This is a genomic window from Nocardia anocheti, assembly GCF_029675105.1.
Classification (GTDB): domain Bacteria; phylum Actinomycetota; class Actinomycetes; order Mycobacteriales; family Mycobacteriaceae; genus Nocardia.
In genome coordinates this window covers 227,506-285,176 of record NZ_JAQQFV010000006.1, presented here as the reverse complement: position 1 = coordinate 285,176, position 57,671 = coordinate 227,506, and the positions used below count along the sequence as shown (strand labels likewise).

Genomic DNA, 57,671 nt, shown 5'->3' with positions numbered 1-57,671 from the left:
GCACCGAGATGGGGCTGGTGATGCCGGGGACCACCGTCACCGGGATGCCCGCCTCGGCGCAGGCTTCCAGTTCCTCGTAGCCGCGGCCGAAGACGTACGGGTCGCCGCCCTTGAGCCGGACGACGAACTTGCCCGCCTTCGCCCCGTCGATCAGCGCCTGGTTGATCGCCTCCTGCGCCATGGACCGGCCGTAGGGGATCTTGGCGGCGTCGATCACCTCGACGTGCGGGCCGAGTTCGGCCAGCAGCTCCGGCGGGGCCAGCCGGTCGGCGACCACCAGGTCGGCGCGGGCCAGCAGCCTGCGGCCGCGCACGGTGATCAGGTCGGGGTCGCCGGGTCCGCCGCCGACCAGGGCGACACCCGGGGTCACCGGTTCCGAATCGTCGGTCACCACACCCGATTGCAGGGCCTCGAGCAGGCCGTTGCGCACCGCGGCCGAGCGCCGGTGCGCACCACCGGCGAGCACGCCGAGGGTGAGGCCGTCGTAGCGGGCGGTGGCCGGGGTGACGGCGGTGCCGTCGCGCGCGATGTCGGCGCGCACGCAGAACACCCGCCGGGCGGTGGCCTCGGCGACCACGGCGGCATTGGTCTCGGGTTCGTCGGTGCAGGCCATCGCGTACCAGGCGCCGTCCAGATCGCCGTCGGCGTAGGCGCGCAGCTCCACCGTGAGCTGACCCGCCGTGGCCATCCCCTCGACCGCCGGGGTGACCGCGCGGCTGATCACGTGGACCTCGGCGCCCGAGGCGACCAGCAGGCCGAGCCTGCGCTGGGCGACGGTCCCGCCGCCGACCACGACCACTCTGCGCCCGCGCAGATCGAGCCCCACCAGGTAGTTCGGGTCCCCGGCGGGCTGGGTCGCTGCGGTGTCAGACGTGTTCGGCACAGTGTCCGAGCCTAGAGCCTGGCGCGCGTGGCGCCGAACGCACCCGCCGCATCACCGCCGACAGCCTCAGCCGCCGACGTAGGGCGCGTTCTGCACCCAGCGGAATCCGGTGGCACGCAGCGGCAGGCTCTCGTGGTCGAAGCGGGTCAGCGCCGCCGAGCCCGGCGCGCCGTCGAGTTCACCGCGCAGCAGCAGCTGGTCGGGGGCCGGGCGGTCCACGGTGAACACCGCGTAGGGCGGCGAATCCGGTTGCGCGGTGGGCAGTGTCACGGTGAGGGTGTGTGTCGCCGGGTCGACGACGGTGAGCACCGGCTCGACGCCGCCGTCCATGCGCTGGATCGCCGAACCACCGCTGTCCACGATGAGCCGCTGCCAGCGCACGGGGTCGGTGGTCAGCGGCGGCAGCGCCTGGCCGTCCGCGCTGAACTCGGTGACCTCCCAGATGCCGTACAGCTCGGGTTTAGGCGCACCGCCGCCGTATTCGTTCCAGCTCTCGATACCGACGACCACCAGCCCGATCGTGATCCACAGGCACACGGCGAGCTGTGCCACGGTGGCCCAGCGGTTCGCGCGCGGCGAGGTGAACAGCTCCGGTTGGGTCATCGGCGCCGAATCACGTTCCAGCACCAGCACATTCGCCAGCCTGCGCGCCTGCGGGGCGAGCAGCACCAGGCTCATCAGCAGCAGATGCCCCGACAGCATCTTCACCGGCACGTCGAAGGTCATGTTCAGCAGGAACACCTGGGCCATGCTGATCACCGACAGCATGGCGCCCAGCGTCGCGGTGCGCGGCCAGAACAGCAGGATCCCGGCCAGCACCTCGGCGGTGCCGAGCGCGACCTCGTAGGCGGGCGCGGAGCCGACCTGGGTCCACAGCATGGCCATCGGGCTCAGGTCACCGACCCGGGTCACGAGCGTGAGCAGGGCGGGTTCGGGCATCTGGGTCGGGATCAGCTTGGCGAAACCGTAGAACAGCATCTGCCCGCCGACCGCCAGCCGCAGCCCGGTCAGCGCCCAGCTCGCCAGGCGCGGATAGGCGCGTCGGCGCCGGTCCAGCACCGACCAGACCAGCGTGATCACCAGCGCGGCGACGAGGACCAGGCCCAGCTGGATCCAGACGGCGGCCATATCGCCGCTGCCGGTCATCACCACCTGGGCGTCGACCCCGAAGACGTGCTCGCCGATCCAGCGGCTCACCGGTTCCAGCGCGCGGATCTGCCACAGCACGGCCTCCTGGGGCAGCACGGTGGTCAGCCATCCGGCGAAGACGAAGGTGATCTGGGCCATCCACAGGCAGAACAGGCCGAGATAGGCCACCATGAAACGGAACGCGATCAGCGTGACCGGATGCCAGGTGGGCGCCGGTGGCGGTGGGTCCGTGAGATCGTCGTGCGTGTGCCGCGCGGTCGCCGTGGTCAACCGGTACCTCCCCGTCGAGATCGATTGTTACCCAAGCTAATCGGTGCCGCCGCGGGGCGCCTCAGGGAAATCCCCCATCTTCGCCTTGTCAACCCTGAATCCCACTCACCGACGCCCGGCTTACATTCCGGCCGGTCTTCCGGTAGTCCGATATCGCAACGCGTTTCATCTCGCCGACAGGGGTATCTCACATATGTCCGACGATCCGGACCTCACCGCGCAGCAATCGCTCACGGTCACCGAGCGCGATCTCGACCAGCTCGCCGAGCAGTTGTCGCAGTGGCTGTCCGGCAGGGTCGGCGCGGACGCGCCGCCGACGGTCAGCACTCTGAGCAAGCCGTCGACCGGCGGGATGTCGAGCACCACCATCCTCTTCGATGCCGCGTGGACCGTCGGTGGCGAGGCCGACGGCGGCTCCTTCGTCGCGCGGATGGCGCCCGAGGACGGGTCGTTCCCGGTGTTCCAGTCCTACGACCTGCCGCTGCAGTACCAGGTGATGTCGGGGGTGGCCGAGGCCTCCGAGGTCGCGGTGCCGCCGCTGCGCTGGCTCGAACTCGACGAGTCGGTCTTCGGCACCCCGTTCTTCGTGATGGAGAAGGTCGAAGGCCGCGTCGCCGCCGACAATCCGCCCTACGTGTTCTTCGGCTGGGTCTTCGACGCCACGGTCGAGGAGCGCGCGCTGATCGCCGACGCCACCGTCGAGACCATCGCCCAGGTGCACGCCATCGACAAGCCCGCCGAGCGCTTCCCGCTGCTCGACGGCGAGGGTTCGGCCCTGCGCAGGCACTTCGAGGCCCAGCGCGCCTGGTACGCGTGGGCGCTGACCGACGACGGCGTGCGCATCCCACTGATCGAGCGCGCCTTCGACTGGCTCGAGGCGCACTGGCCCGCCGAGACCGGCCCCGAGGTGCTGAACTGGGGTGACGCGCGCCCCGGCAACATCCTGTTCGACGGCTTCACCCCCGCGGCGGTGCTGGACTGGGAGATGGCCACCCTGGGCCCGCGCGAGCTGGATCTGGGCTGGGTGATCTTCATCCACCGCTTCTTCCAGGACATCGCCACCCGCTTCGACCAGCCGGGCCTGCCGGACTTCCTGCGCAAGGACGCGGTCGTCGCGAAGTACGAGGAGCTGACCGGCCACACCGTCCGCGATCTCGATTTCCACATCGTCTACGCGGCCCTGCGGCACGCCATCGTGATGGCCCGGATCAAGCGCCGGATGATCCACTTCGGCGAGGACACCGTGCCCGCCGAGCTCGACGACTACGTCATGCACCGCCTGAGCCTCGAGGCGCTGCTCGACGGCACCTACGAGTGGGACTGAGGAGTTCGACGATGGCGATCATGCCGGTTCCCCTGGACGAGTACCCGGTCCACCAGACCCCGCTGTCGCTGGCGCGGGTGGCCACCAGCGACCGCAACTTCTACGACCGCTACTACTTCAACGCCTTCGACCCGGCCGGTGACACAATGCTCATCACCGGGTTCGGCGTGTACCCGAACCTGGGTGTGGTCGACGCCTTCGCCACCGCACGCCAGGGCGATACCCAGCGCGCGGTGCGTTTCTCCGACGCGCTCACCTCGCGCGACCTGAACACCGCCGTGGGTGGCTACCGGATCGAGGTCATCGAGCCGCTGCGTCAGCTGCGGGTGATCTGCGAGCACGAGGACCTGAACTTCGATCTGACCTGGACCGGCGCGCAGGACGCGGTGCAGGAGCAGCCGCACCTGATCCTGTCGGGCACCCGGCCGATCATCGAGGCGTCGCGCTTCGCCCAGTTGGGTTCGTGGGCGGGCACTCTCGCCGTCGACGGGCGCGACTACACCGTCGACCCGGCGGTCTGGACCGGCAGCCGGGACCGTTCCTGGGGCATCCGTCCCTCGGGTGAGCCCGAACCGGCGGGCCGTCCCGCCGACGGGATGGGCGGGTTCTGGTGGCTGTACGCGCCGCTGCGCTTCGCCGAGTTCTCGATCGTGGTGATCGTGCAGGAGGAGCCCGACGGCACCCGCACCCTCAACAACGCCGTGCGCATCTGGAACGACGGTCGCAAGGAACAGTTGGGCTGGCCGCGCATGCACTGGAGCTACGAATCCGGCACCCGCCACCCGAAGTCCGTACGCCTGGATCTCACCACCCCCGACGGCAAGCCGCTCGAGGTGGAGATCGAATCGCGTCCCGGCATCGCCCTGCACGTCGGCTGCGGCTACGGCGCCGACCCCGACTGGACGCACGGCCGCTGGATGGGCGAGAAGTGGTCGCTGTCGAGCTCCTACGACCTCACCGACCCCGCGATCATCGGCCGTACCCCCTACGGCGTGATCGACCACATCGGCTACGCCCGCTGCGGCGACGCCGAAGGCTGGGGCCTGTTCGAGCACGCCTCGATGGGCCGCCACGACCCCACCGGTTTCGCCGATTGGTCCTCGGTCGCCCCCTGACGACCGGGTACCTCTCGTGTGAGAGGAAAGGCGCCGCCGCGACAACGAGGTCGCGGCGGCTCCGATTTCCCGACCGTCGGGCCGGATCGCTAGGCGGCCGTGGCGAAGTCGGCCAGCAGCGACGGCACGGCGGCGTCGAATCCGGCGACGTCGAGCATGCCCGCGTCGTCCGGGTCGGCGATGCTGAACTTCGTCGCCGTCATCCCGACCACCACCAGCTTGGCCCGCGGGTTCACCGCACGGCGATAGCGGGCCAGCGCCTGATGCGGGTGCTCCGAGCCCGCCCACGTCTCGTTGTCGGTGTAGATCGAGAACACGTCCACCTCGATGCCCTTGTCCAGCGCGTGCAGGATGGGCAGCGAGCAGTCGGTGCCGCCGAACGGCAGGCCCGAGACCGTCGCCACGGCGTCGTCGAGGCGCTGCCGCGGCGAGATCGCCAGCGGGGTGAGCCCCTTGGCGCCCTGCCAGCCCTTGCCCGCCGAGGTGAACCCGACGATCTGGTGCCGCGGCTCGGTGCGGGCGGTGACCAGCGCGAGCGCGGCCGAGGCCTCCCGCGCGCTGAGCGGCAGCCCCGAGATCGGCATGGTCATCGAGCCGGAGACGTCCAGCGCGAGCAGGTGTCGCAGGCCGGTCGGTTCGACCGTGTCGAAGGCGGCGTAGAACGCGGCGTCGAGCGCGTCCACGACCGGGGCCGAGGACGTCCAGGTGCCCGCGCCACGCGCCGAACGGCCGCTGGCGTAGGTGCGCTGGGCGATCAGCACCGCGACCGGGTGCACGCGAGCCTTGCGCAGCCGGTCCGGGTCGGTCAGCTGCGCGCAGATCTCCGCCGTGCGCGGCCCGAGCGGGTCGAGCAGACCCAGCCGGGTCAGGCGCGGTAGCTGCCGCAGCAATGCCGTCTGCGGAAGTCCGTTGTCCAGCAACGCCTCCCACACCGGCGCCGAGCTCAGCGCGGCGTTCGGCAGCATCTCCCAGCTCAGCCGGTAGGCGCGGACCAACTCGGGTACCTGCTCGACCGGCGCGTTCTGGGCACGCTGGAACCCTTCGACGAGCGCGAGCCCGTCCAGGTCCGGGGTCCGGCCGCAGACCCAGTCGAACAGGCGGCGCCGCGCGTCCTCGGTGGTCACCGGGTGCGCCAGCCGCAGCAGGTCGCGGTGCGACCAGCCTTCCCGCTGCCGGTACTTGACCACCTGGAAGGCCAGGGCGTCGACCGGCTTGTCGAGATACCAGTTCGCGACCGCGCGCCGCAAGCCGCGACCCCAGCCACGGAACTGCTCGGCGTATCCGGCGAACAGGAACAGGTGAGTACCGGTGCGCGCGACCAGCGGCAGGGCGGCCAGGGCGGCGCGGCGTCCGTCGAGGTCGCCCACCGAGGCGGCGGCGGCCAGCGCGAACAGGGCCGGGTTCGCCCGCGGCGCGCGGCCGGAGGTCGAGATCTCGACGACCTCGCGCACCAAGATGGTGGCGTGCTCGCGCGCGTAGTCGAGGATGAATTCGGCGTTGTCGGCGGTCAGCGCGGCGGCGGAGACGTAGTACGTCCCGGATTCCGTGCCGAGCGTCAAAAACCGGCGCACGCGCGCCTCCGGGGTGATCTCGAAGACGAAACCGCCCGCGTCGCCGAGGACCTGTCCGCGGTCGGCGGGTGCGGTCTGCGGCGTGGCGCGACGAGAGATGCGCGACAGAATGTTCATGGTTCCCCCTCCGATACGTCGACCGGCGTAGTGAGTCTCGGCCCCGGGACCCACCGGGACATGCGTGCGGTAGCGAGCGGACGGACGTGTGTGTTCGGCCGAGAACGGAAATCGCTTTCCGCCGCGAGAGTCGAACCCGCTCGACCCGAAGGTCTTCACCAGATAACCGGCCGAATCCGGTCCGTCCTGCTCGTCTACCGGGGCAGTGGCACGGCGGACGTGTGTGTTCCGACCGGAAGGCGCTCTACCGGACTGAGCTACCGCCACCTCGCGATGGCGGGCAGGATTCGAACCTGCGACATCCCCGTCTGAATCGGTAACCGATCGAATCCGGTCCGCCGTGTCGACTGCTGAACAGAACGGTACCGGGCGGCACCGATCCTGCCCATCGAATTAATTCCGGTCCTCGTGGGCGGTCGCCACGGCGACGACGATGCCGTCGACAACCGTTCTCTCCCGGACGAGTTCACCGCCACCGGCGAGCAGCGCCGCCGCCTCGGCCACGCTGTCGGCGCCGATCGCGCGCGCGGTCCGCGCCGATCGATGTCGTACCGCGACCTCGGCCAGCTGGGCCGGGGTGAAGGTCACCAGCGGAACGGTCAGGGTGTCGGCGGCGGCGCGGATTCCGGTGTCGTCCGCGCGCCGGTCGAGGGTGGCCAGCCCGACGATTCGGGCGACAGCGGCCACCGAGTCGATCGCACGAAGGATTCGGGTCGACTCGGTGCCAGGTCGCAGCCCGAGGCCGACCACTACGCGCTGTTCCGCCCGTTCCCGCCGGTCCACGGCGCGGTCAGTTCCGGCCGAATCGCCGGGCGGCGTCGACGAATCGGGCGATGGCGTCGGGGTTTCCGGCCGGGTGGGTGTGCAGGTAGGAGGCGTGGACCTGACGTACGACGGCGCCTTCGGACGTCGAGCCGGGGGCACGCCACCCCCAGGCGGCGGGTTCGGGGCCGGTGCGGACCAGGCGGGTGCGGTGGAATTCGTGGCCGCGCACCCGGGTGCCCGCGCGCCAGAGGGCGGAGTCGTGCAGGGCGACCGCGTCGCGGTAGCCGAGGGTGAGGCGGGGGCCGAATTCGGCGGTGGCGTCGAGGACTCCGGCCATGGGGTGGCCGTCGAGGGAGGTGGTCAAGTAGAGCAGACCCGCGCATTCGGCGTGGATGGGCAGGTCGCGGACGGCGGCGTCGGCGATCTGGGCGCGCAGTCGCTCGTTGGCGGAGAGGGCGCCAGCGTGTTCCTCGGGAAAACCGCCGGGAAGCACCAACCCCGCGGTGCCCGAGGGGAGTTCGTCGTGCAAGGGATCGAAGACGGCGACCTCGGCGCCCGCGGCCAGCAGTAGTTCGCGGTGCTCGGCGTAGCCGAAGGTGAACGCGGGACCACCGGCCATGGCGATCACCGGCTTCGCCTTGCCGTCGTCGGCATGATGTCCGGGCACCACGACCAGCGGCTTGGGCGCCTCGTGGAAGACGGGGGCCTCCATGGTGGAGGTCGACGGGAACAGGAGCTCGTCGACCGCCGGGGCGCCCGCCACGACCGCCAGCGGCTTCGCGGGGTCGGTGAGCGCGGGTCCTTCCGCGACGGGCGGCGGCGTGGGGATCGGGTGCGCGTCGAGCGCTGCCAGTTCCGCCGCCGGGTCCCAGACCGGTCCGTCGACGGAGCCACCGGCGAGGGCGACGACAGCGTGCAGGTCGACGTGGGCGGCGACGAGTTCGGTCATGGCCTCGACGGCGTCGACCGCGGCCCGACCGTGTTCGACGGCGGGAATGAGACCGAGGTGACGCGACGGCACCTCAAGTTCGGCCATGCGGGGCAGAGCACCGAGAACGGGGATGCCGACGCGGTCACAGGCCGCCCGCAGGACCTGTTCGTGCCGTTCGCTGCCGACCCGGTTGAGGATCACCCCGCCCAGCCGCACGGAGGCGTCGAAGGTGGCGAACCCGTGCAGGAGCGCGGCCAGGCTCTGTGAATGACCGCGCGCGTCGACCACCAGCGCCACCGGGGCCCCGAGCAGACCGGCCACCTGCGCGGTGGACCCCTCGGCCACGGCCTCGACCCGCTGCTCGTCGATACGGCCGTCGAACAGGCCCATCACGCCCTCGACCACGGCGATATCGCAGCCGTGGGCGCCGTGTCGGTACAGCGGCACCACACGGTCCTCCCCCACCAGCACCGGGTCGAGATTGCGGCCGGGGCGCCCCGCGGCGAGCCCGTGGTAGCCGGGGTCGATGTAGTCGGGGCCGACCTTGAACGGCGCCACCCGATGACCTGCCCGCCGCAGCGCGCCGATCAGGCCGGTGGCCAGGGTGGTCTTGCCGCTGCCGGAGGCCGGGGCGGCGATCACCACCGCCGGTGCGCTCGCCGCGGCGGCAGTCACCATTCGATGCCGCGCTGACCCTTGCGGCCCGCGTCCATGGGGTGCTTGACCTTGGTCATCTCGGTGACCAGGTCGGCGGCGTCGATGAGGGCCTGGGGGGCGTCGCGGCCGGTGATCACCACGTGCTGGTTGCCGGGGCGGTTGGTCAGGGTCTCGACCACCTCGTCGACATCGACCCAGCCCCACTTGAGCGGGTAGGTGAATTCGTCCAGGACGTAGAAGCGGTGCTGTTCGGCGGCGATGCGGCGGGCGATCTCCTGCCAGCCCGACAGCGCGGCGGCGGCATGGTCTTCCTCGGTGCCGTGCTTGCGGGTCCAGGACCAGCCCTCGCCCATCTTGTGCCATTCGACCGCGCCACCCGCACCGGTCTGCTCGTGCAGGGTGCCGAGGGTGCGGAAGGCGGCTTCCTCGCCGACCTTCCACTTGGCGCTCTTGACGAACTGGAACACGGCCACGTCGAAGCCCTGGTTCCAGGCCCGCAGCGCCATCCCGAAGGCGGCGGTGGACTTGCCCTTGCCCGGCCCCGTGTGCACCGCCAGCACCGGCTGATTGCGTCGCTGCCGGGTGGTCAGCCCGTCCTCGGGGACGACCTCCGGAACACCTTTGGGCACAGGGAACTCCTCTTCTCGGCGCACTGCTCGCGGCCACCCGGCCGGGCCGGTCGCCGTTCTTTCTATCAGGGCACCACCGGCGCCCCTCGCGGTCCGGTCCCGGTCAGGCCGCGCGAGACTGGGTTCCGCGCGCCGAACCCCGGACGACCTCGGCGACGGTCTCGCCCGTGAGTTCGTCCAGGCGCAGGTAGCGGGCGCGCAGGTCGCGGGACAGTTCGGCGGCCAGGCCGAGCCGGATCATGCCGCGTTCGCAGTCGATGACCATGGCGGTGTGGCCCTCCCCGGCCAGCAGGCGGGCGGCGGCGCGGGCGCGGGGCAGCGGGTCGGTGCCGCCGGTGGCGCGGCCGTCGGTGAGCAGCACCAGCATCGGGCGGCGGCGCGGGTCGCGGACGTGCTCGCGGGCGATCACCTCGCGCGCCTTCAGCAGCCCGGCCGCGAGGGGGGTCTTGCCGCCGGTGCGCAGTCCGGCCAGGCGGCGCACCGCGATGTCGACCGAGGAGGTGGGCGGCAGCACGAGTTCGGCCTCGCTGCCGCGCACGCTGATCACGGCGACCTTGTCGCGACGCTGGTAGGCATCACGCAGCAGGGTGACGATGGCACCGGTGACGGCGGTGAGCCGGTCGCGCGCGGCCATCGACCCGGACGCGTCGACCACGAAGACGACCAGGTTCCCTTCGCGCCCTTCGCGATACGCGCCGCGCAGGTCCTCGGCGGCCAGGGCCAGCGGACCACTGAACCGGCCGCGCTCGAATTGCCGTGGGGCGGCGGCGAAGACGGTGCCCAGCAGGTGCAGACCGGTCGACGTGTCGGTGCTGGGACGGACCATCCGGCCGGTGCGGGTCTGCGCGCGCGAGCGTCGGCCTGGGGCACCCTCGCCGATACCGGGGACCTCCCAGCGCGGGACGGCCTTGTTCACGGAACCCGGTGTGCCCGAGGTGCCTTCGGCGGCGGGCCGGGAGCCGCGCGGCCCGCCGCCGGGACCGCCGCCCTGCGGGCCGTCGTCGTCGGGGCCGCCGTCGTCAGGGTCGGTCGGGTCGCCGTCGTCGAAATGGTCGTCCGGGCCACCCTGGGGGCCGTGGTCGTCGGCACTGTGACCGGCCGGTCCGCCGTCTTCGGGCCGCCGAGTCGCGTCGGCCGCGCTGTTACGGCTCTGCCCGTCCGGCTGCGAACCGTCCGGCCCGTCGCCCTGGGCCTCACCGGACTGCTCGCCGTCAGGACCGGTTCCGTCCTGCTGCGGATCGGCGTCCTCGAGCGCGTTCTCGTCGAATCCTTCGGCGGTGGCGGCGTGTTCGACCTCGTCAGCCGCCGCCTGCATCGCCTCGTCGAGCTGTTCGTCGCTGATCCCCGGCTCGTCGAACGGATCGCGGCGGCGCCGATGCGGCAGCGCCAGCTGGGCGGCCACGCGGACATCGGCCTCGGTGACCCGGTCGCGGCCCTGCCACGCGGCGTGCGCGGTGGCGGTGCGGGCGACGACCAGATCGGCGCGCATACCGTCCACGTCGAACGACGCGCACAGCGCCGCGATCCGGCGCAGTTCGCTGTTGTCCAGCCCCACCTCGGGCAGCCGGTCGCGGGCGGTCAGAATGCGTTCGGCGACCACCCGATCGGCGTCGAGGTAACGGGCGGCGAACCCGGCCGGGTCGGCCTCGTAGTCCAGACGGCGGCGCACCACGGCCATGCGGGTGTCGACCTCGCGGGAGGCGGCCACGTCGACGGTCAGGCCGAAGCGGTCCAGCAGCTGGGGACGCAGCTCACCTTCTTCGGGGTTCATGGTGCCGACCAGGACGAACCGCGCGGGATGCGAATGCGAGACGCCGTCGCGCTCCACGTGCACCCGACCCATGGCAGCCGCGTCGAGCAGCACGTCGACCAGGTGGTCGTGCAGCAGGTTCACCTCGTCGACGTAGAGCACGCCGTGGTGGGCCGCGGCCAGCAGGCCGGGCCGGAACGCCTGTTCGCCGTCGCGCAGGACGCGCTCGAGGTCCAGGGAGCCGACCACGCGGTCCTCGGTGGCGCCGACCGGCAGCTCCACCAGCCGCGCGGGCCTGGCCCCGGTCTCGTCGACCACGGGCGGCAGCAGCTGGGCCAGCGCGCGCACCACCGTCGACTTGGCGGTGCCCTTCTCGCCGCGCACCAGCACACCGCCGATGCCGGGGTGCACCGCCGACAAGATCAACGCGAGCTGCAGCTGTTCCTGCCCCACGACCGCGGAGAAGGGGAAGCCCGCCTCACCCACCGTTCGAGCGGCGGCGTGCGGACCAGCGGCGACATCAGCGAAACCAGGCACACCCCAACTCTAGGCCCGCCGCTTCCGCGCGCGGCTTCCGGGCGTCCACACCCACCGGAGCATCGCTCCCGCGCGGACACGCGAACCACGCCCCCACAGCCCGTTCATCACCCACGACCACCGGGGCTCGTGGTCGATCAGCCCCGACGCATCGGCGTGTGCGGGATGCCGTCGTCGAGGAATTCCGGGCCGTCGACGGCGAACCCGTACCGGGTGTACATGTCGACCAGATGCGATTGGGCGTCCAGAACCACTGTCGCCGTGCCGGTTTCGGCGAGCGCGGCCCGCATCAGCCGGGAGGTGTGGCCGAGTCCGCGGGCGGACGGGGCCAGGCACACCCGGCCGACGCGATAGCCGGTCGGCTCCTCGAGCAGGCGCAGGGTGCCGATGATCGCGTCGTCGTCCGTCAGCCAGAAATGGCGGGTGGACGCGAGCAGGTCACGTCCGTCCAGCTCGGGGTAGGCGCAGGACTGCTCGACGACGAACACCAGCACGCGCAGGCGCAGCAGCTCGTAAAGGGTGGTGGCGTCGAGGTCGGCCGCCCAGCGGTGGCGCAGCGTGACCGTCGACGCCACGGCTCACACCTGGGCGAAGCGGGCGGTCTCCGGCTGCGCGGTCGCGACATCGCCGTCCAGCTTCAGCGACTTGTTGGTCCAGTCCCAGACTTCCTGGAACAGGGACTGGTTCTCCGACAGCTTCTGCCCCAGCGACGGGATCAGCTGCTTCAGCTGCGGGGTCCAGTCGGCGTACTCGCGCGGGAAGCAGCGCTGCATGACGTCGAGCATCGCGGTGACACAGGTCGAGGCGCCCGGCGAGGCACCGAGCAGACCGGCGATGGTGCCGTCCTGAGCGGAGATGACCGCGGTGCCGAACTCGAGCACACCGCCCGCACCCTTCTTGCGGATGACCTGCACGCGCTGACCGGCGGTGATCAGCTCCCAGTCGCGGCCCTCGGCGCGCGGCAGGAACTCCTCGAGCACGCCGACCTTGCCGTTCTGCGACTTGAGCAGCTCGGTGATCAGGTACTTGGTCAGGCCCATCTCGGTGAGGCCGACGCCGATCAGCGAGCCGATGTTGTTCGGCTTGATCGACTTGAACAGGTCGGCGTTGGAGCCGTCCTTGAGGAACTTGGGGGTCCACCCGGCGTACGGGCCGAACAGCAGGCCCTTCTGACCGTTGATCACGCGGGTGTCCAGGTGCGGCACCGACATGGGCGGCGCGCCGACGGCGGCCTTGCCGTAGACCTTGGCCTCGTGCGCGGCGATCAGCTCGGGGTTGGTCGAGCGCAGGAACTGGCCGCTGATCGGGAAGCCGCCGAAGCCCTTGGCCTCCTTGATGCCCGCCTTCTGCAGCAGCGGCAGGGCGCCACCGCCCGCGCCGACGAAGACGAACTTCGCGTTGACCACGCGCGACTTGTAGGTGCGCAGGTTGCGCACGGTGACGTTCCAGGAGCCGTCGGACTGCTTGTCGAGGTTGCGGACCTCGGTGCCGAAGGCGATCTCGCCGCCGGAGTAACCGATGTAGGCGAGCAGCTGCTTGGTGAGCGCGCCGAAGTCGATATCGGTGCCGCCGTCGGTCCAGTTCAGCGCGATCGGGTCGGCGAAGTCGCGACCCTTGGCCATCAGCGGCAGGCGCGCGGCGAACTCGTCGGGGGTGTCGATGTACTTCATGCCGCGGAACAGCGGGTGCGGGGCCAGCGCCTCGTAGCGCTTGCGCAGGTAGTCGACGTTGTCGGCGCCGTGCACGAAGCTGACGTGCGGGATGGGGTTGATGAACCCGGACGGGTCACCGAGGAAACCGGCGTCGACGCCGGAGGCCCAGAACTGGCGCGAGACCTGGAAGCGCTCGTTGATGTCGACGGCCTTGCCGATGTCGACCGAGCCGTCGGCGTTCTGCGGGCTGTAGTTGAGCTCGCACAGCGCCGAGTGACCGGTACCGGCGTTGTTCCACGGATCGCTGCTCTCCGCGGAGGCGGCGTCGAGCCGCTCGAACACCGAGATCGACCACTCGGGCTGCAGCTGCCGCAGCAGCGCGCCCAGCGTGGCACTCATGATGCCTGCGCCGATGAGAACTACATCGGTCTTTTCAGTCTTCGCAGCGTTCGACACGGGTACTTCGACTTCCTTGTCCTTCTCAGCTACCCACCGGCGGGTGAGTCGGCTTGGGCGCGGGCGCTTCGGTTGGGTGACGCGACTCGCGGTGAGTCGCCGGGAGTAGGTTACCCGTCGTTCACCTATGGCCAATTGTGCACCTCAGCCGTCCGGAGTTCCGCAACCGACCTCCCGAATGTGACGTAAACCAACACTGCACGTCGCGATGACCGCGCGATAGATTGAGCGGTGTGACGAACGAAACCCTCGGCACCGCCGATCGGACCGACGAGCAGTGGCTGGCCGACGTGCTCGGCACCGACTATCAGCAGCGGACGCTGCCCCTGGGACCTGATCCCGACGGGGAGGGCGAGGTGGTGGCCACGCTCGTGCGCTATCTGCCCGCGAACCCCGCCCCCGCGTCCGAGCCGACGGTGCTCTACCTGCACGGCTTCACCGACTACTTCTTCCAGGAGCACGTGGCCGAACACTTCGCGGCGCGCGGCCACCGCTTCTATGCCCTCGACCTGCGCAAGTGCGGGCGCTCCCGGCGGGCCGGGCAGAGCGCGCACTTCGTGAGCGATCTGTCGCTCTACGACGCCGAACTGAACGAGGCGCTGCGCATCGCGCGCGCAGAGACCGGCCGTGACGTGCTGATCGTGGCGCACTCGACCGGTGGACTGGTCGCGCCGCTGTGGCTGGACCGGCTCGAGGCCGCGGGCGGGTCCGCGGCGGCGGGTGTGGTGGGCGTGGTGCTCAACAGCCCGTGGTTCGATCTGCAGGGCCCGGCCTACTACCGCACCGTCGGCACGCCGATCATCAATGCCGTCGGCCGGGTGCGTGGCTTCGCGGCACTGCCCGGGATGGGCGTGAGCACGGCCTACGGCGAGAGCCTGCACCACACCCGCGCCGGGGAGTGGAGCTACGACCTCGACTGGAAGCCGCTGGCGGGCGAGCCCGTGCGGCTGGGCTGGTTGCGGGCCATCCGGCGCGGGCAGGCCCGGCTGCACCAGGGGCTGGCGATCGGCGTGCCCGCGCTGATCCTGCGCTCGCGCATCAGCAAGTTCGCCCGCGCGCACAGCCCGGCCGTGGACGTGGCCGACGCGGTGCTCGACGTCAAGCAGATCCAGCGCTGGGCGGGCTGCCTGGGCGAGCGCACCACGATCGTCCCGATCGACGGCGCCCGCCACGACGTGTTCCTCTCCTCGGAAGCGGTGCGCGCCAACGCCTTCGCCGAAACCGACAGCTGGCTCGACTGGCTGGCCGCCTACCGCAAGTCCTGACCCGCTACCAGAGGCTGGTGCGCAGGACGATCTCGGTGGCCAGCTCGTGGGCGCCTTCGGTCGCGACATTGTCGACCTCGAGCGGGACCACCCGGAACTCGCCGTAGACGAAGCGGCCGGAGGCGTCGGCGGTGGCGCGCGGCAGGCTCTTGGTCACCAGCATGGTGACCGGGAGCTCCAGCGGCGGACAGGCGGCGTCGGGCACGGCGCCGTCGGCGTCGGCCACCGCCGGGTGTCCGTGGTCGGCGACGACCAGGCTCATGAACCGGCCGAAGCGTCCCGCGCACACCCGCCAGGCCAGCGCGGCACCGGCACCGCGGCCCGCCACGTTCACGTACGGCAGTTCGAGCGCGTCGAGGATGGCGTGCACGGCGGCCGGGTCGAGGCCGGTCACCGACTCCACGACGACGGTCTGCAGGTCGGATTCGTGCAGCCGCGCGCACACCTGGTCGAACACGTCGGCAGGGTCGTCCGCGTCGGGGAGCAACAGCACGTTGTGCCGCGAGGACGGGCCGTCGACCCGCACTGTCCATGCCTGGTCACCGACCGTGATCTGCCGAGATTTCATGCCGGTGTACGGTACACGGCCACGCTGAACACGGCAGCTCGTTCCGCTCCGCCCGGCCGGTCTGTTTCTGCCCGTGTCCTGCGGTTTCCCAACCCGGCACCCCCGAATTGACAGACCTGTCACAGCCCCGCGCGACCCGCTGTGAGCAGAGACGGGCCGCACATCGCGCGGCGCCGTGCCGGGTCCGACACGTCAGGACCGCATCCGGTCGGCGTCGGCGTCCCTCGGTGGTGACGGGGGCGGGGGTCGGCGCGATCGTGGGCGTCACCCACTGCGGCGCGGGTGCGGCCTGGGTGGTCACCGGGGCCGGACCGCTGGCGATCCAACGAACGACCGAGGCATTCCAGGCCCGAGTGGACGGTGTGGTGGCTAGCGGATTTCCTCGAGGCCGGAGCGGACGACAGGTAGGTCCGTGGGTGCGCCTCGGGTGATCAGGGTGTCGAGGGCGGGGAGGTCGAGGTGGGTTTCGATGAGGTCGGCGAGGAGGTCGAGTTGGGCGGTGCGGGTGGCGGCGACGGAGGTGTCGGGGGCGACGGTGAAGCCGGTGCGGCCCGCGCGGGCGGCGACCTCGGTGAGCCAGTGGCGGCGGAACTCGTCGGATTCGAGCAGGCCGTGGACGTGGGTGCCCCAGAGGGCCTCGCGCACACTGCCTTCGGGAGCGCCGTCGATGGTGAGCCAGGCGGGGTCGCCGGTGTGGCGCACGCGTCCGTGGTGGATCTCGTAGCCGTGGACGGGGAACTCGCCCGCGTTTCCGGTGACCTGGCGGGCGATCTTGGGGTCGGCGAACTCGATATCGAGATCGAGCAGACCGAGGCCGTCCGCGACCCACGGCCGCGCGGTGCCGCCGTCACGGTACGGCTCATCGGACGACTGGGAGGTACGGCCCGCGTCCGTCCCGGTGCCGCCCGGAGCGGCGTACTCGACGCCGTCGACGATGCGTCGCCCGAGCATCTGGTAGCCGCCACAGATACCCAGAACGGGCCGTCCGGCGGCGGCGCGGGCGCGCAGGACACCGTCGATCCCCTTGGCGCGCAACCACTCCAGGTCCGAGACGGTGGCCTTGGAACCGGGCACGACGACCAGGTCGGCGGTGGCGAGCTGGTCCGGCCCGTCGGCCCAGCGGACGGCGACGCCGGGTTCGCAGGCGAGGGCCTCGATATCGGTGGAGTTGGAGATGCGGGGCAGGCGGACGGCGGCGACGGTGAGCCATTCGCTGCCGTGCGGCGGGCCCGGACGGCCGACGGGGGTGCCCGCGACGGTGCCGAGGGAGTCCTCGGCGTCGAGCCAGAGGTCTTCGGCGAAGGGCAGTACGCCCAGGATCGGGCGGCCGGTGCGGGCGGCGAGCTGGTCGAGGCCGGGGCGCAACAACGCCACGTCGCCCCGGAACTTGTTGACGATGAAACCGGAGATGAGCCGCTGGTCTTCGGGTTCCAGCACCGCGACCGTCCCGAACAGGTGCGCGAGCACTCCCCCGCGATCGATGTCACCGACCACGAGAACGGGCAGATCCGCCGCCCGCGCGAGTCCCATATTGGCCAGATCCGTTGCCCGCAGGTTGATCTCGGCGGGTGACCCGGCGCCCTCACAGATCACCACCTCGAATTCCGCCCGCAACGAAGCGAGTTCGTCGGCGACCACCTCGCGCAACTGCTGCCGCCGGGTGAAATAGTCCCGCGCGCCGACGGTTCCGATCGCCTTGCCCCGCACCACCAGTTGCGAACGCCGATCACTGCCGGGTTTGAGCAGCACCGGATTGAACCGCACACTCGGCTCGAGCCCGCACGCCCGCGCCTGCAACGCCTGCGCCCGGCCGATCTCCCCGCCGTCGAGGGTGACGACGGAATTGTTGGACATGTTCTGCGCCTTGAACGGCGCCACCCGCACGCCGCGGCGCGCCAGCATCCGACAGATCCCGGCCACGACCACGCTTTTGCCCGCGTCGGAGGTGGTCCCCGCGATCAGCAACGCCCCGCGCAGCGCCGAGGTCACGGCAGGGTGAGGATTTCCGCGCCCGTCTCGGTGACGACCCGAAGGCGTGAGCCTCGGACTGCGCCGATTCACGGCAGGGTCAGGACTTCCGCGCCCGTCTCGGTGACAACCAGGGTGTGCTCGAACTGGGCCGTCCACTTGCGGTCCTTGGTGACCACGGTCCAGCCGTCGTCCCAGATGTCGTAGGCGATGCCGCCGAGGTTGATCATCGGCTCGATGGTGAAGGTCATGCCCGGCTCGATGACCGACTCGATGTCGGGCTGGTCGTAGTGCAGGATCACCAGGCCGCTGTGGAAGGTGGGGCCCACACCGTGGCCGGTGAAGTCGCGGACCACGCCGTAGCCGAAGCGGTTGGCGTAGGCCTCGATGACCCGGCCGATCACATTGAGCGCGCGGCCCGGCTTGACCGCCTTGATCGCCCGGTTGGTGGCCTCCTCGGTGCGCTCGACCAGCAGGCGCACCTCCTCGTCGACGTCACCGGCCAGGAAGGTGCGGTTGGTGTCGCCGTGCACGCCGTGGATGTAGGCGGTGACGTCGATATTGACGATGTCGCCGTCCTGGATCACCGTCGAGTCGGGGATGCCGTGGCAGATGACCTCGTTGAGCGAGGTGCAGCAGGACTTGGGGAAGCCTTTGTAGCCGAGGGTGGAGGGGTAGGCGCCGTGGTCGCACATGTACTCGTGGGCGATGCGGTCCAGTTCGTCGGTGGTGACGCCGGGCGCCACCGCCTTGCCCGCCTCGTCGAGCGCCTGGGCGGCGATCTTGCCCGCGATGCGCATCTTCTCGATGGTCTCGGCCGTCTGCACCCAGGGTTCGCTGCCCTCGTTGGCGGTCTTCTTCCACACGTATTCGGGGCGCTCGATGGAACGCGGGACGTCCCGGATCGGCGACTGGGTGCCGGGAACGAGTGGCTGACGGGTGCGCACGGACATGAGGCGAGTCTAGCTAGGCGGGTTCCAATCGGACGACGATGCCCTTGGAGGTGGGCGTATTGCTGATGTCGGCGACGCTGTCGAGGGGCACCAGCACGTTGGTCTCCGGGTAGTAGGCGGCCGCCGAACCCCGGCTGGCCGGGTAGCCGACGGCGACGAACCCCTCGGCGCGCCGCTCGGTGCCGTCGTGCCAGACGCTCACGATGTCGACGGTGGCGCCGTCGGCGAGGCCGCGTTCGGCCAGGTCCTCGGGATTGACCAGGACCACTCGGCGCGCGTGGTGGATACCCCGGTAGCGGTCGTCGGCGGCGTAGGGGATGGTGTTCCACTGGTCGTGCGAGCGCAGCGACTGCAACAGCAGATAGCCCCGCGGCACGGCGAGTTCGGTGAAGTCGTTGCGTGTGAACCGGGCCTTGCCGGTGGCGGTGCGGTAGACGCCCTCGTTGACCGGATTGATCAGCCGCAGCCCGCCCGGCCGGGCCACGCGCGCGTTGAAGTCGGCGAAGCCGGGCACCACGCGCGCGATGCGGTCGCGGATGGTGCCGTAGTCGGCGACGAAGTCCTCCCACGGGATGGTGCCGCCCGGCCCGAGGGTGCGCCGGGCCAGTCCGGCGATGATCGCGACCTCGCTGAGCAGGCCCGGCGCGGCCGGGTCGAGACGGCCGCGCGAGGCGTGCACTTCGCTCATCGAGTCCTCGGCGGTGACGAACTGTTCGCCGGTGGCCTGGATGTCGCGATCGCTGCGGCCCAATGTCGGCAGGATCAGCGCGGTCTCGCCGCAGACGGTGTGCGAGCGGTTGAGTTTGGTGGAGATCTGCACGGTGAGCGAGCACCGGCGCAGCGCCGCCTCGGTGACCGCGCTGTCGGGCGTGGCCCGCGCGAAATTGCCCGCGACACCGACGAACACCCGCGCGGCGCCGTCGCGCATGGCGCGGATGGCGCCGACCGAGTCCAGGCCGTGCGCCGAGGGCGGGGTGAAGTCGAACTCGGTGCCGAGCGCGTCGAGGAACCACCGCGGCATCCGTTCCCAGATGCCCATGGTGCGGTCGCCCTGCACATTGCTGTGACCGCGCACCGGGCACACGCCCGCGCCGGGGCGGCCGAGATTGCCACGCAGCAGCAGGAAGTCGACGATCTCGCGGATGGTGGGCACGCCGTGCTTGTGCTGGGTGAGTCCCATCGCCCAGCACACGATGACCTTCTCGCTGGCCAGCACCCGCTGGTGCACCCGCTCGATCTCCTCGCGGCGCAGTCCGGTCGCGCGCAGGGCGTCGTCCCAGTCGATGGTCCGGGCGTGGGTGGCGAACTCGGCGAAACCGCTGGTGTGCGCGTCGATGAAGGCGTGGTCGAGGACGGTGCCGGGCGCCGCGTCCTCGGCCTCGAGCAGCAGGCGGTTGAGCATCTGGAACAGCGCGAGATCGCCGCCCGGTTTGATCTGCAGGAACTGGTCGGCGATGGCGGTGCCGCGCCCGATCACCCCGCGCGGCGCCTGCGGGTTCTTGAAACGCAGCAGTCCGGCCTCGGGCAGCGGGTTGACCGCGACGATCGTGCCGCCGTTGCGCTTGGTCTGCTCGAGGGCGGTGAGCATGCGCGGATGGTTGGTGCCGGGGTTCTGGCCGACGACGAAGATCAGGTCGGCCTGGTAGATGTCCTCCAGCGAGACGGTGCCCTTGCCGACGCCGAGCGTCTCGGTCAGCGCCGATCCGCTGGACTCGTGGCACATGTTCGAACAGTCGGGCAGGTTGTTGGTGCCGTAGGCACGGGCGAACAGTTGCAGCAGGAACGCGGCCTCGTTGCCGACGCGGCCGGAGGTGTAGAACAGCGCCTGGTCGGGCGAGTCGAGACCGCGCAGTTCGGTGGCGACGAGGTCGAGCGCGTCGTCCCACCCGAGCGGCTCGTAGTGGGTGGCGCCGGGGCGTTTCACCATCGGCTCGGTCAGCCTGCCCTGCTGGTTGAGCCAGTAGTCGGACTTGGTGTCGAGGTCGGCGACGGGATGGGTGGCGAAGAACTCGCGGGTGACGCGTCGGGTGGTGGCCTCGTCGGCGATGTGCTTGGCGCCGTTCTCGCAGTATTCGTTCTTGTGCCGGTGTTTCGGCTCGGGCCAGGCGCAGCCGGGGCAGTCGAAGCCCTCGGTCTGGTTGATGGCGAGCAGGGTCAGGGCGGTGCGCGCGGGCGAGGTCTGCGCGAGGGAATAGTCCAGGGCGTGCACGACGCCGGGCACTCCGGCCGCCCACGTCTTGGGTGGGGTGACCGACAGGTCGTCCTGCGGGTCCTCGATCGTGGTCATGACCGCCTCGTTTCTCCTGGGCACCTGGCCCCAGGCTGGTCGACGGGCGCCGTCGCTGTCAACGCGGCATCTCACACCCGGGATCGCCCGCGCGGGTGAGGACGGCGCCCACCCCCACCCGCCACCCTGATCAGCATGACGACCATTCCCGCCACCACGGCCCTCGCCGAGATCGCCCAGCAGCTGACCGGCGCGGGCCGCGGCATCCTCGCCGCCGACGAGTCGATCGGGACCATGTCCACCCGACTCGAACAGGCGGGCGTGCCCGCGAGCGCGCTGGCCCGGCGCGACTACCGCGAACTGCTGCTGACCGCCGACGGGCTGGCCCGGTGGATCAGCGGAATCATCCTGTGTGACGAGACCTTCGGCCACGACCTCGCCGACGGGCGCCCCTTCCCCGAGGCCGCGCACGCACTCGGCATCCTGCCGGGCGTCAAGGTCGACACGGGCACCACGCCCCTGCCCGGCCAGGGCGGTGCCCTGATCACCGAGGGACTCGACGGTCTCGGCGCGCGGCTCGCCTCCTACGCCGCCCGCGGCGCGGCCTTCGCCAAATGGCGGGCGGTCTTCACCGTCGACACCGTCACGCCCGCCTCGGCCCGGGCCAACGGGCACGCGCTGGCCCGCTACGCGGCGCTGTGTCAGCAGCACGGCATCGTCCCGATCGTGGAGCCGGAAGTGCTGTGCGTGGGCGACCACGAGCTCGCCGACGCCGAACGGGCGACCCGGCTGGCGGTGGGCGCGCTGTTCGCCGAACTCGCCGAAGCCGGAGTCGACCCGGCCGGGCTGGTGCTCAAACCGAACTTCGTCACCCCCGGCCTGGACACCGATCCCGCGCCCGCCGCCGAGGTCGCGGCCCGCACCTGCGCGGTGCTACTCGACACCGTCCCCGCCGCCGTTCCCGGCATCGCGTTCCTGTCCGGTGGGCATCCCACCGGCCGGGTCTGCGAGTATCTCGCCGCCCTCGACGCGCGGCCCGATCGGCGTTGGCCGGTGACCTTCTCCTTCGGTCGCGCGCTGGTCAGTGCCGCGTTGCGCACCTGGGCGGGGGATCCGGCCGAGGTCGGCGCGGCCCAGCTGGTCCTGCTCGACAACTGCCGCACCGCCGCCGAGGCCACCGGCTGACACCGGCAGTTCCACCAGCACGGTCGTGCCCCGGCCCGCCAGCGATTCCACCCGCAGCGACGCCTCGATGAGGGCGCAGCGCTCGGCGATCGAACTCAGTCCGAAGTGCTGGTCGCCGTGCGCCCTGGCGGCCCGGCGCGCGGCGGGGTCGAAGCCGACGCCGTCGTCGGAGCAGCCGAACACCACCGAGTCGCCGACGCGACGCAGCGACAGCACGATCCGGCGGGCCCGCGCGTGCTCGACCGCGTTGGCCAGGGCTTCCTGCGCGATCCGGTAGAGGGCGGCGGCCGCGTGGTCGGCGAGGGCGGCGCCGGTGGCGGCCGGGTCGACAAGGAACTCGATGGGTGGGGTGGCGGTGTCCTTGCTCGCCGTGCGGACCAGGGATTCGATGGCGGCGACCAGACCGAGGTCGTCGAGGACCAGGCTGTGCAGGCCCGAGATGGCGGCCCTGGTCTGGTGATAGGCGACATCGGCCAGCTCACGGGCGCTCACCAGTTCGGCGCGGGCGCGGCGCAGGGCGGGGACCGCGCTGTCGGGCAGGTGCGCGGCGAGTTCGGTGACGGTGAGATCGGCGGCGGACAGATGGAACGACATCGACGCCAGGGTGGTGGTGACGCCGTCGTGCAGGTCGAAGGCGATGCGGCGTCGCTCGGCCTCCTGGGCGGAGATGGCCTGTTCGACCAGCCGGTCGCGTTCGGTGCGCTGCCGGTTCACGGTGCGCCAGAGCCGCCGCGCGTGCAACCACAGGCCCAGCACCGCCGCGCACGGTCGCGCGCGGGCGAGATCGTCGGGGCCGAACGGGTCGGCGGGGTCGCGGTGCAGGGCGAGGACCCCCACCACCTCCTCGGCCAGCCCCGGGAGCGGCAGACACATCCGGGCGATGGTCTGTTCCGGTTCCAGGCGCAGGAGCTTGCGGTGCAACAGGTTGCGGGGTGAGTCGGCCTCGATCAGCACCGGGGTGCGGGTGCGGGCGACCAGCCCCGTCACCCCGAAGCCGACCTGGAGTCTCAGCGCGCCCGCCGAGGGGTGCGGGGGCCAGAGGTCGATGATCGTGAGGTCCGGTCCGTCGACGGCGTAGAGCAGGGCGCCGTCGGCGGCGAAGGTGTCGGCGAGGTCGGCCGCCGTCGGCACCGCCGCGTCGGCGTTCACCGGAACAGGCCCTCCCGCAGGGCCACCGCGATCGCGCCGCTGCGGTCGGAGACCCCGAGTTTGCGATACAGGCCGCGCAGGTGGGTCTTCACGGTGTCCTCGCTGACCACCAGCTTGCCCGCCACCGCCCGATTGGAATGTCCCGACACCAGCAGGCCGAGTACTTCGGACTCCCGCTGGGTCAGTCCGAGGTGGGCGCCGGACCAGAACTGGCCCGCGTCGAGCCGGGCGGCGGCCAGCGCGACCCGGCCCGCCAACGCCGCGTCCACCACGGTCTCCCCCTCGCTGGCCCGCACCAGCTGGGCGACGAGTTCGCGCCCGTCGACGCGCTTGAGGATGTAGCCCGCCGCGCCGACGCGCAGCGCCTGGTAGAGGTAGTGCTCGTCGTCGTAGACGGTGAGCAGCACGACCTTCGTCCCCGGATACTGCGTGGTGATCCGCCTGCACAGGTCCAGGCCGCTGGCCTTGCCCAGGCGCACGTCGCACAGCACGATGTCGGGTTGCTGTTCGGCGACGGTGCGCAGCGCGGCGGGTTCGGTGGTGGCCTGTCCGACGATGCGCACCTGCTCGGGGAAGTGGCCGAGCATCGCGTCGAGTCCGTGCAGGACCATCTCGTGATCGTCGACGAGCACGAGCCGCAACGGGGTCGCTGGCACCTCCGGCATCACCCCAGACTACGACGGAAAACCGCTGCCGCCACCGGCATTTCGCACATCTCACCCGCCCGGCCACCCGGCGGGGGGACCTCACGGGAGCCCGGATGCGGTCCGATGGACGGACCCGACCGGAAGGGAGCGCCCATGTCGCCGTTCTCCGTCCCCCGCCCGCTCGACCCGCCCGCGGTGCGGCCCGATACCGATCAGCTCGCCGTCGAGACGCTGCGGTTCCTGGCCGCCGACATGGTGGAGGCCGCGCGCTCCGGTCATCCCGGGATGCCGATGGGCGCGGCGCCGATGGCGTGGACGCTGTGGAGCAGGCATCTGCGCCACGACCCGGCCGATCCGGACTGGGCCGACCGGGACCGGTTCGTGCTGTCGGCCGGACACGGGTCGGCGCTGCTCTACGCGCTGCTGCACCTGTTCGGCTACGACCTGCCGGTCGGCGAGCTGCGCCGGTTCCGGCAGCTGGATTCGCGGACCCCGGGGCATCCGGAGTTCGGGGTGACGCCCGGTGTCGAGTGCACCACCGGCCCGCTGGGCCAGGGCCTGGCCATGGCCGTGGGAATGGCGGTGGCGGAGCGGATGACCCAGGCACGGTTCCCGGCGATCACCGATCACCGCACCTACGCGATCGTCGGCGACGGCTGCCTGATGGAAGGGGTGAGCCACGAGGCCGCGTCGCTGGCCGGACAGCTCGGACTGGGCCGGTTGATCGTGCTGTGGGACGACAACGAGATCACCATCGACGGCGCGGTGGAACGTTCCTGCGGTGACGACCAGCTCGCCCGCTTCGCCGCCTACGGCTGGCACACCGAGGTGGTGGCCGACGGGACCGATATCGGTGCCATCGACGCGGCGCTGACCCGCGCGAAAGCCGAAGCGCGACCGAGCTTTCTGGCTATCCGCACGGTGATCGGTCACGGTGCGCCGGAGGTGGCAGGCACTCCGGCGGCGCACGGTGCACCTCTCGGGGCCGACCAGTTGGCGCGTGCCAAAGCCGCTGTCGGATGGGAGTATCCGCCGTTCACGGTGCCCGAACCGGTCGCGGCCACCTGCGCGGTGCTGGCCGCGCTGGGCGCCGACGACCATGCCGACTGGACCCACCGGTTCCTCGAATTCAGTGCTGCCGCGCCGGAATCGGCGGCGCGGTTCACGCGCGCCAGGGCCGGGGTCCTGCCCGAGGGCGTGCACGACGCGCTCGCCGGGATCGTGGGCGCGTCTCCGCGCGCGACCCGGCAGTCCTCCCAGGCGTGTCTGACCGCCGCGGCGGCGGTGCTGCCCGAGCTGGTGGGCGGGTCGGCCGACCTCGCGGGGTCGACCGGCACCGCCTTCGGACCGGTGCTCACCCGCGACGACTTCACGCCCCGTGCCATCGCTTTCGGTGTCCGAGAGTTCGGGATGGCGGCGGTACTCAACGGGATCAGCCTGCACGGCGGGTTCCGCGTGTTCGGCTCGACCTTCCTGGTGTTCGCCGACTATCTGCGGCCCGCGCTGCGGTTGTCGGCGCTGATGGGTCAGCCGGTGATCTATGTGTTCACCCACGATTCGGTCGCCGTCGGCGAGGACGGCCCGACGCACCAGCCGGTCGAACACCTGGAATCCCTGCGTCTGATCCCCGGCCTCCACGTGCTGCGTCCCGCCGACGACGCCGAGACCGCGCTGGCCTGGGAGTCGGCGCTCGCCCGCACCGATGGTCCGACGGCGCTGATCCTGTCGCGTCAATCGCTGCCGCAACTGGGACCGGACGCGATCCTCCGCGCACCGGACGTGAACGCCTCGGCCGACGGGCGTGCGGCCGCCGAGATCGCGCATCCGCCCGCCGACCGACCCGCACCGGTCAGCGGGCACTCCCCGGCCACGGCGCGCGGCACCGTCGAGATCGTGGCGACCGGGTCCGAGGTCGCCCTGGCGGCGGCGGTCGCGGAAAGTCTGCGGGCCCAGGGGCGATCGGCGCGGGTGGTCTCCGTCCTGGACCGCAGTCGCTACTCTCCCGACCCGGGCGCGGTGCGGATCAGTATCGAGGCGGGCAGCACGGCGGGATGGACGGGGCTGGTCGATCTGGCGATCGGGATCGACGAGTTCGGGCACAGCGGGCCGGGACACGAGGTACTCGCCCGGCACGGCTTCACGGCGACGGCCGTGCTCGCCCGGATCCGCGCCTACCTGGGCGGCGCGCGATGAGGCGGCTGACGGCGGTGATCTTCGACGTCGACGGCACGCTGGTCGACAGCGAACGCGACGGGCACCGGGTGGCCTTCAACGCGGCCTTCGCCGAGGCCGGACTCCCGGACCGCTGGGACGTCGACACCTACGGGCAGCTGCTGGCGATCACCGGCGGCGCCCACCGGCTCGCCCACTGGTTCGAGAACACCGGCCGCTCCCCCGCCGAATCCTGGGACCTGGCCCAGCGGTTGCACCGGCGCAAGACCGCCATCATGCGGGACATGGTGTCCGAGGGGCAGATCCAGCCCAGGCCGGGCGCGGTCGCACTGATCGACCGACTGCGCTCGCGCGGCATCCGGCTGCACGTGGCGACCACCGGCAGTCGCGCCTGGGTCGCCCCACTCCTGGCGCACACCTTCGGCGCGGTGTTCGACACGATCGTCACCGGAACCGAAGTACCCCAGCTCAAACCACATCCGGCCGTCTACCAGGACGTACTGGAGCGCACCGGGCTGCTCCCGGAACAGGCGGTGGCCGTGGAGGACTCCGCGAACGGTGTGCGTGCGGCGGTGGCGGCGGGCTTGCGATGCGTCGCCGCGCAGAACAGCTACACCCGAACGCACGACTTGTCGGAAGCCCAGCTCGTCGCCGACGGCCTCGACGACCCCGAGCTCGTCACCTGGTTCGAGCGGCACCTGCGCGACACGACCATCTCCCACTCCCCAGGACGCCGGGCCAGGTCCTCCCCGGCGTGACACCCCCGCCGGGGGCACCGCCAGCGAAACCACGCCCGGCGGCGGATCGAGGGCACACCGGTCAACGTCGGCACCGCACCGCTCACCACTGGATCGCCCCGTGCCGGACTCCCGCCAGATCGACACCACACCGCTCACCGCCTGGTCGACACCGCACCGGGCAGCACCGGTGCGGTGTCGTTCCCCGACGGCCCTCGCCCGCCGATCCTCAACCACCGACCGGGGCGCGACGGGGTGTCCCCGACGTGGCGTCGGCGCGGGTCTCTTCGGCGTGTGAGCGCTCGACTCGCTCGACCTCCTCACGCGCGCCGAAGACGAGCGGTACCCGCTGGTGCAGGGCTGTCGGCGTGATCTCGAGAACGCGTTCGTGTCCGGTCGAGGCCAGTCCACCGGCCCGCTCGATCAGCAGGGCGATGGGCGCGGCTTCGTAGAGCAGCCGCAATCGGCCCGGTTTCGCCGGGTCCTTGGTGTCGCGCGGATACAGGAAGACCCCGCCGCGCGTGAGGATCCGGTGGGCTTCCACCACGAGTGACGCCACCCAGCGGGTATTGAAGTCCTTCCCGCGTGGCCCGCTCGCCCCGGCGACGCAGTCGTCGATGTAGCGGCGCACGGGCGGCTCCCAGAAGCGGTGGTTGGAGGCGTTGATCGCGTACTCGGCGGTCGTGGCGGGCACCCGGAGATCGCGGGCGGTGAGCCGGAATTCGACGGTCTCGGGGTCCAGGGTGAAGGCGTGCACGCCACTGCCGACGGTGAGGACCAGCTGGGTCGACGGCCCGTAGAGGGCGTATCCGGCGGCGACCTGGTCGAGGCCGGGGCGCAGGAAGTCCGCGGTCGTGGCGGCGGCGCCGACGCCGGGTGCGGGCAGGATCGAGAAGATGCTGCCCACGCCGACATTCACGGCGATATTGGACGACCCGTCCAGTGGGTCGAAGGCCAGCAGATACCGTCCGCGCAGCACTCCGCGCGGGATCGGGAACAGCTCGTCGAGTTCCTCCGACACCATGCCCGCCAGCCGTCCGCCCGCTTCGTTGGCCCGCAGGAAGATCTCGTTGGCGACCACATCGAGTCGCTGTTGCTGTTCGCCCTGCACATTGACCGCACCGGCGCCCCCGAGCACCCCGGTCAACGGGGCGACGGCGACGTGGCGGGCGATATCGCGGCAGGCTCCGGCGATATCGATGATCAGCGCGTGCAGGTCACTGGACTCCGGGTGACCCGCGTCGGTGAGGACCTGGGCCAGCGTCGGTCGATCGGTGAACATGCCTCGAGCACACCATCGGCCCGCCCGCCCGGCATCCACCCGCCGGGTGAGGGCGGGGGTGGTCCTATTCGAGCGAGTCGACCGGGCCCGGCCGCCGTTCCCGGCGTTCCCGCCGCCTGCGCAGATACCGCCGAATCCGGCTGGCGCACTGATAGACCACCCACAATCCGATCGCCAGCGAGACCGCGGCGATCACCGCCGCCAGCACCGGGAAGAACACCGCCAGGGTGACCACACCGCCCACGCCGAGGTCCTCGACCGTGCTCAACGCGATATTGGTGACCGGTTCGGGCGAGGTGTTCACCGCCATCCGCGTCCCCGCCTTGACGATATGACTGGCCAGCGCCGTCGTCCCACCCACCGCCGCCGCGAACAGGGTCGGCAGCGAATCGTCCTGCCCCGCGATGAGCGCCGCCACCACCGCCCCCGACGCGGGCCGCACCACCGTGTGCACCGCGTCCCAAAACGAATCGAGGTACGGAATCTTGTCCGCCACCGCCTCGACGGCGAACAACACCCCCGCCGCGATCAGCACATCGGTCCGCTGCAACCCGGGCGGCACGTCCCCCGCCCACCCGATCCGCCCGAACACCCCGAGCAGGAACACCACCGCGTACGCGTTGATCCCGCTGGCCCAGCCCGCGGTGAATATCAGAGGCAGCACCGACATCCGCCCACCCTAGGCCCGCCCACCGACACCACCGGCCCGCTCACCCCGTGTCGCCCTCCCGACATTCGGACGACATCGTCCACCGAGCGGCCACAGGTATCGCCCGATGTCCTGCCCGTCGGATCCGGATCGTCGCGGGGTACCCGACGCTATCGCGCAGGAGGCGAGAGCAGATGGACACCGTGATCGGTAGCCGCCACGACGCCGACGTGGGCGGCACCCGCCAGCGCGTGAACCTCGCCGATCGGCGTGAGTTCGACAGCGGGCACCCCTGTCCCGGCATCCACCCAGAGCACACCGGTATCCAGGCCGACCGCGATCCAGGTGCCACACGCCGTGAAACACAAGGGCGCCGACCGCGCCACACCGGGCACGCCGGTCACCTCGTTGTCGACGCGGAGATCCCACACCGGGTCACCCGTCGCCGATTCCCTGACCACGAGCCCACCGCGGTAGCCATCGGCCCGGGTCCGCCCGACGTCGGGTCGGACCCACGCCGCGAACCGGCTACCGTCCGGGCTGAACACCACCGAGACGACCAACTCGCTGAGGTCGCGCTGTGGCACATCCCCTCGCGCGTACCGCTCGGTGAGAACGACGTCCGCCGAGACATCGATCATGCTGAGCCACACCGTTCCCTGCATGCTGTTGCCGACCGCGAGACGACGACCGTCGGGCGAGAACCGCGGGGTGATACTCCAATCGCCGAACATGATCCCGTCCTCGTCACCATCGACGTCGGCGTCATACCGCAGTCCGCGCGCCACATCGACGATCACCAGTTCCTCACCGCCGGTGAGCGCCAGCAACCGACCGTCCGACGACCACGCGGGGTGTCCCTGCACACGATCCGGAAGCAGCTCAGCGGGCAGTTCCTCGACCACGCCGAGGTCGCGCCAGTCCCACAACAACACCGTCCCGGCGGCGACAGCCGCGATCCCGGTCCCGGTGGCCGACCCACGGAGACCCCAGGTCTTCGCCGGTCCGGACACCGGGATGACCCGCACCGGCTCCGGGGTGGGCGACAATTGCCACACGCCGCGGTGCTATTCGTCGTCGCCCGGCGAGGTAGTCGCTCGTGTCGAGCCGGGCGGGGAGGCTCAGAGTGCTTGGGACTCGGGTTCTTCGGTCACTTTCTCCCGGTGCCACGGTTGGCCCGGGGCGGTGCGGGTGGCGTGCCAGCCCGGCGGGAGGTCGAGGACCTCGGCGAGGGTGGGGTCCTCGTCGATGGCGTGGTGGAGGTGGCCGATGTGGCCTTCGGTGTCGGCGGAGGTGGCGCCGATGAGTTGCCAGATGCCGTCGTGGTCGTTGGCGACGAGGAGGACGGGCTCGCGCAGGTCGAAGACCTCGGGGGTCTGGATGCACCGGGTGCGGGTGAGCCAGTGGCGCATCCACCGGGCGCGAGGGTCCTGTTCGACGACGCGGTCGATGACCCACCAGATGAAGGGGAGGTCGTCGTGGGCGCGGGCCTGGTCGGCGGTCAGGTCGGGGCCGCCTTCGGGGACGTTCTCGAAGGGGTCGTCGACGAGGGCGTAGGCGTAGGAGTCCTCGTGGGCGAAGACGACGGCGTGGAAAGTGGCGCCGCCGGGGTTGCCCGCGCCGATGCCGACGGTGACGCGGGCGGCGTGCGGGTCGGCGCCGGTCGTCCAGCCGATGGCGTAGGAGGCGAGCTCACCCTGGGGGCCGATGAACTCGCCGAAGGCCCGGCGGTCCATGCCGGTCATGTCCGGCACCGGGGCCTCGACGAGCTGACCGGGGATGACGCGCGCATTCACGGGCACAACCTAGCTCGAGTCACGGGATGCCCCCGGAAGTGGCGGGGGCACCTCACCGCAGGGCCGCCCGTCCCCGGTCCCGGCCCAACACCACCAGGACGACCAGGGTCACCACGACGAGCACGGTCGTTCCGGCCGCCGCGTCGAAGACCTCGCCGCGGTCGATCTGGGCGAAGATGCTGACCGGCAGCGTTTTCCAGGTGGCGGGATAGACCATGATCGTGGCGCCGAGCTCGCCCATGGACAGGGCGATGGCGAGCCCGGCGGCGGCGCCGAGCGCGGGGAGCAGCAGCGGCAGCGTGATCTGACACAGGACCCGGACCGGGCCCGCGCCGAGGGATTCGGCGGCCTGGCGGTAGGCGGGATCGAGGCGATCGAGGGCGGCGGAGACGGCGCTGAAGGCGTAGGCGAGGACCAGGACGCTGTGGGCCAGGATGACGATCCACTTGGTGCCACCGAGCAGGAGGGGACGCTCGTTGAAGGCGATGAGGACGCCGAGGCCCAGCGCGACCGACGGAACGGCGACCGGAAGGTGGAATACCGCGTCGGTGAGGCGCCGCAACCAGCCCGGCGCCTCCCGAGAGGCCAGCGCGGCCCAGGTGCCCAGGACCAGCGACACCGCACCGGCGAGCAGCGCGGTCTGCAGACTCACCGACAGGCTCGCGGCCTGCTCGCCGCTGAGCGCGTCACCGAGCCGGGCGACGCCCAGGTCCGAGGGCAGCGGACCGGTCCAGGTGCCTGCCAGTGCCGCGGCGATCACGGTGGCGATCGGGGCGACGAACACCACCGCGACCACCACCCCGAACACACCGAGTACCAGTGCCTTTCCGCGTGGCGTCCAGACGAGCACGATCAGTCCCCCTTCGGGCGGGCGGTGAACCGGGCGAAGACGAACCGGTAGCCGAGATACAAACCGAGCGAGAGCAATACCTGGACCGAGGCCAGCACGGCGGCGCCGGGCAGGTCGAAGGTGACGATGCCGCGCGTGTAGATCAGGGCGGGCAGCGTGAGGACGCCCTTGGCGCCGGTGAACAGGACGATGCCGAACTCGTTGAGCGTCAACAGCAACACCAGGCTGCCGCCCGCCGCCAGCGCGGGCCATGCCTCGGGCAACACCACCTGGCGCAGCACCCGCCACGGTGACGCGCCGAGACTGGCCGCCACGTCGAGTTGTTCGCGCGGCAGCTGGGCGAACGCGGCCAGCAGCGGCCGCACCACGAACGGGGTGAAGTAGGTGATCTCGGCCAGGATCACCCCGAGCGGGGTGGTGAGGAAGTCGATGACCGGCCCGGTGGCGCCGGTCAGTTCGGCCAGCAGGGCGTTCACCGCGCCCGCCGTGCCGTAGAGGAAGGTGAAGGCGAGGGTGATCAGGAACGACGGTAGCGTCAGGACGGTGTCGACGAGCCTGCCGATTACACCCGATCCGGGGAAGGGCACGAAGGCCAGCACCACCGCGAGGAAGGTGCCGAGCACCAGACAGCCCAGGGTCGAGCAGACGGCGATGGAGACGGTGCGCCACAGCGCCTCCCGGAACGCCGCGGAGCCGAGCATCGAGGTCCACACCTCGGTCCCCCGACCGGTCGGCGTCTCGACGGACTCGGTGAGCACCCGCAGAATCGGGTACCCCGCGATCCCGAGCACGACGAGCACCGGTGGCAACGTCCACACCACCGGCAGCCATGTTCGCGCCGCCGCTGGGGATTTCGCCTCGGGGGCAGAGTGATCCAGTACCGGCACGCTCATCCCCGAACCTCCACGCCACCCACCGCGACGACCACGCCACGCACCGGCACCGGCACCTGAGACGGCGACGGCGACGGCGACGGCGACGGCGACGGCGACGGCGACGGACGAACCGGAGTCGCTCCGGGCCCGGTCACGACTCGCTCCCCGGCCCGCGCACCGCATCACCCGAGTCGCCGACCGGGCGGGGAATGAGCACGCCCGCCGGGTCCGGCAGGCGCACACCGACGATCGCGCCGGGTTCGGCGGTGTAGTGGCCGGGTACTTCGGCGGCGAGGTCCCCCGGCAGCCCGTCGACGGCCAGTTCGACCCGGGTCGAGGCCCCGCGCCAGACCGCGTTCAGCACGGTGGCGCGCAGGGCCTCGTGGTCACCGGGCTTGCCGAGGGTGACCGTGTGCGGCCGGATACACAGCAGCGCTTCGTCCTCCGGTGCCCAGGCGGCGCGGCCGACCCCGGGTGCCGGGACCTGCGCGCGCAAGGTGTTGCCGCTGGCGCTGACCAGCGCCGCCGTCCCGGAGACATGGTTGACGGTGCACGGCACCAGGTTCGCCCCACCCAGGAATCCGGCGGTGAACTCGGTGGGTGGGCGTTGCCAGAGGTTTTCGGCGGTGTCGATGTCGACGAGACGCGCGTCGCGCATCACCGCGATCCGGTCGGCCAGGGCCAGCGCCTCGGCCTGGTCGTGGGTGACATAGAGCATCGCCGTGTCGGGCAGGGCCCGGCGCAACTGTTGGAGCTCGCCGAGCATGGTGTGGCGCAGTTGCGCGTCGAGCGCGGCCAGCGGTTCGTCCAGCAGCAGCACCGGCGGCCGGATGGCCAGGGCCCGGGCGATGGCCACCCGCTGCTGTTGACCACCGGACAGTTCGCGCGGCAGCCGTCGCGCGAAGCCCGCCATGCCGACCATCTCCAGCGCCTCGGTGACCCGCGCGCCGATCTCCGCGCGCGGCACCCGATGCGACTTCAGCCCGAAGGCGACATTGCCGTGCACGCTCAGATGCGGGAACAGCGCATAGGACTGCACCACGACGCCGATCCCGCGCCGGGCGGGCGAGAGCGCGGTGACATCGCGCCCGGCCAGCCGCACCGCGCCCGAGGTGGGCCGGACGAAACCGGCCAGCGCCTTGAGCGCGGTCGACTTGCCCGACCCGCTCGGGCCCAGCAGCGCGACGGTCTCGCCGACGGCGACGCGCAGGGTGAAATCGGCCAGCGCGGTCGTGGCCTTGCGGCCCCGGCCGTAGCGGACCCCGACCCGGTCGAACACGATCGCCGGTTCGGTCGCCGCCACGGTGGTGGTCGTGGACTTCGTACGGAGGTCACCGTCGGACATCGTCAACTCCTCCTCGAGACAGCCGGATTCAGCTACCGGTCGCCTTCTGGTACGCCGCGAGATCGGCGTCCAGGTCGGCGAGCACCTTGTCCCAATCGACCGCGACCACCTCGACACCGCGCAGCGCGGCGGCCGGACCACCCTCGGCGGGCGCGGCCACATCGGCGCGCGGCGATACCGCGAACGCCTCGGGGCCGAGCTTGCTCTGCGCCTCGGGGGCGAGCAGGAAGCGCATGAGCTCGGTGGCGTCGTCCTTGTGCGGGGCGCCCTTGGTCAGGCCCATCACGTACGGCACTGGCACGGTGGAGCGCTTGCCGTCGGCGGCGGGGAAGAACACGTCGAACTTCGAGCCCTTTTCCTGGACATTCGTGAGGTTCATCTGGACGTCACCGTTGGCGATCAGCAGCTCGCCCTTGTCGACCTTGGCCTGCAGTTTGCCGGTGGACGAGGACGGGCCGACGTTGTTGGACTGCAGGGCCGCGAGATAGTCGAGCGCGCCCTGCTTGCCGCGCAGCTGCTGCAGCAGCACCAGCACCGCGGTGCCGTCACCAGCCTGGCCGGGCGTGGAGTACTGCAGCTTGCCCTTGTACTCCGGCTTCAGCAGGTCGTCCCAGGTCAGCGCGCGGGCATCGACGGCGGGGTTGGCGATGAAGCACAGGTAGTTGTTGGCCAGGGTGACGTAGTTGCCGTCGGGGTCCTTGTCGGTGGCGGGCACGGCGGCGGTGTCGATACCGCTGGGCTGCAGCAGGCCCGACTGCTCGGCCTTCTGGATGAACGGCGGCAGCGTGACGATCACGTCGGCCTGCGGGTTGGACTGTTCCTTGTCCACCCGGTTCACCACCTCGCCGGACCCGGCCTCCACCAGATTCACCGCGATCCCGGTGCGCGCGGTGAACTCGGCGAAGCGGTTCTGGTACCAGCCACCGACACCGTCGGCGGAGTAGACGGTGACGGTCCGGCCGTCCGCGGATTCGGTGCCGGTGCCACCGCAGGCCGCGGTGAACGCGACCGCGGTGACCCCGGCCAGCAGCAGCGCGGCGCGCGACAGACGGCGCGCGGTGAGGGAAGTACGCACGATGACGACAACTTTCGGTTCGAGGGAGAGCGGAGGAAGTTTCAGGAGGTGATCAGCGCGGGGAACTCGGCGACCGAGTCGATGACGTGGGTGGCACCGGCCGCGCGCAACCGCTGTTCGGTGTGCGCGCCGGTCAACGTGCCCGCGACGATCCCGGCGCCGGCGGCGAGCCCGGTCGCGATATCGCTGGTGGTGTCGCCGAGGACGGCGATGTTCGCGACCGCGTCGACGCCCAGGCGCAGGGCGGCGGTGAGGACCAGGTCGGGGTAGGGGCGGCCACGGCCCGCGTCGGCGGGCGCGAGGGTGAGGTCGGCCAGGTCGGTCCAGCCCAGGGCCGTCAGCAGCGCGTCCTGGGTACCGCGGCTGAAGCCGGTGGTCAGCGCGACGCGCACGCCCGCCTGGCGCAGGGCCGTGATCGCCTCGGCCGCACCGGGAATCGGCGCGACAGCGGTATCGGCGATGGAGGCGTCGTAGGCGGACTCGAAGGCGCGGTTGGCGGCCTGGGCGGCGTCCTCATCACCGAGTAGCGCGCGGAAGACCGCGATCTTGGACTGGCCCATGGTGTCGAGCACGTACTGGCGGGCCCGCTCGCGGCGCGGCCCCTCGGGCTCGATCCCGGCGGCGGTGGCGGCCTGTTCGAAGGCGCGCAGCACGAGTCCGCCGTCGGCGACGGTGGTGCCCGCCATGTCGAGCACGGCCAGTTGGATCCGGTTGTCCGGCACGGTGTTCCTCACAATCCGATCAGGTCGGCGGTCTGCGCGCCGAGGGCGGGGCCCAGGGTCATGCCGCGGCCGCCGGGGCCGGTGACGACCCAGACATTGGTGTCGGCACGCACCCGGGTGACCAGGGCGCCGGGGTCGACGCTCTGGCTGTAGACACCGGCCCAGCGCCGCACTATCGGCGGCAGCGCGCGGCCCAGCAGCGCCTCGGTGACCTCGGTGAGGTGCTCGTAGGGCGCCTCGTCGACGTCGAAGGCGAACGGCTCGGTGTACTCGTGGGTGTCGCCGATGGTCAGACCGCCGTGCAGGCGCTGCACGCACAACAGCTGCATCTTGTGCGCGGCGGCGGTGGCGGTCTGCGACTGCTCGGCGGTCAGCGAATCCACCTGCGGCCCGGCGAATCCCGGGTAGTAGCGGAAGCTGTCGCCGTCGGCGATCGCGGTGGTGAGAGGTTCGCCGAGCGGGGCGGTCTGCATCATCTGCAGGCGGACCCGGCGAACCGGGAGGTCACCGGCCAGCTCGCGGGTGAGGCCGGAATGGGCGGCGCCGGGGCAGTGGATGACCAGGTCGGCCTCGTGGCGGCGGCCGTGGTCGTCGAGCACCACCGCGCCGGAACCGGTGTCGAGCACCGAGCGCGCCTCGGTGCCCTCGTGGAAGGTGTAGCGGCCGGTCGCGGCCATGTGGGCGCGCAGCGCGGGCAGTGCCTGGCGCGACTCGACGACGGCGTCGGTCGAGCAGTGCAGACCGGCGAGGAAGTCTCCGCGCAGCGCGGGATTGAGGGCGCGCACCCGGTCGGGTTCGAGCAGTTCGAAACCCCGTGCCGTCGCGGTCGATCCCGTGGCGGCGGCTTCGGCGACCGCGAGCTCGGCCGGGGTGCGGACCAGCGTGATCGAACCGGCCGGACGGAAGCCGATACCGGCGACGCGGCCACCGATCTCGGCCCACAGCTCCCGCGAGCGCAGGGTGAGCGGGAGTTCGTCCGCCGAGCGGCCGGAGACCCAGACCAGACCGAAATTGCGGACCGTTGCCCCGCGCGCCTCCCGCTCGCGTTCGAGCTGGAGGACGGTGTGGCCGCGGGTGATCGCGGCCCAGGCGTGCGCGGTGCCGAGTATCCCGCCACCGATGATGACCAATCGCATGCCACCGATGGTGACAAATGGTCTAGACCGATAGGTGTGGGCCGAAGGAACGCTGGGTTAACTTTTGGTATAGACCAATCCGGGTAGGCTGGGTCGCATGGAAGCCCCGCACACCACGCGCGTCCCCAAGGTGTTCCTGGTCCGCACCGAGATCGACGCCATCCTGGCCGATCTCGCCGAGGGCGACCCGGTCCCCGCCGAACGCGAACTGGCCACTCGCTTCGGCGTCGCGCGCGAAACCGTGCGCCAAGCCCTGCGGGAACTGCTGGTCGAGGGCAGGATCCGGCGCCAGGGCCGGGGCACGGTGGTCTCGCGGCCCAAACTCGCGCAGCCGCTGTCGCTGCGCTCCTACACCGAGGGCGCGATCAGCCTCGGTCGCACGCCGGGACGCATCCTGGTCGCGTGGGAGAACGTCGCCGCCGACGCGGCGACCGCGGCCGATCTCGAACTCGCACCCGGCGCCGAGGTGATGCACCTCGAACGCGTCCTGCTCGCCGACGGCGAACGCATCGGCCTGGAGAGCACCTACCTTCCCCTGCACCGATTCGCCGGTCTGCGTGCCAGTTACGACCCGACGACCTCGCTGTACGCGGCGATCCGCGCGACCGGCATCGAACTCGCCGGTGCGCGCGAACGCATCGAGACCGTCCTGGCCGCGCCGAGGGAGGCGGGGCTGCTCGACTGCACCACCGCCCTGCCGATGTTGCTGCTGCACCGACGCAGTGTCGATGCCGACGGCGCACCCGTCGAACGGGTGCGCTCGCTCTACCGTGGCGACCGGGTCGCCTTCGAAGCCCGGCTGACGCCGGAGCCCGACTGACCCGGCCTACTGCTCGGGCAACCGCCGCCTGCCACCGGTGACGTCGGTGACCAGGTCGGTGTACCCGTCGACGAGTTCGGCGAGGTGGTACCAGTGCTTGTGCGTGGTGTCGCTGCGCGCCCCGTCGAGGTCGATGGCCTGGTTGGCATCCACCCAGCTGCGCGCCATCCGGTCGACGACGGCACCGAGGCTCTCGGTGTGCAGCGAGGCGCCGTTGCGGTGCAACGGCATCTCCGAGACGATCCAGTCGTTGATGTCGTCGACGAGTTCACCTCGTCGGCAATCGATTTCCGCGATCAGCGCGGCGTCACGCACCTGTGCCCGCCGCTCGTGCAGTTCGGCCAGCGCGTGCGCCGAACGCAACAATTCCCGATCTTGAAAACGCCGACCCTGGAATGCGCACAACAATTGCGGCGCGGTCGGAAGTACCCCCATCACCGGCGCGCTCATCGCAACGCCCCGAATTCACCCGACACCCAAGATTTGTGTACCAACATGATTGGCTCTCGATTCGGTTATCCCGGTCTTCTGTTCGGATTGCTCGCAACCAGGCTAACTGGATCATGCTCGCTCACAAGCGGAAACGCAAGATTGCGTTGTCACTCCTGCGGTAAAGCCTCCCTGACAGAACCGGCGGTCACATCCGCAGTGCCACAGCGGGTTCCGGCGTGTCGCACGACGCGCTGACCACCATCAATCCGGGTCGCCCGCCGTGTTCACCGATCGCGTGACATCGGGGCGCCATGGCGCAATAATGCGATTCACGAAGCGCGCCACCGGCGAAGGGGAACCAATGGCAGGCAAGCGCACGACACTGACCGTCAGGCTACGCAGGCTCGCCGCCATGCTGCGCGAGTTACGCGAAAGCGCCGGGCTCAGCAAGGAAGACGTCAGCGCGCGGACCGGCATCAACGTGACCACGTTGTACCGCATCGAAATGGCGCAGGCCAGGCCGCAGCGCCGCACCCTCAGCGCCATGCTCGACCTCTACCAGGTCAGCGAGAAGATCCGCGAAGAGGCGCTGAATCTGCTCTCCGACGCACTCAAACCGGGGATGTCACACGCCTACGAGGGCGCGCTGTCGGATGTCTATGCCACTTACATCAATTTCGAGGCGGAGGCGCTGTCGGCCAGGCAGTACCAGACTTCGACGGTGCCCGGCCTGCTGCAGACCTTCGACTACGCGGCCGCCGTCATCGACACCTCCATGCCGCGCCTGGACGCGGCGGTGATGGAGAGCAGGGCGCAGGCGCGGATGGACCGCGCGGTCAACCTGACCAAGGAGGACCCGCTCGAACTGTGGGTCGTCATGGACGAGGCGGCCATCCGCAGGGTCGTCGGCGGGCCGACGACGATGGTCGGCCAGCTCGACCGGCTGCTCGACGAGACCAAGCGCAAGAACGTGATCCTGCAGGTGCTGCCGTTCGACGCGGGCGCGCACCCCGGCATGGCGGGGTCGTTCACGCTGCTCGACTTCCGCAATCCGGTCGACCCGGAACTGGTGTACGTGGAGAGCATGTCGGTGCACGACCTGGTCGAGGGACATTCCGAGATCCGCCGTTTCGGCGTGATCTTCGATCAGCTGCGGGCGATGGCCTTGAGCCCGCGTGATTCGGCGGCGCTCATCGCCACGGCACGCGACGATCTCGCGAAGTCGATCCCCGACCTCTGATCCGCGCCGACACGAGCGCGTCCGCGATCTCCGGGAACAGTTCCGGGGTGATCAGTTCCTCCGGTGTCGCGTCGAGGACGAGGCCGGTCACCGTGCCGGTCACGTAGGGCCGCCAGTTCCGCACAGCCGCACCCGGATCGGGGCGCTCGGTGCCGTCGTGATGCCGCCCGGCGACACAGACGGTCAGCTCACCGGGCAGTAGCGACGGCCGATGGCCGACGACCCGGCGTAGCGCGGTGTGACTCGCGTCCGCGAGCCGGTCCAGATCGGCGCCGGTGAGTTCGACGGTGCCCGCCAGCGCCGCGGCCATGGCGGCGGCCGCCGCGGTGGCGTCGAGAGTGGTGGTGCCGGTGTCGACGCCGAGCAGGGCGCCGAAACGGTGCACGTACTCCCCTGCCGACCAGGCCGCCGGTATCCGGACACCGCTGGCCGCGGGATCGGTGTCGAGCAGCACCACCGAGACATCCCGGCCCGCCGTACGCAGGGCCACGGCCAGCTCGTGGGCGACGAAACCACCCGCCGACCAGCCGAGCAGCTGGAGCGGCCCCTGCGGGGCGATCCGGCGGATCTCGGCGAGAAAGTCCTTCGCGGCATCGCGGACGGTGCGCGCGACGGGGGTGCTCGGCACGGTTTGCAGGCCGTAGACCGGGGTGCGTGGCTCGAGGACGGTGATCAGCTCCGCGAAATGCCAGGCCGGGCCGACCTCGCCGGACAGGCAGAACAGCGGGATTCCGTCGACGCGGCCGCCGCGCGGGCGGATCGGCAGCACCGGTGCCAGCGCGGCCGAGGTCGCGCGCTCGAGGCCGGGGGCCGACACGCAGGAGTCCGGGTCGGCGGGCCACGCGCACGCGGGCGCGGTGTCGGACGGATCGTCGTGAATGCCCACACCAGATGATACGTCGTACGAAACCTCGCTCACCCCAGCATTTCCCGGGGCATCCGGCGCTCAGTACGGCAGGCTGCGCACGCCCGCCCAGAGGTCGTCGACGAGGCGCTGGTAGGTGTCGGCGAGGTCTTCGAGCCGGACCCACTCGTCGTAGTAGACCGCGTCGGGCGCGCTGGCCAGCTCGATGTGGGTCTGGCTGCTGTGCCTGGCCAGGCGGTCGACCAGGCTGCCCAGGGTCTCGCAGTGTTCCTCGGCGCCCGCGCGGGGCACCGGCGCGGCCAGGATCACCCAGCGATCGACCGCGCGCATCAACTGGGCCCGCCGACGATCGATCGCGGCGACCTCGCTCAGCGGCGTGCGCTCGCGCGCCTGGTGCAGGACGGCCAGCTCACCCGCCGCGTCCAGGATCGGGTGCTCGTCGTGGGGCAGCCCGCGCAGGGCCGCGAGCAACGCCGAACGGCAGGGCAGCATCGTCGGGCCTGCCGTGCGCTGCCGCACGGGATGCGAAACCTTCATCTGGCCTACCTCCGGCTCGGGCACGACACCCCGGTGAGGGTGCCATCGCGTGCGGCAGAACGCGGCGGACACCACGCGGTCGCGCGCGCCCGGCAATCATCCCGCCACCCACTGTCCCCGATGACGGCGCCCGGCGGAAGAATTGGCATACCGGACATTCGGATTGTCCGGTACCGCCGCCGGGCGCCGGGCGCGGGCTACTGCACGCGCAGACTGCCGAACAGACCCTGCTTCTCGTCCTCGGGACCGGCCGTGAAGTACAGGGCGTTGGCGTCGCCCAGGCTCTCGCCGTTGCCGAACAGCAGCGCCCACAGACCGGGGATCTCCACCGGCTTCGCCTCGGTGTCGCGCAGGTAGTCGACGAAGGTGCCGGTGGTGTCGTCGTAGGCGAGCACGCGGCCCAGACCGCCGAAGTTGCCGATCAGCAACTTGCCCGACAACGCGCCGAAGTTCGACGGCGCGATCGCCACACCCCACGGCGCGTTGAGCCTGCCGCCGTCGTCGATGATCCGCACCAGCTTGCCCGCGGCGTCGAACTCGGCCACTTTGCCCTTGTCCGGCTTGCCGTCGGCGGCCTTGTCGGCGGCGGCGTCGAGCGCGTCCTCCTCGCCCTTGTCGAAGGCGGTGGGGTCCTTCGCGTCGGGCTTGGTGACCGCGTAGGAGACGAACACGCGGCTGCCGAGGGTGGTGACGTTGAACGGTGCCGGATCGCCGGGCTCGGCCTTCTTGCCCTTCTCCGGGGTCGAGGGGTCGATCAGGTCACCGGTGGCGAAGGGGTTGGCGAATCCGGTGGTGGCGACCGGCTGCCAGAACTTGTCGAAGGTGCGGATCTGCGGGTCCGCGCCGAAGTCGGCGACCAGCAGTTTGTCCCCGGCGGGCGAGAGCGCCAGCCCGAAGAACGCCATGCCCTGCGCGGAACCGTCGAAGACCTGATTCGCGCCGCCGTTGCGGCGGATGATCGCGCCGTCGGGCGCCTGCTCGGTCCAGGCCGAGATCTTGCCGGAGTCGGTGGCGAAGATGAACCGGGCCGAACCGGTCAGCGGCACCGGCAGGCCGTCGAGGTCGACCCACTGGTCGCGCACCACGAACAGATCCGAGGTGATCGGTGCCGGGTTGAACACCACGCCGGTGGTCTTGCCGACGCTCTTGTCGGTGGTGTCGGCGTCGGCGCCGGGAATGCCGACGGTCTCGAGCTGGTCCTGGCTCAGCTTCTGCAGCTTGGGATCCGAGGAGCTGTGCACGTCGCCGAGGAACTGGTAGGACTTGCCGCCCGCACCGACCCAGAAGTGTCCGCCCGCGCCCTTGGGGCGGTTGGCCAGGCCCCAGGCGTCGACCATCTCGGGAATGGTGAACTGAGCGTGATAGGAGTCCTTGTCGGCGGCCAGGTTGGTCTGGCCGTAGCGGTTGCCCTCGAGCGCGGTCACCTCGCCGGTGGTGGCCTCCGAGCTCGAGCAGGCCGTCGCCACCAGGAGCACCGCACCGAACACAGCACCACGTACCAGTCCGGACCGCACCCCGCGGGCGCCCCTCACATGTCCGTTCACGTTCTATCCTTTCGACCTCCGCCGGACGGCGTTCAGGCGTGGCTGACCTTAGCCTGAGCGGCGTCCCGGCGTGGGCGTGAGGCGCCTGTGCGCGTGCGGGTCTAGGCTGTCGGCCGTGGTCGAACCCTCCGCGTCCGTCGCTCCGCATCCCGCTGTCGCCGCGCTGGCTCCACTGCTGGGCACCTGGCGCGGCCGCGGCCACGGCGAGTATCCGACGATCGAGTCGTTCGACTATCTCGAGGAAGTGGCCTTCGGGCACATCGGCAAACCGTTCCTCACCTACCGTCAGCGGACCAGGGCCGCCGACGACGGCAGGCCGCTGCACGCCGAGACCGGCTACCTGCGCTGCCCCGCGCCGGGACGGGCCGAACTCATCCTCGCGCACCCCACCGGGATCACCGAGATCTGCGAGGGCACCATCACCGAAACGGTCGACGGAATTCGTCTGGAATTGAACTCGACGAATATCGGACTGAGCGGATCGGCGAAATCGGTGACCGCGCTCGGCCGTTCTTTCCATGTCACCGGTGACACCATCGACTACACCGTGCGGATGGCCGCGGTCGGCGAATCCCTGCAGCATCATCTGGGCGCCACTCTGCAACGCATCTGATCACGTCATACCCGCTGAACTGCGGATTCACACGCCGTATTCCGGTAATTCGCCTTTTCATCACGGTCCGGTACCGGTTGCGTTCGAACACGCCCGCACATAGAGCAACAATTGTGTGTCGCTTGTCCATGCCGTCTGTTGCCGCCCTGAAGACCGTTCTAGGTTCGAATAGCCGCTCGGCGAGGAAAACCGTCGAAACCCTGAACGAGGGAGACGAGCATGAGGCGTTCCACCCTGATCCTGACCACCGCGGGCATGATTCTCGGCGGTGCCGCCGCCATCGATCTGCTCGACGACACCGGCATCGAGGCCGCGCCCCAGCCCGTCGCGGGAATCCAGGTGCTGCACAACGCGGCGACCGCCCACAACGAGAGCACCTCGCTGGCGGTGGTGCGGATCACCGCCGCGCTGCCGGGTCAGTAGCCCGGCGGCAGCGCGGCGAACATGTCGCGGGTGACCGCGACCGCGTTGTCGGAGCTGCCACCCTTGACCAGCAGTGTCGCGAAGGCGATGTCGCCGCGATAGCCGACGAACCACGAGTGCGACCCGCCCTCGACCTCGGCCTCACCGGTCTTGCCGTACACCTCGCCCTGGTCCCGGATCCGTTCGGCCGTACCGCCGGTGACCACCTTGCGCATCATCGCGCGCAGTCCGTCGACCACCTCCGGGGCGATGGCGGGCCGGTCGCCGGTGACCTCGGTGGGCCTGCCCGCGATGAGATAGGGCACCGGCGCCGAGCCGCGCGCCACCGTCGCGGCCATCACCGCCATCCCGAACGGGCTCACCACCACCCGGCCCTGACCGATCCCGTCCTCGGCGCGCTGCACCAGCTCGTCGGCGCGCGGCACCGAGCCCGACATGGTCGGCAGGCCCGCCACCGCGTAGTCCTGGCCGATGCCCAGCCGCGCGGCCGCCTCGGTGAGGTCGTCGCCGTCCAGGCGGCTGGCCAGCCGGGCGAAGGTGGTGTTGCAGGAGCGTTCGTAGGCGGTGGCCATCGGGACGTCGCCGACGGTGAACAGGTTGTAGTTCGGAATGGTGCGCTCGCCGATGATGGTGCGGCTCGGACAGGGCAGCACGGTGTCGGGGGTGGCGATGCCCTTGGCCATGGCGGCCGAGGCGGTCACCGTCTTGAAGATCGAGCCCGGCGGATACTGCCCGCTGGTGGCGACCGGACCGTCGCGATCGGCGGCCTTGTTCTGGGCGACGGCGAGAATCGCGCCGGTGGAGGGCCGCAGCACCACCATCATGGTCTGCTCGGTCCGCAGGTCGACGGCGTGCTGGGCGGAATTCTGCACGAACCGGTCGATGCTGAGCGCGAAGGACGGCGCGGGCTGGGCCGCCACCTCGTGCAGCACGCCGAGATCGGCGCCGTTGGCATTGCGGGTGATCACGCTCCAGCCCGCCTTGCCGTCGACCTCGGCGATCACCGTCTTGCGCACCTGGGTGAGCAGATCGGGCGCGAACTTGCGGTCGGTGGGCACCATGTCCCACTCCTGGGTCACCGTCACACCGGGCAACCCGATCAGCTGTCCGCCGAGGGTCTCGGCCTCGTACTCGGTGAGCAGGATGACGGTGTACGGGCCCTCGGCGCCGCGAGCGGCGCTCAGGATGTTCTGCGGGGTGTAGGCCACCGGATCGATGCGGCTCAGCGCCGCGGCCAGGGCTCCGGCGACCTGGGTGGGATCGGGCGCTTCGGCGATGTCGAAGCGCACCCGCGACACCTTGCCGGGCACCAGCACATCACTGCCCGCCGATTCGTTGACCCGGGCGCGCGGGGCGGGCGCGGTGCGCAGTTCCAGGCTCTGGGTGTCACCGAGGCGCGGGTGGATGTCGGTGGCGGTCCAGCGCACCAGCCAGCGGCCACCGCTGCGACCCATCTGCAGTTCGCCGGTGTAGGTCCACTGCCTGCCCTTGGGCAGGGTCCACTCGTAGGTGTAGTCGACGGTGGCGGTGTCACCGCTGACGCGCGCGTCGCCGGTGCGGATGCGTAGTCGCTCGGCCTGCAGCGCGTCCCACGCCGAAGTCAGTGCCGCCGTGGCCTTCTCGGGAGCCGTGGTGAGCGCGGCGGCCGCGGCGAGATCGTGCTCGGCGAAGGCAGCGGCGAAGGCGTCGGCGGCGGGCACCGGCCCCTGCTGACCCGAGACACAGGCGGTCGCCGCCACCGCGAGGGCGGCCACCGCGTACGTGGTGAGCATCCGTGTCCTCATCGGCACCGATGGTAGCGGCGAACACCCCGCGAACCCCGGAAGACACCGCCGTACACGGCCGTTCAGTCGACGAGCACGGTGGCGAAGGTGGCGATCTGCCGGAAACCCACACGGCTGTAGGCCCGTCGGGCGATCTGGTTGTAGTCGTTGACGTACAGGCTGGCCGTACGCCCGGTCGCGACAACGGCATTGGCGACCGTCGCGGTGCCCGCGGTCCCCACCCCGGTGCCACGGAAGTCGGGATGCACCCACACGCCCTGGATCTGGCCGGTGCGCCGCGACAGCGAGCCGATCTCGGCCTTGTAGACCACCACGCCGTCCTCGAAACGCGCCCAGGCCCTGCCTGATTCGATGAGGCTCTGGATGCGGCGGCGATAGCCCCGACCGCCGTCGCCCGCGCGCGGGTCGATGCCCACCTCTTCGATGAACATGGCGATGGCCGCGACCAGGTAGCGGTCGATCTCGTCGGGCCGCACCCGGCGTACCCGGCCGTCGGCGCGGGCCACCGCGGGCTGGGCCAACGCGAGCAGCGGCTGTTCGGCGCGTAGTTCCCTGGCCGGGCCCCAGGCGGGTAGCAGCAGTTCCCACAGCGGCAGCGTCAGTTCCTGCCTGCCGACCACCGAGGAACACACCCGCGGCCAGCGCACCGCCCGATCGGCGAAGGCGCGGATGGCCTGCGGGTCCCCACGCAGCGGGACGAGGTTGGCGCCGGAGAAGCACAGCGAGTCGGCCGGGCCACCGCGGCTCCACAGCTCACCGGAACCCGAGCGCGCGTCGAGCCCGAACTCCTGCACGCGGGCGGCGATCATGCACGAGGCGACCGGGTCGGCATCGAGCACACGGAGTACTTCGCCCAGGTCCCGGACGGATACCGGGCGCGCGGGGGCGGTTTTGGACCGTCGCGTCGGCTCCAGCAGACTCCGCACGGCACCAGCCTGCCACGAAAGCGGCCGCAGTGGTACGGGTCCGCCGAATCCGAGGCCCGACCGTGAGTGCCGGATCAGCCGACGGTCACCACGGGGGCCGCCGCGCCGCCGGGCTGCTCGCCCATCTCCTCGGCGATCCGCATGGCCTCTTCGATCAGCGTCTCCACGATCTGGGCCTCGGGCACGGTCTTGATGACCTCACCCTTGACGAAGATCTGCCCCTTGCCGTTGCCCGAGGCCACGCCCAGATCCGCCTCGCGGGCCTCGCCCGGACCGTTCACCACACAGCCCATCACGGCCACCCGCAACGGCACCTCGAGCCCGTCGAGTCCGGCGGCGACGGCGTCGGCCAGGGTGTACACGTCGACCTGCGCGCGACCACACGACGGGCACGACACGATCTCGAGCTTGCGCGGACGCAGATTCAGCGACTGCAGGATCTGCCCACCGACCTTGACCTCCTCGGCGGGCGGCGCCGAGAGCGAGACGCGGATGGTGTCGCCGATCCCCTCACCGAGCAGCGCGCCGAAGGCGACCGCGGACTTGATCGTGCCCTGGAAGGCCGGACCCGCCTCGGTGACACCCAGGTGCAGCGGATAGTCGCTCTGCGCGGCCAGCTGCCGGTAGGCCTCCACCATGATCACCGGATCGTTGTGCTTGACCGAGATCTTGATGTCGCCGAAGCCGTGCTCCTCGAACAGGCTCGCCTCCCACAGCGCCGACTCGACCAGCGCCTCCGGAGTGGCCTTGCCGTACTTCTCCAGCATCCGCTTGTCCAGCGACCCGGCGTTGACACCGATGCGGATCGGGATGCCCGCGGCACCGGCCGCCTTGGCGACCTCGCCGACGCGCCCGTCGAACTCCTTGATGTTGCCCGGGTTCACCCGCACCGCGGCGCAACCCGCGTCGATCGCGGCGAAGATGTAGCGCGGCTGGAAGTGGATGTCGGCGATCACCGGGATCTGCGACTTCCTGGCGATCGTCGCCAGCGCGTCGGCGTCCTCCTGACGCGGACACGCCACCCGCACGATGTCACAGCCCGACGCGGTCAACTGCGCGATCTGCTGCAACGTCGCGTTGACGTCGTGGGTCTTGGTGGTGGTCATCGACTGCACCGAGATCGGCGAGTCACTGCCGACACCGACCGAACCCACCTTCAGCTGGCGGGTCTTGCGCCGGGGAGCGAGCACAGCAGCGGGAGCGGCGGGCATCCCCAATCCGATGGTGCTGGTCACGGTCGGCTGCCTTCTTTCGTGCGTGTTCACGGTTTCGACCTGGCTCGTCTTGCTCCCGAGCTTAGTCGCGTCGGCCAGGGCGGCGCCCTGTGAGGGCCACGACAGGGGTTCGCCGCGGCTACGGCAGACGGATGGGGTTGACGATGTCGGCGGCCAAGGTCAGGACCATGAACGCACCACCGATCACCACCGCCACATACGTCACGGGAAGCAACTTGAGATAGTCCACCGGACCGGCCGGGGCCTTACCGCGCCAGCCACGCAGGGTGTCGCGGACCTTCTCGTAGAGCACCACCGCGATGTGTCCGCCGTCCAGCGGCAGCAGCGGCAGCAGGTTGAACGCGCCGAGGAAGAAGTTCAGGCTGGCCAGCACCAGGATGAACATGCCCCACAGGCCACGCTCGGCGGTCTCACCACCGATCCGGCTCGCGCCGTACACACTGACCGGCGTCTCCGGATCGCGCTCACCACCGGTGACCGCCTCCCACAGCGCCGACACCTTCTGCGGCATCTTCGCCAGCGACTTCACCGTCTCCACGAAGAAGTCACCGGTGAACGAGACCGTCGCCGGGATCGCCGCCAGCGGACCGTACTGCTGCGGCGAGGCGTAATCGGGGCCGACACCCACCGCGCCGACCTCACGAGCCGGACCCTCCTTGGGCGAACGCAGCACCCGCTCCGGCGTCACCGGCACGGTGAGGGTCTGCCCGTCCCGCTCGATCGTGTAGGTGAACGGGCCGGTCTGCTTCTGCGTCTCGGCCTGGAACTGCGCCCAGGTGCTCACCTCGACACCGTTGACCGACTTCACCACATCACCGCGACGCAGACCCGCGCGCTGGGCGGGACCGTCACCGGTACACGGCGCCAACGTCTTGTCCGCAGTCTCCTGGGCGACACAGCTCATGGTGCCCAGCGCGGTGGCCGGAGGCTGCTCGAGCTGCGGCAGACCCCAGCCCACCGCCAACACCACCAGCAGCACGAAACCCAGCAGGAAGTTCATCGCGATACCGCCGAACATCACCACCAGGCGCTTCCAGGTCGACTGGCGATACATCGCCCGCTCGACCTCCTCGGCCTCGAGCTCGTCGAGCGCGGTCATGCCCGCGATATCGCAGAAACCACCCAGCGGCAACGCCTTGAGCCCGTACTCGGTCTCACCACGACGGAAGGAGAACACCTTCGGCCCGAAACCGATGAAGTACCGCCGCACCTTCATCCCGGTGGCCTGCGCGGCCCACATGTGCCCGCACTCGTGCAGCGCGATCGAGATCGTGATACCGAGGGCGAACAGTGCGAACCCCAGCGCGAATACCATCTGGCTCCTGTGTTTATCGGCGGCTGGCGCCGCGGGTTTTCGGCCTCGTAACCCCGGATCCGAAGGGCGATACTCCGGCTTCGCCGTGACGTCTCGCCCTTCGGATCCGGGGCGGCCGAAAACCGTGGGGGTCGGGTTTACCTCGCGACGTCGTGCGCCGGGTCAGGACGCGATGACGGTCGCGGCGTACTCCCGTGCCCAGCGGTCGGCCGCGAGGACGTCGTCCAGGGTATCGGGTTCGGCCCGCCACCGATCGGCGGCCTCCACGGCGCGTGTGACGGTGGCCACGATCGCGGGGAAGGTGATCGCGCCGTCGAGGAAGGCTTGTACCGCTACCTCGTTGGCGGCGTTGTAGACGGCGGTGACGCTGCCGCCCGCCTCGCCCGCTTGCCTGGCGAGACGGACCGCGGGGAAGACCTCGTCGTCGACGGGTTCGAAGGTCCAGGTGGACGCGGTGGTGAAATCGCAGGCGGTGGCGGCGCCGGGGATGCGGTCGGGCCAGCCGAGGGCCAGGGCGATGGGCAGACGCATGTCCGGGGGGCTGGCCTGGGCGAGCGTGGAGCCGTCGGTGAAGGTGACCATGGAGTGCACGATCGACTGGGGGTGCACGGTGACGTCGATGCGGTCGTAGGGGACGCCGAAGAGCAGATGTGTCTCGATCAGTTCGAGGCCCTTGTTCACCAGCGAGGCGGAGTTGAGGGTGTTCATCGGGCCCATCGACCAGGTGGGGTGGTGCTTGGCCTCGGCGGGGTTGACCGAGGCCAGCATCTCGGTGCTCCAGCCGCGGAACGGGCCGCCCGAGGCGGTGAGCACCAGCCGGTCGACCTCCTCGGCCCGGCCGCCGCGCAGGCACTGGGCCAGCGCGGAGTGCTCGGAGTCGACGGGCACGATCTGACCGGGGGCGGCGGCGCGGGTCACCAGGGAGCCACCGGCCACGAGGGATTCCTTGTTGGCCAACGCCAGCCGGGTACCCGCCTCCAGGGTGGCCAGGGTCGGTTCCAGGCCGAGCGACCCGACCAGCGCGTTGAGCACGACATCGGCCTCGGTGCGGCGCACCAGTTCGGTCACCGCGCCCGGACCACCCAGTGCCAGACCGAGTTCCCCGGCGGCGGCCGGATCGGCGACGGCGACGTTGCGGGTGCCGGTGGCGGCCATCTGCGTGGCGAGCAGGGCGGTGTTGCCGCCGCGCGCGGCCAGTCCGACCACCTCGAAACGGTCCGGGTTGGCGGCGATCACCTCTAACGCCTGGGTGCCGATCGAGCCGGTACTGCCCAGGAGCAGCACCTTCACCCGGTCTGCGGAGGTGGTGTGGTCGTGCGCGGCACGCGTCGGTCGGTGGGACACGGGCCCATTGTGGCAGGGCTGCTGGCTACGACATGCGGTCGTATGCCACGATATGCACACTCGCCTTACCGTTACTCGAGCCCTAAGGAGCGATCGTGGCCGCCACGGACCTCGAAAAAGTCAGCACCGAGCGCCCTGTCGCCACCACCGTCGACCCCGCCGAGGTGCCCTCGGCCGCCTGGGGCTGGAGCGGTGAGTCGCGCAAGACCGCGCGCATCGCGGCGTGGGCCGTCATTGTCGCCCTGCTCGGCATGACCATCGGCAACCACCAGGGCCATGTCGAGGACATCTTCCTCATCGGCCTGGCCGCGCTGATGGCGGCCATCCTGGTCATCGACTCGCTGACCCAGCGCATCCCGAAGTAACCTTCGGCACCGAAGACATTCCGCCCGCGGCCGCGACATTCTCGCGGCCGCGGGCGTTTTCGTGTCAGCGCCCGCGTCGGGCACCCGGTTTGCGACCACCGCCGCGCTGGCCACCCTGCCGCGCGTTCTGCTTGGCCGCGGGCTTCTTGGGCTTGGCGGGCGCCTTCGCCCGACGCGGTGGCTCCGGCGCCGCGGCCACGCCGCGCGAACTGTTGGCCGAGCGTCCGCGCACGATGCCGACGAATTCCTCCACGAGCTCGCCATCGCCCCCCGTGGGCCAGGCCAGCGCGATCTCGGTGAACGGGGTGTCGCTGATCGGCCGGTAGACCAGATCGCGGCGGTGATGCAGGCGGGCGATGGACTGCGGCACGATGGTCGCTCCCCCGACGGCCGCGACCAGGGCGAGCGTGTCGGCTGCCTGGTCCAGATCGGTGCCGTCCTGGAGACGTTCGGCGGCCAGGTCGTCGGGGCTGATCGTGTCCTGCAGCGACAGTTCGTCGTCCTTCCGCACGACGGCGACGGGAGTCTCCTGCCACAGCGGGATCGCGTTCACCGCGGTGCGCTCGATCGGCAACCGGACGAAGCACAGGTCGACGCGCCCCTCCCGCAGCGCGGCCTCCTGCTCGCCCTGTGGCACCCCGACCACCTCGAGCGGATGCTCGGGCAGCCGCTCCCCCCAGATCCGCGCCCACTTCGACACCGTCACGCCCGGCACGAAACCCACCCGCAGGCTCGCGGGCGCCTCCGGCTTCTGCTCGCGCTCGGCCTGCTCGGCGGCACTGATCAGACCCCTGGCGTGGGCGAGCAGGGCGGCACCGTCCTCGGTCAGCGTCGTGGGCGAGGCGCCGGGCACGAAGACCCGCGTGCCGAGTTCCCCCTCCAGCTCGATGACGGTGGCGCTGAGCGCCTGCCGCGAGATCCTCAGCCCCTTGGCCGCGCGCGCGAAGTGCAGTTCCTCGGCCACGGCGACGAAGCGACGCAACCGGGCGAGGTCGATGGAGTCGGCGGCGGTGACGTCGAAGTCGCTCATTCTGACCAGAATATGGCACCCGCCGAACCGGCGGACGCGCCGATCACAGGTTGAGCAGCACCGCGACCAGCACCATGACCCCCGCCACCACACCGAGCACCAGCAGATAGGTGCCCAGCACCGATCCCCAGTTGTTGCGCGCGGGCGGCACCGGACGCGGCACCGGCATGACGGGCTGCTGCCACGGCTGCGCCACGACCGGGCGCGGCATCTGCTGCGGCGGGATCGGCGCCGCGACCGGGTACGGCCCGGCGGGCGTGCCCTGCGCGTTGAGCGGGCGCATCGGCTGCATCCCGACGAACGGGGTGGGCTGGACGTGCGCGCCCGAGGTCGGCCGGGCGAGCGGACGGGCGCCGGTCGTCGGGGTCCGCAGCGCGCGCTGGGCGGCGTCGACGAATTCCTCACAGGAGGTGAACCGGTCGGCCGGACGCTTGGCCAGCGCGCGCGACATCACCGCGTCGAGCACCGGCGGCAGCCCCGCCCGACGCGGGCTCACCGGCGGCGGCGGGGACTGCAGGTGCCCGGTGATCACCGCGGCCGGGCTGGCCGACTCGAACGGCGCCGAGCCGGTCAGCAGGGTGAACAGAGTGCAGGCCAGCGAGTACTGGTCGGCGCGGTGGTCCAGCGGGACGCCGGTGAGCTGCTCGGGCGCCGCATAGGCCAGGGTCGCGGTGAAGGAGCCGGTCTCGGTGAGATGGCCGGAGTCGTCACGCAGCCGGGCGATGCCGAAGTCGGTGAGATACACCCGCTCCTGACTGTTGGACCGGGCCAGCAGGATATTGGCCGGTTTCACGTCACGGTGCAGGACCCCGGCGCGATGGGCGTAGTCCAGGGCCGCGGCGGTCTCGCCGATGATCTGCAACGCGCGGTCGGGGGGCAGTGTGGCGGGATCGAGGGTGGACGCGTCGACCCCGTCGATGTACTGCATGCTGATCCACAGCTGGTCGTCCTCGACGCCACGGTCGAACACGGTGACGATATTGGGGTGGTCGAGCTGGGCGACCAGATCGGCCTCCCGTTCGAACCTGGCCCTGATCTCCTTGTCGGTGAACAGTTCCTGATTCAGCAGCTTCAGCGCCGTCCAGCGGGGCAGGCGCGGATGCCGGGCCAGGTAGACCGACCCCATCCCGCCACGACCGAGCTGCCGGTCGATGGTGTATCCGGCGAATACCGTTCCGTCAGAAACCACGCTGACCCCCGAATCTGGCTCGTCGTCCGACGCGCTGGACCCTACCAAACGGTGTACACCCCGGGTCCGGGTCACTCACAGTGGAGCCGTGGCGACCTGGGCGGCCAGTTCCTCGACGTGGTCGCCGGTGAACCGAGGAATGGTGAACAACACGAAGCGCCCGCGCGCGGGATCGGTGAATTGCGAGACCACCGTCGACGTCTCGACGCCGTGGCCGGAGCGGAACAACACCTTCCGGTCCAGGCGCCCGGGCCCGGTGCTCGTCCCCCGATCCTGGGCCGCGGCGACGAAGTCGGTGACGGCTTTGTCGGCCGCCGACGCCGTGCGATAGCTGTAGAAGCGGTAGGCGAAGCCGCTGTCGTCGGGACTCAGACATTCCCAGCGGGCCTGCCAGCCGTCGAAGGCGGAGACCGCACCCTCCGCGCCGTAGAAGCTCTTCCAACTCGGCGCCGCACGACAGGTCGTACCGAAGTGGCCGTCGGTGGCCTCGTACGAGTCCGGCAGCATGCCGGGGAAGGCCGCCGCCATGGCGTTCAGATCCTGATGTCCGCGCGAGCGGCCCAGTTGCAGGGCGAGGAAACCGGTGTCGTCGCGCCAGGCCCAGACACCCGCGCCGATGACGAGGGCCGAGATCAAGACCAGGGCGATCGGCCAGCGGCGACGACGCCGGGGCGGGGCCGGATACGGTTGCCGCGGGACGGGGTACGGCGGCGCCGACGGAAATCCCGGATGGCCCTGCGGAACCGACGCTGCGAGGGCGGACCGCGACGCGGCGGCGGGCATGACCCCGTGGGGACGATCCGCGGTGGAGCCGACGCCCTGGGGAACCCGCGCGGCGGGCATGACCCCCTGCGGAGTCACGGCGGATCCTGCCCCTCGGGGAGCCTGCGCGGCGCCGATCATGGCCTGCTGCGGACGATCCGCGACGGCGGACGGGACGTGCTGGGGACGGTGCGCGGGCGGGGCAGCCGAAGCGGGGTGGGCAGGTCGGAGCGGGTTCCCTGCGCCGCCGGGCCGCTCCACGGCCGAGCGCGCGGCGGCGGCGAATTCCGCGCACGAGTCGTAGCGCTCGCCAGGGCGTTTGGCCAGGGCCCGGGCCAGCACCGCGTCCAGGGCGGCGGGCAGGTCGGGCCGGTGGGTGCGCGGTGACGGGGGCGTGGACTGCAGATGCCCCTGGATGACCTGCACCGGATTGTCCGCCTCGTACGGCGCTACCCCGGTCAGCAGCGAATACAGCGTGCAGGCCAGCGCGTACTGGTCGGTGCGGTGGTCCAGGTCGGCGCCGGTGAGCTGCTCGGGCGCGGCGAAGGCCAGGGTGGCGGTGAAGGTGCCGGTGCGGGTGAGGTGGTGCGCGTCGTCGCGGGGACGGGCGATGCCGAAATCGGCGAGCAGCACGCGTCGGCTGCCACCGGTGCCCGTCAGCAGGATATTGGCCGGTTTCACGTCGCGATGCAGGATGCCGGACCGGTGGGCGTGATCGAGCGCGGCGGCGGTGCCCTCGATGATGTGCAGCGCGGTCTCGACCGGAACCGGATGCGCGAGCGTGGCCGCGTCCGTCCCGTCGACGAACTGCATGCTGATCCACAGGCGTCCGTCATCGACGCCCCGGTCGTAGACGGTGACGATATTGGGGTGTTCGAGCTGGGCGGCCAGATCGGCTTCGCGTTCGAAGCGTGCCCGGATCTCGGTGTCGGCGAACAGCTCCGGGTTCAGCACCTTCAGCGCGATCTGCCGTGGCAATCGCGGGTGTCGCGCCAGGAACACCGACCCCATGCCGCCCTGGCCCAGCTGCCGGTCGATGGTGTATCCCGCGAACACCGTGCCGGTAGAAATCATCCCGCCCCCGAATTTCGTTGTCCGACCGGACCTTATCAAGGCCTCGAAACGACTCAGCCCAGTGGGAAGGTGGCGATCTCGGCGAGCAGGCCCGGTTCGATCTGATCGGCCTGGGGATGCTGCGGGCCGTCGGAATCCTGGTAGAACAGCAGCACCCAGCGCTCGCGACCGGGCTCGTCGAAGGTGGAGACCACCGCCGACCCCGCGTAGAGCTCGAGTTCGGCGCTCTTGCGCCCGCGCAGGTGATCGGTCCGGGTGCCCGTGGTGGACGTGCCGTTCTCGGTGGTCTCGGCGAAGAAGCGCGACACCACGCTGTCGGCCAGTTCGGCGGTCGGATAGACGAGGAAGGCGTACCGGGCGCCGTCGTGGGTCTTGTCCTCGCAACTCCATTTCGCCGAGAAGCCGTCGAACCGCTTGGTCCAGAATTCGCTGTAGCGATCGGTCTCCCGATGCCCGTCGCAGCGACGGCCGTCATATCCCTTGCCGCTGTCGTATCCGCTCGGCACCATCTGGGGGAAGGCGGCGTGCAGGGCGTCCATGTCCTGGTGGCCGCGGGTGTGGCCGAGCAGTTCGGCCACCACGGTGTCCTCGTCCTGCCAGGCCCAGGTCCCGACGGGCAGGGCGAGCACGCACGCCACGGCGAGGGCGATCAGCCTGCGCACGCGACGTCGGGGATCGGTCGACTCCGGTCCGGAAGACGGCTGGACCGACCCACCCGGCGCTCCGGGATACGGCCACGCGCCGGGTGCGGAACCCGGATGGGGTGGACCGCCGTATCGCGGGTCGGGGCCACCCTGGTTCGGTGGACCGAGCGGATACACGCCACCGGGCGCGGGAGCGAAGGCGCTCGGGCTCTGCACGGGCACGGCGCTACTCGGACCTGTCTGCGGCCGCGCGGCTCCAGCTCCAGGGAGGCGACCACCACCCGAGACCGTCGGCTGACCGACCGCTCCGCCGAGAGCATGCCGGGCGGCGGCCGCGAACTCCGCGCACGAATCGAACCGGTCGGCGGGACGCTTGGCCAGGGCGCGCGTCACCACCGCATCCACAGCGAGTGGCAGGTCGGGGCGGTGGGCGTGCAGTGACGGCGGCGGCGATTGCAGATGCCCCTGGATGACCCGGACCGGATTGTCCGCCTCGAACGGCGCGACCCCCGCCAGCAGCGAGTACAGCGTGCAGGCCAGCGAGTACTGGTCGGTGCGGTGGTCCAGCGCGGCGCCGGTGAGCTGCTCGGGCGCCGCGAAAGCCAGGGTGGCGGTGAACGAGCCGGTCTGGGTGAGGTGGTGCACGTCCTCGCGCAGGCGGGCGATACCGAAGTCGGTGAGCAGGACGCGCCGATCACCGTCGGCGTCGGCCAGCAGGATATTGGCCGGTTTCACGTCCCGGTGCAGCACCCCGGCGCGGTGGGCGTGGTCGAGCGCGGCCGCCGTGCCCTCGACGATGTGCAGCGCGAGCGCGGCGTCGACCAGGTGCGGCAGCGTCGCGGCGTCCACACCGTCGACGAACTGCATGCTGATCCACAGCTTCCCGTCCTCGGCCCCCGGTCGTAGACGGTGACGATATTCGGGTGCTCGAGCTGCGCGGCGAGATCGGCCTCGCGCTCGAAGCGCGCCCGGATCTCGGTGTCGGCGAACAGTTCCGGATTCAGCAGCTTGAGCGCCGTCTGCCGAGGCAGACGCGGATGCCGCGCCAGGAACACCGACCCCATCCCGCCGCGCCCCAGCTGCCGCTCGATCGCGTACCCGGCGAAGACGTCCCCCGTCGCAAGCAATGGTCCCCCGTGAGTCCGGCCGATCCGTCCCGGCCGACGCGCCGACGACCACTACCAAAATAGACCGTCCCCCGTCGTCGGCGTCGCTCACTCCTCGACGCGCACCCCCATCGACCGGGCCGTCCCCGCCACGATCCGCATCGCCGCCTCCACATCTGTGGTGTTCAGATCCGGCAGCTTGCGCACCGCGATCCGCCGCAACTGCTCCCGCGTGAGCGCCCCGACCGGCACATGCCCTGGCTGCGGGGAACCACCCCGCCCCAACGCCGCCCGGATCAGCGACGCCGTCGGCGGCGTCTTGAGCCGCATGGTCCAGCGCCGACGGGCATCGATGGTGATGACCGCCGGGATGATCTCCCCCCGCCGATCCGCCGTCGCCGCGTCATAGCGACGTTTGACCTCGAACGGAGGAATCCCGGTGGGACCGAGCATCTTCCCGAGAACCATCAGCGAGGCATTACCCGCCTCGAGCTCGAGAGTGACTGTGACAGAACCTGTTCCGCGCGCCATAGTCAACGATCTCGGACCCACACCTCGATCCGATCCCACGACGATAACGCCTGGGCCGCAACACGTTCAGCGACAGCCGCACCAACGTCGGGACGCCCGCGACGAAGCCGCGCGCACTACCTACCCAAGCCGCCCTCGAACCCTCGTCTGGATCGACTTGTCCATCCCTTTGCCGCGAGCACCCTGGCTCTTCATAGGCAGGTCGAGCCCAGCGGTCAACTGGTGGTCGGCAGCATGACCGTGGTCAGGCGAAAGAGGTCGACCGAACCGACACAAACCGTCGCCCCTGGATCAGCCCTCAGCAGCCAATTGCCCACACGCAGCAGCGATCTCCTGCCCTCGCGTGTCCCGCACCGTGCACGACACCCCCTGCGCGATCACCCGCCGCACGAACTCCTTCTCGACCGGCTTGGGACTGGCATCCCACTCACTGCCCGGAGTCGGGTTGAGCGGGATCAGGTTCACGTGCACGAGCGGGCCCAGAGCCTTGTGCAGCTTCTTACCGAGCATGTCCGCCCGCCACGGCTGATCATTCACATCGCGGATCAACGCGTACTCGATCGACACCCGACGCCCGGACTTGTCCGCGTAATACCGTGCGGCATCGAGCACTTCGGCGATCGACCACCGATTGTTCACAGGCACCAGGGTGTCACGCAGTTCATCGTCGGGGGTGTGCAACGACACCGCCAAACGCACCGACATGTCCTCGTCGGCCAGCTTGCGGATCGCGGGCGCGAGCCCGACCGTCGACACCGTCACCGACCGCTGTGAGATCCCGAGCCCGTCGGGTGCGGGCGCGGTGATGCGGCGGACCGCGTTCACCACCCGCTTGTAGTTGGCCAGAGGCTCCCCCATGCCCATGAACACGATGTTGGACAGGCGGCCGGGGCCGCCGTGTACTTCACCGTCACGGAGGGCGGCGGCCGCGGCGCGCACCTGGTCGACGATTTCCGCGGTCGACAGGTTGCGGTTGAGTCCGGCCTGGCCGGTCGCGCAGAACGGGCAGGCCATGCCGCAACCCGCCTGGCTGGAGATGCACAGGGTGTTGCGGTCGGGGTAGCGCATGAGCACGCTCTCCAGCAGGGTGCCGTCGTGCGCGCGCCACAGCGTCTTGCGGGTGTCTCCGGAGTCGCAGGCCAGGTGGCGCACCACCGACAGCAGCGGCGGGAACAGCGTTTCGCCGACCTTGGCGCGCACGTCGGCGGGCAGGTCGGTCATCAGGGCGGGGTCGGCCTGCAGGCGGCCGTAGTACTGGCGGGCGAGTTGGTCGGCCCGGAACTTCGGCAGGCCCAGTTCCTGCACCGCGGTCTTGCGCTCGTCCGCGTCGAGATCGGCGAGGTGGCGCGGCGGCATACCGCGACGCGGGGCATCGAAGACAAGGGGCAGGGAGGTGGCCATAATGCCACCATTGTCCCAAACGCGACCGAGGCCCCGGTGGGCGGGCCGCCACGCCGGGCGACGTTATCGAGAAGATGCGTGCAC

General features: G+C 70.9%; 51 protein-coding genes and 1 pseudogene (1 of these 52 running past the window's edge). 11 read left to right on the top strand and 41 right to left on the bottom strand.

From position 1 onward, the window contains the following. Both cobA and QC180_RS18000 read right to left on the bottom strand, forming a co-directional pair. A protein-coding gene (gene cobA / locus QC180_RS18005; RefSeq protein ID WP_278263914.1) for a uroporphyrinogen-III C-methyltransferase crosses the window boundary here: on the bottom strand, positions 1–883 show its 5' portion. Its footprint begins 359 nt before the window's first position; 883 of the gene's 1,242 nt are visible here — the first part of the coding sequence; the start codon lies at positions 881–883; the stop codon falls past the left edge of the window. A gap of 66 nt (positions 884–949) precedes the next feature. Continuing rightward, positions 950–2,302 (bottom strand): DoxX family protein, encoded by a 1,353-nt coding sequence (locus QC180_RS18000; RefSeq protein WP_278263913.1) that lies wholly within the window; start codon positions 2,300–2,302, stop codon positions 950–952. A 193-nt stretch (positions 2,303–2,495) separates the two neighbouring features. Between QC180_RS18000 and QC180_RS17995 the strand changes: the two genes are divergently transcribed. After that, a complete protein-coding gene (locus tag QC180_RS17995; RefSeq protein ID WP_278263912.1) occupies positions 2,496–3,626 on the top strand; it encodes a phosphotransferase family protein in 1,131 nt (376 codons plus the stop codon). Between the two features lie 20 nt (positions 3,627–3,646). Beyond that, positions 3,647–4,741: an Rv3169 family protein gene (locus QC180_RS17990; RefSeq protein WP_278263911.1), complete on the top strand. Its 1,095-nt coding sequence runs from the start codon at positions 3,647–3,649 to the stop codon at positions 4,739–4,741. An 89-nt stretch (positions 4,742–4,830) separates the two neighbouring features. On the opposite strand, the gene QC180_RS17985 is transcribed toward QC180_RS17990, so the two are convergent. The 7 genes from QC180_RS17985 to mqo all read right to left on the bottom strand — a co-directional run bounded on the left by QC180_RS17985 (position 4,831) and on the right by mqo (position 13,806). Next, entirely contained in the window at positions 4,831–6,429 is a 1,599-nt protein-coding gene (locus QC180_RS17985; protein WP_278263910.1) for a TROVE domain-containing protein, read from the bottom strand. Positions 6,430–6,822: 393 nt separating this feature from the next. Beyond that, positions 6,823–7,179, bottom strand: coding sequence for a cobalamin biosynthesis protein (locus QC180_RS17980; RefSeq protein ID WP_278264089.1), 357 nt, complete (start codon positions 7,177–7,179; stop codon positions 6,823–6,825). A 40-nt stretch (positions 7,180–7,219) separates the two neighbouring features. Continuing rightward, entirely contained in the window at positions 7,220–8,803 is a 1,584-nt protein-coding gene (locus tag QC180_RS17975) for a cobyrinic acid a,c-diamide synthase CobB (RefSeq protein ID WP_278263909.1), read from the bottom strand. Then, positions 8,797–9,411 (bottom strand): cob(I)yrinic acid a,c-diamide adenosyltransferase, encoded by a 615-nt coding sequence (gene cobO / locus QC180_RS17970; protein ID WP_278263908.1) that lies wholly within the window; start codon positions 9,409–9,411, stop codon positions 8,797–8,799. Before cobO ends, QC180_RS17975 begins: the two co-directional genes overlap by 7 nt. 103 nt (positions 9,412–9,514) lie before the next feature. Beyond that, a complete protein-coding gene (locus tag QC180_RS17965; RefSeq protein ID WP_278264088.1) occupies positions 9,515–11,647 on the bottom strand; it encodes a magnesium chelatase subunit D family protein in 2,133 nt (710 codons plus the stop codon). Positions 11,648–11,835: 188 nt separating this feature from the next. Next, a complete protein-coding gene (locus QC180_RS17960) occupies positions 11,836–12,273 on the bottom strand; it encodes a GNAT family N-acetyltransferase (protein ID WP_278263907.1) in 438 nt (145 codons plus the stop codon). Between the two features lie 3 nt (positions 12,274–12,276). Beyond that, the gene (gene mqo / locus QC180_RS17955; protein WP_278263906.1) at positions 12,277–13,806 is read right to left on the bottom strand and encodes a malate dehydrogenase (quinone); all 1,530 of its coding nucleotides are present in this window, start codon (positions 13,804–13,806) and stop codon (positions 12,277–12,279) included. Positions 13,807–14,039: 233 nt separating this feature from the next. Between mqo and QC180_RS17950 the strand changes: the two genes are divergently transcribed. Further along, the gene (locus QC180_RS17950) at positions 14,040–15,071 is read left to right on the top strand and encodes an alpha/beta hydrolase (protein WP_278263905.1); all 1,032 of its coding nucleotides are present in this window, start codon (positions 14,040–14,042) and stop codon (positions 15,069–15,071) included. 4 nt (positions 15,072–15,075) lie between these two features. On the opposite strand, the gene QC180_RS17945 is transcribed toward QC180_RS17950, so the two are convergent. The 4 genes from QC180_RS17945 to QC180_RS17930 form a co-directional block, all read right to left on the bottom strand. After that, positions 15,076–15,639 carry an alpha/beta hydrolase gene (locus tag QC180_RS17945; RefSeq protein ID WP_278263904.1) on the bottom strand — a complete coding sequence of 188 codons (564 nt, stop codon included), beginning with the start codon at positions 15,637–15,639 and terminating at the stop codon, positions 15,076–15,078. Between the two features lie 369 nt (positions 15,640–16,008). Beyond that, positions 16,009–17,628 (bottom strand): cobyric acid synthase, encoded by a 1,620-nt coding sequence (locus QC180_RS17940; protein WP_278263903.1) that lies wholly within the window; start codon positions 17,626–17,628, stop codon positions 16,009–16,011. A gap of 68 nt (positions 17,629–17,696) precedes the next feature. Then, positions 17,697–18,560 carry a type I methionyl aminopeptidase gene (gene map, locus QC180_RS17935; RefSeq protein ID WP_278263902.1) on the bottom strand — a complete coding sequence of 288 codons (864 nt, stop codon included), beginning with the start codon at positions 18,558–18,560 and terminating at the stop codon, positions 17,697–17,699. Positions 18,561–18,573: 13 nt separating this feature from the next. Next, complete coding sequence (locus QC180_RS17930; RefSeq protein ID WP_278263901.1) at positions 18,574–20,847, bottom strand: FdhF/YdeP family oxidoreductase; 2,274 nt, start codon at positions 20,845–20,847, stop codon at positions 18,574–18,576. A gap of 135 nt (positions 20,848–20,982) precedes the next feature. Here QC180_RS17930 and QC180_RS17925 point away from each other — a divergent pair, with 135 nt between their 5' ends. Beyond that, a complete protein-coding gene (locus QC180_RS17925; RefSeq protein WP_278263900.1) occupies positions 20,983–21,972 on the top strand; it encodes a class I fructose-bisphosphate aldolase in 990 nt (329 codons plus the stop codon). A 12-nt stretch (positions 21,973–21,984) separates the two neighbouring features. On the opposite strand, the pseudogene QC180_RS17920 reads toward QC180_RS17925, so the two are convergent. Next, positions 21,985–22,845: pseudogene (locus QC180_RS17920) on the bottom strand (sensor histidine kinase); the annotation flags it as partial. A 272-nt stretch (positions 22,846–23,117) separates the two neighbouring features. Beyond that, on the bottom strand, positions 23,118–23,786 hold the full coding sequence (locus tag QC180_RS17915) for a response regulator (RefSeq protein WP_278263899.1): 669 nt from the start codon (positions 23,784–23,786) through the stop codon (positions 23,118–23,120). Positions 23,787–23,921: 135 nt separating this feature from the next. Here QC180_RS17915 and QC180_RS17910 point away from each other — a divergent pair, with 135 nt between their 5' ends. Both QC180_RS17910 and QC180_RS17905 read left to right on the top strand, forming a co-directional pair. Further along, a complete protein-coding gene (locus QC180_RS17910; protein WP_278263898.1) occupies positions 23,922–25,961 on the top strand; it encodes a transketolase family protein in 2,040 nt (679 codons plus the stop codon). Beyond that, complete coding sequence (locus tag QC180_RS17905; RefSeq protein ID WP_278263897.1) at positions 25,958–26,698, top strand: HAD-IA family hydrolase; 741 nt, start codon at positions 25,958–25,960, stop codon at positions 26,696–26,698. Before QC180_RS17910 ends, QC180_RS17905 begins: the two co-directional genes overlap by 4 nt. A 208-nt stretch (positions 26,699–26,906) precedes the next feature. Here QC180_RS17905 and QC180_RS17900 read toward each other — a convergent pair whose 3' ends face one another. The 10 genes from QC180_RS17900 to QC180_RS17855 form a co-directional block, all read right to left on the bottom strand. Beyond that, a complete protein-coding gene (locus QC180_RS17900; protein ID WP_278263896.1) occupies positions 26,907–27,959 on the bottom strand; it encodes a class 1 fructose-bisphosphatase in 1,053 nt (350 codons plus the stop codon). Between the two features lie 64 nt (positions 27,960–28,023). Then, on the bottom strand, positions 28,024–28,629 hold the full coding sequence (locus tag QC180_RS17895; protein ID WP_278263895.1) for a DUF4126 domain-containing protein: 606 nt from the start codon (positions 28,627–28,629) through the stop codon (positions 28,024–28,026). Positions 28,630–28,778: 149 nt separating this feature from the next. Further along, positions 28,779–29,666 (bottom strand): WD40 repeat domain-containing protein, encoded by an 888-nt coding sequence (locus tag QC180_RS17890; RefSeq protein ID WP_278263894.1) that lies wholly within the window; start codon positions 29,664–29,666, stop codon positions 28,779–28,781. A 63-nt stretch (positions 29,667–29,729) separates the two neighbouring features. Then, the gene (locus tag QC180_RS17885; protein WP_278263893.1) at positions 29,730–30,404 is read right to left on the bottom strand and encodes a hypothetical protein; all 675 of its coding nucleotides are present in this window, start codon (positions 30,402–30,404) and stop codon (positions 29,730–29,732) included. Between the two features lie 52 nt (positions 30,405–30,456). Continuing rightward, positions 30,457–31,254, bottom strand: coding sequence for an ABC transporter permease (locus tag QC180_RS17880; RefSeq protein WP_278263892.1), 798 nt, complete (start codon positions 31,252–31,254; stop codon positions 30,457–30,459). Positions 31,255–31,256: 2 nt separating this feature from the next. After that, positions 31,257–32,147, bottom strand: coding sequence for a 2-aminoethylphosphonate ABC transporter permease subunit (locus tag QC180_RS17875; RefSeq protein ID WP_278263891.1), 891 nt, complete (start codon positions 32,145–32,147; stop codon positions 31,257–31,259). Between the two features lie 133 nt (positions 32,148–32,280). After that, positions 32,281–33,474 carry an ABC transporter ATP-binding protein gene (locus QC180_RS17870; protein WP_278263890.1) on the bottom strand — a complete coding sequence of 398 codons (1,194 nt, stop codon included), beginning with the start codon at positions 33,472–33,474 and terminating at the stop codon, positions 32,281–32,283. A 28-nt stretch (positions 33,475–33,502) separates the two neighbouring features. Next, positions 33,503–34,549, bottom strand: a complete 1,047-nt coding sequence (locus QC180_RS17865; protein ID WP_474646472.1) for a 2-aminoethylphosphonate ABC transporter substrate-binding protein — start codon at positions 34,547–34,549, stop codon at positions 33,503–33,505. A 41-nt stretch (positions 34,550–34,590) separates the two neighbouring features. After that, complete coding sequence (locus QC180_RS17860) at positions 34,591–35,271, bottom strand: phosphonatase-like hydrolase (RefSeq protein WP_278263889.1); 681 nt, start codon at positions 35,269–35,271, stop codon at positions 34,591–34,593. Positions 35,272–35,279: 8 nt separating this feature from the next. Next, positions 35,280–36,407: a TIGR03364 family FAD-dependent oxidoreductase gene (locus tag QC180_RS17855; protein WP_278263888.1), complete on the bottom strand. Its 1,128-nt coding sequence runs from the start codon at positions 36,405–36,407 to the stop codon at positions 35,280–35,282. 97 nt (positions 36,408–36,504) lie between these two features. On the opposite strand from QC180_RS17855, the gene QC180_RS17850 reads away from it, so the two are divergent. After that, entirely contained in the window at positions 36,505–37,227 is a 723-nt protein-coding gene (locus tag QC180_RS17850) for a GntR family transcriptional regulator (protein WP_278263887.1), read from the top strand. Positions 37,228–37,233: 6 nt separating this feature from the next. Here QC180_RS17850 and QC180_RS17845 read toward each other — a convergent pair whose 3' ends face one another. Beyond that, complete coding sequence (locus QC180_RS17845; protein ID WP_278263886.1) at positions 37,234–37,593, bottom strand: DUF4254 domain-containing protein; 360 nt, start codon at positions 37,591–37,593, stop codon at positions 37,234–37,236. Between the two features lie 427 nt (positions 37,594–38,020). On the opposite strand from QC180_RS17845, the gene QC180_RS17840 reads away from it, so the two are divergent. After that, a complete protein-coding gene (locus QC180_RS17840) occupies positions 38,021–38,899 on the top strand; it encodes a helix-turn-helix domain-containing protein (RefSeq protein WP_278263885.1) in 879 nt (292 codons plus the stop codon). Here QC180_RS17840 and QC180_RS17835 read toward each other — a convergent pair. From QC180_RS17835 to QC180_RS17825, 3 genes are all read right to left on the bottom strand, one after another. Continuing rightward, complete coding sequence (locus QC180_RS17835; RefSeq protein ID WP_278263884.1) at positions 38,850–39,785, bottom strand: thioesterase domain-containing protein; 936 nt, start codon at positions 39,783–39,785, stop codon at positions 38,850–38,852. The two genes, QC180_RS17840 and QC180_RS17835, sit on opposite strands and share 50 nt — an antisense overlap. A 60-nt stretch (positions 39,786–39,845) precedes the next feature. Next, positions 39,846–40,301 carry a DUF4254 domain-containing protein gene (locus QC180_RS17830; protein WP_278263883.1) on the bottom strand — a complete coding sequence of 152 codons (456 nt, stop codon included), beginning with the start codon at positions 40,299–40,301 and terminating at the stop codon, positions 39,846–39,848. Between the two features lie 197 nt (positions 40,302–40,498). Continuing rightward, positions 40,499–41,803, bottom strand: a complete 1,305-nt coding sequence (locus tag QC180_RS17825) for a TIGR03118 family protein (RefSeq protein ID WP_278264086.1) — start codon at positions 41,801–41,803, stop codon at positions 40,499–40,501. Between the two features lie 157 nt (positions 41,804–41,960). Here QC180_RS17825 and QC180_RS17820 point away from each other — a divergent pair, with 157 nt between their 5' ends. Continuing rightward, positions 41,961–42,458, top strand: a complete 498-nt coding sequence (locus tag QC180_RS17820; RefSeq protein WP_278263882.1) for a peroxynitrite isomerase — start codon at positions 41,961–41,963, stop codon at positions 42,456–42,458. Between the two features lie 219 nt (positions 42,459–42,677). Beyond that, positions 42,678–42,881 (top strand): hypothetical protein, encoded by a 204-nt coding sequence (locus tag QC180_RS17815; RefSeq protein WP_278263881.1) that lies wholly within the window; start codon positions 42,678–42,680, stop codon positions 42,879–42,881. Here QC180_RS17815 and QC180_RS17810 read toward each other — a convergent pair. The 5 genes from QC180_RS17810 to dxr form a co-directional block, all read right to left on the bottom strand. After that, complete coding sequence (locus QC180_RS17810) at positions 42,875–44,665, bottom strand: penicillin-binding transpeptidase domain-containing protein (protein ID WP_278263880.1); 1,791 nt, start codon at positions 44,663–44,665, stop codon at positions 42,875–42,877. The genes QC180_RS17815 and QC180_RS17810 overlap by 7 nt on opposite strands. A gap of 62 nt (positions 44,666–44,727) precedes the next feature. Next, a complete protein-coding gene (locus tag QC180_RS17805; RefSeq protein WP_278263879.1) occupies positions 44,728–45,591 on the bottom strand; it encodes a GNAT family N-acetyltransferase in 864 nt (287 codons plus the stop codon). A gap of 74 nt (positions 45,592–45,665) precedes the next feature. Next, positions 45,666–46,826: a flavodoxin-dependent (E)-4-hydroxy-3-methylbut-2-enyl-diphosphate synthase gene (gene ispG, locus QC180_RS17800; RefSeq protein WP_278263878.1), complete on the bottom strand. Its 1,161-nt coding sequence runs from the start codon at positions 46,824–46,826 to the stop codon at positions 45,666–45,668. A gap of 118 nt (positions 46,827–46,944) precedes the next feature. Beyond that, positions 46,945–48,141 (bottom strand): M50 family metallopeptidase, encoded by a 1,197-nt coding sequence (locus QC180_RS17795; protein ID WP_278263877.1) that lies wholly within the window; start codon positions 48,139–48,141, stop codon positions 46,945–46,947. A gap of 162 nt (positions 48,142–48,303) precedes the next feature. After that, complete coding sequence (gene dxr, locus QC180_RS17790) at positions 48,304–49,485, bottom strand: 1-deoxy-D-xylulose-5-phosphate reductoisomerase (protein WP_278263876.1); 1,182 nt, start codon at positions 49,483–49,485, stop codon at positions 48,304–48,306. Positions 49,486–49,580: 95 nt separating this feature from the next. Between dxr and QC180_RS17785 the strand changes: the two genes are divergently transcribed. Then, positions 49,581–49,850, top strand: coding sequence for a DUF2631 domain-containing protein (locus QC180_RS17785; protein ID WP_278263875.1), 270 nt, complete (start codon positions 49,581–49,583; stop codon positions 49,848–49,850). Between the two features lie 64 nt (positions 49,851–49,914). On the opposite strand, the gene QC180_RS17780 is transcribed toward QC180_RS17785, so the two are convergent. The 7 genes from QC180_RS17780 to rlmN form a co-directional block, all read right to left on the bottom strand. Then, entirely contained in the window at positions 49,915–50,880 is a 966-nt protein-coding gene (locus QC180_RS17780) for a LysR family transcriptional regulator (RefSeq protein ID WP_278263874.1), read from the bottom strand. 43 nt (positions 50,881–50,923) lie between these two features. Beyond that, a complete protein-coding gene (locus QC180_RS17775; RefSeq protein ID WP_474646471.1) occupies positions 50,924–52,069 on the bottom strand; it encodes a serine/threonine-protein kinase in 1,146 nt (381 codons plus the stop codon). Positions 52,070–52,144: 75 nt separating this feature from the next. Beyond that, complete coding sequence (locus tag QC180_RS17770; RefSeq protein ID WP_278263873.1) at positions 52,145–53,905, bottom strand: serine/threonine-protein kinase; 1,761 nt, start codon at positions 53,903–53,905, stop codon at positions 52,145–52,147. A gap of 53 nt (positions 53,906–53,958) precedes the next feature. Further along, a complete protein-coding gene (locus tag QC180_RS17765; RefSeq protein WP_278264085.1) occupies positions 53,959–55,398 on the bottom strand; it encodes a protein kinase domain-containing protein in 1,440 nt (479 codons plus the stop codon). Then, complete coding sequence (locus QC180_RS17760) at positions 55,281–55,598, bottom strand: hypothetical protein (RefSeq protein WP_278264084.1); 318 nt, start codon at positions 55,596–55,598, stop codon at positions 55,281–55,283. Before QC180_RS17760 ends, QC180_RS17765 begins: the two co-directional genes overlap by 118 nt. A 165-nt stretch (positions 55,599–55,763) precedes the next feature. Then, complete coding sequence (locus QC180_RS17755; RefSeq protein ID WP_278263872.1) at positions 55,764–56,186, bottom strand: uL11 family ribosomal protein; 423 nt, start codon at positions 56,184–56,186, stop codon at positions 55,764–55,766. 291 nt (positions 56,187–56,477) lie between these two features. Continuing rightward, positions 56,478–57,587, bottom strand: coding sequence for a dual-specificity RNA methyltransferase RlmN (rlmN, locus tag QC180_RS17750; protein WP_278263871.1), 1,110 nt, complete (start codon positions 57,585–57,587; stop codon positions 56,478–56,480). Positions 57,588–57,671: the final 84 nt, after the last annotated feature.

Excerpts from the sequence above, each read along its gene's own strand:
- QC180_RS17995 (WP_278263912.1), top strand. The coding sequence starts at position 2,496 with ATGTCCGACGATCCGGACCTCACCGCGCAGCAATCGCTCACGGTCACC.
- QC180_RS17990 (WP_278263911.1), top strand. The coding sequence starts at position 3,647 with ATGCCGGTTCCCCTGGACGAGTACCCGGTCCACCAGACCCCGCTGTCG.
- QC180_RS17985 (WP_278263910.1), bottom strand. The coding sequence starts at position 6,429 with ATGAACATTCTGTCGCGCATCTCTCGTCGCGCCACGCCGCAGACCGCA.
- QC180_RS17975 (WP_278263909.1), bottom strand. The coding sequence starts at position 8,803 with ATGGTGACTGCCGCCGCGGCGAGCGCACCGGCGGTGGTGATCGCCGCC.
- QC180_RS17945 (WP_278263904.1), bottom strand. The coding sequence starts at position 15,639 with ATGAAATCTCGGCAGATCACGGTCGGTGACCAGGCATGGACAGTGCGG.
- map (WP_278263902.1), bottom strand. The coding sequence starts at position 18,560 with ATGTCCGTGCGCACCCGTCAGCCACTCGTTCCCGGCACCCAGTCGCCG.
- QC180_RS17930 (WP_278263901.1), bottom strand. The coding sequence starts at position 20,847 with ATGACCACGATCGAGGACCCGCAGGACGACCTGTCGGTCACCCCACCC.
- QC180_RS17925 (WP_278263900.1), top strand. The coding sequence starts at position 20,983 with ATGACGACCATTCCCGCCACCACGGCCCTCGCCGAGATCGCCCAGCAG.
- QC180_RS17915 (WP_278263899.1), bottom strand. The coding sequence starts at position 23,786 with ATGCCGGAGGTGCCAGCGACCCCGTTGCGGCTCGTGCTCGTCGACGAT.
- QC180_RS17910 (WP_278263898.1), top strand. The coding sequence starts at position 23,922 with ATGTCGCCGTTCTCCGTCCCCCGCCCGCTCGACCCGCCCGCGGTGCGG.
- QC180_RS17905 (WP_278263897.1), top strand. The coding sequence starts at position 25,958 with ATGAGGCGGCTGACGGCGGTGATCTTCGACGTCGACGGCACGCTGGTC.
- QC180_RS17900 (WP_278263896.1), bottom strand. The coding sequence starts at position 27,959 with ATGTTCACCGATCGACCGACGCTGGCCCAGGTCCTCACCGACGCGGGT.
- QC180_RS17895 (WP_278263895.1), bottom strand. The coding sequence starts at position 28,629 with ATGTCGGTGCTGCCTCTGATATTCACCGCGGGCTGGGCCAGCGGGATC.
- QC180_RS17875 (WP_278263891.1), bottom strand. The coding sequence starts at position 32,147 with ATGAGCGTGCCGGTACTGGATCACTCTGCCCCCGAGGCGAAATCCCCA.
- QC180_RS17870 (WP_278263890.1), bottom strand. The coding sequence starts at position 33,474 with ATGTCCGACGGTGACCTCCGTACGAAGTCCACGACCACCACCGTGGCG.
- QC180_RS17855 (WP_278263888.1), bottom strand. The coding sequence starts at position 36,407 with ATGCGATTGGTCATCATCGGTGGCGGGATACTCGGCACCGCGCACGCC.
- QC180_RS17850 (WP_278263887.1), top strand. The coding sequence starts at position 36,505 with ATGGAAGCCCCGCACACCACGCGCGTCCCCAAGGTGTTCCTGGTCCGC.
- QC180_RS17840 (WP_278263885.1), top strand. The coding sequence starts at position 38,021 with ATGGCAGGCAAGCGCACGACACTGACCGTCAGGCTACGCAGGCTCGCC.
- QC180_RS17830 (WP_278263883.1), bottom strand. The coding sequence starts at position 40,301 with ATGAAGGTTTCGCATCCCGTGCGGCAGCGCACGGCAGGCCCGACGATG.
- QC180_RS17815 (WP_278263881.1), top strand. The coding sequence starts at position 42,678 with ATGAGGCGTTCCACCCTGATCCTGACCACCGCGGGCATGATTCTCGGC.
- QC180_RS17810 (WP_278263880.1), bottom strand. The coding sequence starts at position 44,665 with ATGAGGACACGGATGCTCACCACGTACGCGGTGGCCGCCCTCGCGGTG.
- QC180_RS17795 (WP_278263877.1), bottom strand. The coding sequence starts at position 48,141 with ATGGTATTCGCGCTGGGGTTCGCACTGTTCGCCCTCGGTATCACGATC.
- QC180_RS17780 (WP_278263874.1), bottom strand. The coding sequence starts at position 50,880 with ATGAGCGACTTCGACGTCACCGCCGCCGACTCCATCGACCTCGCCCGG.
- QC180_RS17770 (WP_278263873.1), bottom strand. The coding sequence starts at position 53,905 with ATGATTTCTACCGGCACGGTGTTCGCGGGATACACCATCGACCGGCAG.
- QC180_RS17755 (WP_278263872.1), bottom strand. The coding sequence starts at position 56,186 with ATGGCGCGCGGAACAGGTTCTGTCACAGTCACTCTCGAGCTCGAGGCG.
- rlmN (WP_278263871.1), bottom strand. The coding sequence starts at position 57,587 with ATGGCCACCTCCCTGCCCCTTGTCTTCGATGCCCCGCGTCGCGGTATG.